The organism is Limnohabitans sp. Rim28 (assembly GCF_000293865.2).
GTDB lineage: Bacteria > Pseudomonadota > Gammaproteobacteria > Burkholderiales > Burkholderiaceae_C > Limnohabitans_A.
Window position 1 is genome coordinate 56,275 of the sequence record NZ_ALKN02000008.1, and the last position, 54,860, is coordinate 111,134.

Annotated in this window: 65 protein-coding genes and 1 tRNA gene (1 of these 66 running past the window's edge); 54 read left to right on the forward strand and 12 right to left on the reverse strand. The window is 58.4% G+C overall.

What is annotated here, in order from left to right; all coding sequences use genetic code 11:
• The 37 genes from B472_RS10440 to tatC form a co-directional block, all read left to right on the forward strand.
• On the forward strand, positions 1-36 hold the 3' portion of the coding sequence (locus tag B472_RS10440) for a DUF1415 domain-containing protein (RefSeq protein WP_019426329.1). It extends 519 nt beyond the left edge of the window; 36 of the gene's 555 nt are visible here — the last part of the coding sequence; its start codon lies beyond the left edge, outside the window; the stop codon is at positions 34-36.
• Positions 33-899, forward strand: coding sequence for an SAM-dependent methyltransferase (locus tag B472_RS10445; RefSeq protein ID WP_019426330.1), 867 nt, complete (start codon positions 33-35; stop codon positions 897-899). Before B472_RS10440 ends, B472_RS10445 begins: the two co-directional genes overlap by 4 nt.
• Before the next feature lie 50 nt (positions 900-949).
• Entirely contained in the window at positions 950-1,645 is a 696-nt protein-coding gene (locus tag B472_RS10450) for a transposase (protein WP_019426331.1), read from the forward strand.
• 132 nt (positions 1,646-1,777) lie between these two features.
• Positions 1,778-6,469 carry a glutamate synthase-related protein gene (locus B472_RS10455; RefSeq protein ID WP_019426332.1) on the forward strand — a complete coding sequence of 1,564 codons (4,692 nt, stop codon included), beginning with the start codon at positions 1,778-1,780 and terminating at the stop codon, positions 6,467-6,469.
• A 30-nt stretch (positions 6,470-6,499) separates the two neighbouring features.
• Positions 6,500-7,981 carry a glutamate synthase subunit beta gene (locus tag B472_RS10460; RefSeq protein ID WP_019426333.1) on the forward strand — a complete coding sequence of 494 codons (1,482 nt, stop codon included), beginning with the start codon at positions 6,500-6,502 and terminating at the stop codon, positions 7,979-7,981.
• A gap of 105 nt (positions 7,982-8,086) precedes the next feature.
• On the forward strand, positions 8,087-8,899 hold the full coding sequence (locus tag B472_RS10465; RefSeq protein WP_019426334.1) for an ABC transporter ATP-binding protein: 813 nt from the start codon (positions 8,087-8,089) through the stop codon (positions 8,897-8,899).
• Entirely contained in the window at positions 8,896-9,678 is a 783-nt protein-coding gene (mlaE, locus tag B472_RS10470) for a lipid asymmetry maintenance ABC transporter permease subunit MlaE (protein ID WP_019426335.1), read from the forward strand. Before B472_RS10465 ends, mlaE begins: the two co-directional genes overlap by 4 nt.
• Before the next feature lie 10 nt (positions 9,679-9,688).
• Positions 9,689-10,165, forward strand: a complete 477-nt coding sequence (gene mlaD, locus B472_RS10475; RefSeq protein ID WP_019426336.1) for an outer membrane lipid asymmetry maintenance protein MlaD — start codon at positions 9,689-9,691, stop codon at positions 10,163-10,165.
• Positions 10,162-10,899 carry a VacJ family lipoprotein gene (locus B472_RS10480; protein WP_019426337.1) on the forward strand — a complete coding sequence of 246 codons (738 nt, stop codon included), beginning with the start codon at positions 10,162-10,164 and terminating at the stop codon, positions 10,897-10,899. Before mlaD ends, B472_RS10480 begins: the two co-directional genes overlap by 4 nt.
• A gap of 52 nt (positions 10,900-10,951) precedes the next feature.
• Positions 10,952-11,608 carry a phospholipid-binding protein MlaC gene (locus B472_RS10485; protein WP_019426338.1) on the forward strand — a complete coding sequence of 219 codons (657 nt, stop codon included), beginning with the start codon at positions 10,952-10,954 and terminating at the stop codon, positions 11,606-11,608.
• An 11-nt stretch (positions 11,609-11,619) separates the two neighbouring features.
• Positions 11,620-11,895 carry a lipid asymmetry maintenance protein MlaB gene (locus B472_RS10490; RefSeq protein ID WP_019426339.1) on the forward strand — a complete coding sequence of 92 codons (276 nt, stop codon included), beginning with the start codon at positions 11,620-11,622 and terminating at the stop codon, positions 11,893-11,895.
• An 84-nt stretch (positions 11,896-11,979) separates the two neighbouring features.
• Positions 11,980-12,915 (forward strand): ABC transporter ATP-binding protein, encoded by a 936-nt coding sequence (locus B472_RS10495; protein WP_019426340.1) that lies wholly within the window; start codon positions 11,980-11,982, stop codon positions 12,913-12,915.
• The gene (locus tag B472_RS10500) at positions 12,912-13,667 is read left to right on the forward strand and encodes an ABC transporter permease (protein ID WP_019426341.1); all 756 of its coding nucleotides are present in this window, start codon (positions 12,912-12,914) and stop codon (positions 13,665-13,667) included. The genes B472_RS10495 and B472_RS10500 overlap by 4 nt, the downstream gene beginning before the upstream one ends.
• 6 nt (positions 13,668-13,673) lie before the next feature.
• On the forward strand, positions 13,674-13,916 hold the full coding sequence (locus B472_RS10505; RefSeq protein WP_019426342.1) for a BolA family protein: 243 nt from the start codon (positions 13,674-13,676) through the stop codon (positions 13,914-13,916).
• A gap of 35 nt (positions 13,917-13,951) precedes the next feature.
• The gene (gene murA, locus B472_RS10510) at positions 13,952-15,217 is read left to right on the forward strand and encodes a UDP-N-acetylglucosamine 1-carboxyvinyltransferase (protein ID WP_019426343.1); all 1,266 of its coding nucleotides are present in this window, start codon (positions 13,952-13,954) and stop codon (positions 15,215-15,217) included.
• Positions 15,214-15,855: an ATP phosphoribosyltransferase gene (hisG, locus tag B472_RS10515; RefSeq protein ID WP_019426344.1), complete on the forward strand. Its 642-nt coding sequence runs from the start codon at positions 15,214-15,216 to the stop codon at positions 15,853-15,855. Before murA ends, hisG begins: the two co-directional genes overlap by 4 nt.
• A gap of 2 nt (positions 15,856-15,857) precedes the next feature.
• Complete coding sequence (hisD, locus tag B472_RS10520) at positions 15,858-17,201, forward strand: histidinol dehydrogenase (RefSeq protein ID WP_019426345.1); 1,344 nt, start codon at positions 15,858-15,860, stop codon at positions 17,199-17,201.
• A complete protein-coding gene (hisC, locus tag B472_RS10525) occupies positions 17,198-18,280 on the forward strand; it encodes a histidinol-phosphate transaminase (RefSeq protein WP_019426346.1) in 1,083 nt (360 codons plus the stop codon). Before hisD ends, hisC begins: the two co-directional genes overlap by 4 nt.
• On the forward strand, positions 18,277-18,867 hold the full coding sequence (gene hisB / locus B472_RS10530; protein WP_019426347.1) for an imidazoleglycerol-phosphate dehydratase HisB: 591 nt from the start codon (positions 18,277-18,279) through the stop codon (positions 18,865-18,867). Before hisC ends, hisB begins: the two co-directional genes overlap by 4 nt.
• A gap of 1 nt (position 18,868) precedes the next feature.
• Entirely contained in the window at positions 18,869-19,525 is a 657-nt protein-coding gene (gene hisH, locus B472_RS10535) for an imidazole glycerol phosphate synthase subunit HisH (protein WP_019426348.1), read from the forward strand.
• A 47-nt stretch (positions 19,526-19,572) separates the two neighbouring features.
• Positions 19,573-20,313, forward strand: a complete 741-nt coding sequence (gene hisA, locus B472_RS10540) for a 1-(5-phosphoribosyl)-5-[(5-phosphoribosylamino)methylideneamino]imidazole-4-carboxamide isomerase (RefSeq protein ID WP_019426349.1) — start codon at positions 19,573-19,575, stop codon at positions 20,311-20,313.
• Between the two features lie 22 nt (positions 20,314-20,335).
• A complete protein-coding gene (locus B472_RS10545) occupies positions 20,336-21,193 on the forward strand; it encodes a D-hexose-6-phosphate mutarotase (protein WP_019426350.1) in 858 nt (285 codons plus the stop codon).
• 24 nt (positions 21,194-21,217) lie between these two features.
• A complete protein-coding gene (gene hisF, locus B472_RS10550) occupies positions 21,218-22,018 on the forward strand; it encodes an imidazole glycerol phosphate synthase subunit HisF (protein WP_019426351.1) in 801 nt (266 codons plus the stop codon).
• Between the two features lie 364 nt (positions 22,019-22,382).
• The gene (locus B472_RS10555; RefSeq protein ID WP_026039429.1) at positions 22,383-23,201 is read left to right on the forward strand and encodes a DUF4393 domain-containing protein; all 819 of its coding nucleotides are present in this window, start codon (positions 22,383-22,385) and stop codon (positions 23,199-23,201) included.
• Positions 23,202-23,321: 120 nt separating this feature from the next.
• Entirely contained in the window at positions 23,322-23,708 is a 387-nt protein-coding gene (locus tag B472_RS10560; RefSeq protein WP_019426353.1) for a VOC family protein, read from the forward strand.
• Between the two features lie 32 nt (positions 23,709-23,740).
• Positions 23,741-24,127, forward strand: coding sequence for a VOC family protein (locus tag B472_RS10565; RefSeq protein ID WP_026039430.1), 387 nt, complete (start codon positions 23,741-23,743; stop codon positions 24,125-24,127).
• A gap of 300 nt (positions 24,128-24,427) precedes the next feature.
• A complete protein-coding gene (fosX, locus tag B472_RS10575) occupies positions 24,428-24,829 on the forward strand; it encodes a FosX/FosE/FosI family fosfomycin resistance hydrolase (protein WP_019426356.1) in 402 nt (133 codons plus the stop codon).
• A 30-nt stretch (positions 24,830-24,859) separates the two neighbouring features.
• Complete coding sequence (locus B472_RS10580; RefSeq protein WP_026039432.1) at positions 24,860-25,096, forward strand: DUF1272 domain-containing protein; 237 nt, start codon at positions 24,860-24,862, stop codon at positions 25,094-25,096.
• A gap of 192 nt (positions 25,097-25,288) precedes the next feature.
• Positions 25,289-25,456, forward strand: a complete 168-nt coding sequence (locus B472_RS17095) for a hypothetical protein (RefSeq protein WP_019426358.1) — start codon at positions 25,289-25,291, stop codon at positions 25,454-25,456.
• Positions 25,440-25,754 carry a DNA-binding transcriptional regulator gene (locus B472_RS10590; protein WP_026039433.1) on the forward strand — a complete coding sequence of 105 codons (315 nt, stop codon included), beginning with the start codon at positions 25,440-25,442 and terminating at the stop codon, positions 25,752-25,754. The genes B472_RS17095 and B472_RS10590 overlap by 17 nt, the downstream gene beginning before the upstream one ends.
• A 150-nt stretch (positions 25,755-25,904) precedes the next feature.
• Entirely contained in the window at positions 25,905-26,294 is a 390-nt protein-coding gene (gene hisI / locus B472_RS10595; RefSeq protein WP_019426359.1) for a phosphoribosyl-AMP cyclohydrolase, read from the forward strand.
• A 14-nt stretch (positions 26,295-26,308) separates the two neighbouring features.
• Entirely contained in the window at positions 26,309-26,677 is a 369-nt protein-coding gene (locus B472_RS10600) for a phosphoribosyl-ATP diphosphatase (RefSeq protein ID WP_019426360.1), read from the forward strand.
• 3 nt (positions 26,678-26,680) lie between these two features.
• Positions 26,681-27,058 (forward strand): hypothetical protein, encoded by a 378-nt coding sequence (locus B472_RS10605; protein ID WP_019426361.1) that lies wholly within the window; start codon positions 26,681-26,683, stop codon positions 27,056-27,058.
• Between the two features lie 26 nt (positions 27,059-27,084).
• Complete coding sequence (locus B472_RS10610) at positions 27,085-27,441, forward strand: histidine triad nucleotide-binding protein (RefSeq protein WP_019426362.1); 357 nt, start codon at positions 27,085-27,087, stop codon at positions 27,439-27,441.
• Positions 27,442-27,548: 107 nt separating this feature from the next.
• Positions 27,549-27,797, forward strand: a complete 249-nt coding sequence (gene tatA, locus B472_RS10615; RefSeq protein WP_019426363.1) for a Sec-independent protein translocase subunit TatA — start codon at positions 27,549-27,551, stop codon at positions 27,795-27,797.
• A gap of 26 nt (positions 27,798-27,823) precedes the next feature.
• Positions 27,824-28,291 carry a Sec-independent protein translocase protein TatB gene (tatB, locus tag B472_RS10620; RefSeq protein WP_026039434.1) on the forward strand — a complete coding sequence of 156 codons (468 nt, stop codon included), beginning with the start codon at positions 27,824-27,826 and terminating at the stop codon, positions 28,289-28,291.
• 42 nt (positions 28,292-28,333) lie between these two features.
• Positions 28,334-29,125: a twin-arginine translocase subunit TatC gene (gene tatC, locus B472_RS10625; protein ID WP_019426365.1), complete on the forward strand. Its 792-nt coding sequence runs from the start codon at positions 28,334-28,336 to the stop codon at positions 29,123-29,125.
• A gap of 17 nt (positions 29,126-29,142) precedes the next feature.
• Here the strand turns inward: tatC and B472_RS10630 are convergent, their stop codons facing one another.
• A complete protein-coding gene (locus B472_RS10630) occupies positions 29,143-30,303 on the reverse strand; it encodes a S1C family serine protease (RefSeq protein WP_019426366.1) in 1,161 nt (386 codons plus the stop codon).
• Between the two features lie 98 nt (positions 30,304-30,401).
• Here B472_RS10630 and B472_RS10635 point away from each other — a divergent pair, with 98 nt between their 5' ends.
• Positions 30,402-31,154 carry a Nif3-like dinuclear metal center hexameric protein gene (locus tag B472_RS10635; protein WP_019426367.1) on the forward strand — a complete coding sequence of 251 codons (753 nt, stop codon included), beginning with the start codon at positions 30,402-30,404 and terminating at the stop codon, positions 31,152-31,154.
• 15 nt (positions 31,155-31,169) lie between these two features.
• The gene (gene pdxA / locus B472_RS10640; RefSeq protein ID WP_019426368.1) at positions 31,170-32,228 is read left to right on the forward strand and encodes a 4-hydroxythreonine-4-phosphate dehydrogenase PdxA; all 1,059 of its coding nucleotides are present in this window, start codon (positions 31,170-31,172) and stop codon (positions 32,226-32,228) included.
• A 43-nt stretch (positions 32,229-32,271) separates the two neighbouring features.
• Here pdxA and mscL read toward each other — a convergent pair whose 3' ends face one another.
• Positions 32,272-32,703: a large conductance mechanosensitive channel protein MscL gene (mscL, locus tag B472_RS10645; protein ID WP_026039435.1), complete on the reverse strand. Its 432-nt coding sequence runs from the start codon at positions 32,701-32,703 to the stop codon at positions 32,272-32,274.
• A 138-nt stretch (positions 32,704-32,841) separates the two neighbouring features.
• Here mscL and petA point away from each other — a divergent pair, with 138 nt between their 5' ends.
• The 6 genes from petA to B472_RS10675 all read left to right on the forward strand — a co-directional run bounded on the left by petA (position 32,842) and on the right by B472_RS10675 (position 36,972).
• Positions 32,842-33,438: a ubiquinol-cytochrome c reductase iron-sulfur subunit gene (gene petA / locus B472_RS10650; protein WP_019426370.1), complete on the forward strand. Its 597-nt coding sequence runs from the start codon at positions 32,842-32,844 to the stop codon at positions 33,436-33,438.
• An 11-nt stretch (positions 33,439-33,449) separates the two neighbouring features.
• A complete protein-coding gene (locus tag B472_RS10655; protein ID WP_026039436.1) occupies positions 33,450-34,859 on the forward strand; it encodes a cytochrome bc complex cytochrome b subunit in 1,410 nt (469 codons plus the stop codon).
• A 20-nt stretch (positions 34,860-34,879) separates the two neighbouring features.
• Positions 34,880-35,644: a cytochrome c1 gene (locus B472_RS10660; RefSeq protein WP_019426372.1), complete on the forward strand. Its 765-nt coding sequence runs from the start codon at positions 34,880-34,882 to the stop codon at positions 35,642-35,644.
• Between the two features lie 91 nt (positions 35,645-35,735).
• The gene (locus B472_RS10665) at positions 35,736-36,347 is read left to right on the forward strand and encodes a glutathione S-transferase N-terminal domain-containing protein (RefSeq protein ID WP_019426373.1); all 612 of its coding nucleotides are present in this window, start codon (positions 35,736-35,738) and stop codon (positions 36,345-36,347) included.
• Between the two features lie 42 nt (positions 36,348-36,389).
• On the forward strand, positions 36,390-36,842 hold the full coding sequence (locus B472_RS10670) for a ClpXP protease specificity-enhancing factor (RefSeq protein WP_019426374.1): 453 nt from the start codon (positions 36,390-36,392) through the stop codon (positions 36,840-36,842).
• Positions 36,843-36,896: 54 nt separating this feature from the next.
• Positions 36,897-36,972, forward strand: a tRNA-Thr gene (locus B472_RS10675).
• Between the two features lie 63 nt (positions 36,973-37,035).
• On the opposite strand, the gene B472_RS10680 is transcribed toward B472_RS10675, so the two are convergent.
• A complete protein-coding gene (locus tag B472_RS10680) occupies positions 37,036-37,338 on the reverse strand; it encodes a hypothetical protein (RefSeq protein WP_019426375.1) in 303 nt (100 codons plus the stop codon).
• 230 nt (positions 37,339-37,568) lie between these two features.
• Between B472_RS10680 and secA the strand changes: the two genes are divergently transcribed.
• The 4 genes from secA to B472_RS10700 all read left to right on the forward strand — a co-directional run bounded on the left by secA (position 37,569) and on the right by B472_RS10700 (position 42,995).
• Positions 37,569-40,316, forward strand: coding sequence for a preprotein translocase subunit SecA (gene secA / locus B472_RS10685; RefSeq protein WP_019426376.1), 2,748 nt, complete (start codon positions 37,569-37,571; stop codon positions 40,314-40,316).
• Between the two features lie 83 nt (positions 40,317-40,399).
• Positions 40,400-41,629 carry a bifunctional glutamate N-acetyltransferase/amino-acid acetyltransferase ArgJ gene (gene argJ / locus B472_RS10690; protein ID WP_019426377.1) on the forward strand — a complete coding sequence of 410 codons (1,230 nt, stop codon included), beginning with the start codon at positions 40,400-40,402 and terminating at the stop codon, positions 41,627-41,629.
• The gene (locus B472_RS10695; protein ID WP_019426378.1) at positions 41,626-42,516 is read left to right on the forward strand and encodes an ATP-binding protein; all 891 of its coding nucleotides are present in this window, start codon (positions 41,626-41,628) and stop codon (positions 42,514-42,516) included. Before argJ ends, B472_RS10695 begins: the two co-directional genes overlap by 4 nt.
• Positions 42,513-42,995 (forward strand): NUDIX domain-containing protein, encoded by a 483-nt coding sequence (locus tag B472_RS10700; protein WP_019426379.1) that lies wholly within the window; start codon positions 42,513-42,515, stop codon positions 42,993-42,995. The genes B472_RS10695 and B472_RS10700 overlap by 4 nt, the downstream gene beginning before the upstream one ends.
• A gap of 8 nt (positions 42,996-43,003) precedes the next feature.
• Here the strand turns inward: B472_RS10700 and B472_RS10705 are convergent, their stop codons facing one another.
• Genes B472_RS10705 through B472_RS10730 form a run of 6 tightly spaced genes read right to left on the reverse strand, consistent with a single transcriptional unit; the run spans position 43,004 to position 48,025 of the window.
• The gene (locus tag B472_RS10705) at positions 43,004-43,219 is read right to left on the reverse strand and encodes a DNA gyrase inhibitor YacG (RefSeq protein WP_019426380.1); all 216 of its coding nucleotides are present in this window, start codon (positions 43,217-43,219) and stop codon (positions 43,004-43,006) included.
• The gene (gene zapD, locus B472_RS10710) at positions 43,216-43,971 is read right to left on the reverse strand and encodes a cell division protein ZapD (RefSeq protein ID WP_019426381.1); all 756 of its coding nucleotides are present in this window, start codon (positions 43,969-43,971) and stop codon (positions 43,216-43,218) included. Before zapD ends, B472_RS10705 begins: the two co-directional genes overlap by 4 nt.
• A gap of 22 nt (positions 43,972-43,993) precedes the next feature.
• Positions 43,994-44,632: a dephospho-CoA kinase gene (gene coaE / locus B472_RS10715; RefSeq protein ID WP_019426382.1), complete on the reverse strand. Its 639-nt coding sequence runs from the start codon at positions 44,630-44,632 to the stop codon at positions 43,994-43,996.
• 9 nt (positions 44,633-44,641) lie between these two features.
• The gene (locus B472_RS10720) at positions 44,642-45,454 is read right to left on the reverse strand and encodes an A24 family peptidase (RefSeq protein ID WP_019426383.1); all 813 of its coding nucleotides are present in this window, start codon (positions 45,452-45,454) and stop codon (positions 44,642-44,644) included.
• 1 nt (position 45,455) lies between these two features.
• Entirely contained in the window at positions 45,456-46,670 is a 1,215-nt protein-coding gene (locus B472_RS10725) for a type II secretion system F family protein (RefSeq protein WP_019426384.1), read from the reverse strand.
• Positions 46,667-48,025 carry a GspE/PulE family protein gene (locus tag B472_RS10730; protein WP_019426385.1) on the reverse strand — a complete coding sequence of 453 codons (1,359 nt, stop codon included), beginning with the start codon at positions 48,023-48,025 and terminating at the stop codon, positions 46,667-46,669. Before B472_RS10730 ends, B472_RS10725 begins: the two co-directional genes overlap by 4 nt.
• 56 nt (positions 48,026-48,081) lie before the next feature.
• On the opposite strand from B472_RS10730, the gene B472_RS10735 reads away from it, so the two are divergent.
• Positions 48,082-48,972 (forward strand): NAD(P)-dependent oxidoreductase, encoded by an 891-nt coding sequence (locus tag B472_RS10735; protein WP_040505860.1) that lies wholly within the window; start codon positions 48,082-48,084, stop codon positions 48,970-48,972.
• A gap of 31 nt (positions 48,973-49,003) precedes the next feature.
• Here the strand turns inward: B472_RS10735 and B472_RS10740 are convergent, their stop codons facing one another.
• From B472_RS10740 to B472_RS10750, 3 genes are all read right to left on the reverse strand, one after another.
• On the reverse strand, positions 49,004-49,999 hold the full coding sequence (locus B472_RS10740; protein ID WP_019426387.1) for a tripartite tricarboxylate transporter substrate binding protein: 996 nt from the start codon (positions 49,997-49,999) through the stop codon (positions 49,004-49,006).
• Between the two features lie 198 nt (positions 50,000-50,197).
• Positions 50,198-50,566, reverse strand: coding sequence for a surface-adhesin E family protein (locus tag B472_RS10745; RefSeq protein ID WP_019426388.1), 369 nt, complete (start codon positions 50,564-50,566; stop codon positions 50,198-50,200).
• A gap of 59 nt (positions 50,567-50,625) precedes the next feature.
• A complete protein-coding gene (locus B472_RS10750; protein ID WP_116798657.1) occupies positions 50,626-51,555 on the reverse strand; it encodes a polyprenyl synthetase family protein in 930 nt (309 codons plus the stop codon).
• A 271-nt stretch (positions 51,556-51,826) separates the two neighbouring features.
• On the opposite strand from B472_RS10750, the gene rplU reads away from it, so the two are divergent.
• From rplU to proB, 4 genes are all read left to right on the forward strand, one after another.
• Entirely contained in the window at positions 51,827-52,138 is a 312-nt protein-coding gene (gene rplU / locus B472_RS10755; protein ID WP_019426390.1) for a 50S ribosomal protein L21, read from the forward strand.
• A 12-nt stretch (positions 52,139-52,150) separates the two neighbouring features.
• A complete protein-coding gene (rpmA, locus tag B472_RS10760; protein WP_019426391.1) occupies positions 52,151-52,411 on the forward strand; it encodes a 50S ribosomal protein L27 in 261 nt (86 codons plus the stop codon).
• 105 nt (positions 52,412-52,516) lie between these two features.
• The gene (gene cgtA, locus B472_RS10765) at positions 52,517-53,641 is read left to right on the forward strand and encodes an Obg family GTPase CgtA (RefSeq protein WP_019426392.1); all 1,125 of its coding nucleotides are present in this window, start codon (positions 52,517-52,519) and stop codon (positions 53,639-53,641) included.
• 76 nt (positions 53,642-53,717) lie between these two features.
• A complete protein-coding gene (gene proB / locus B472_RS10770) occupies positions 53,718-54,854 on the forward strand; it encodes a glutamate 5-kinase (protein ID WP_019426393.1) in 1,137 nt (378 codons plus the stop codon).
• Positions 54,855-54,860 lie beyond the last annotated feature (6 nt).

Genomic DNA, 54,860 nt, shown 5'->3' on the forward strand with positions numbered 1-54,860 from the left:
GGTTGGAAAAAGCTGGACGTGGGCCCAAGCCCATGAAAAAGCGATCTGCCCAGGACATCGCCGAATCCGTGCTGCCTCCTGAAGTGCGTCCCGGCCAGTCGGTCGAGTTGCTCAAGCAACTGCACATCTTGACCCGCGAGGGCAAGCTCAACCAAGACTCACGCCGCAAACTCAAGCAGGTCTACCACCTGTTTCAGTTCATCGAAAAGTTGTTGCACGAGCTGCCCGCCAGCCACAGCGGCCCGACGCTGGCCGACCATGGTGCGGGCAAGTCGTATTTGGGCTTCATCATTTACGACCTGTTTTTCAAAGCGCTGGGTCAAGGCACGATCTATGGCATCGAGACCCGCAGCGAACTGGTGGCCTCGTCCCAAGCACTGGCCGAGCGGCTGGGCTTTGAGCGCATGCAGTTCCTCAACCTGAGCGTGGCCGAATCGGCGCAAAGCGATGTGCTGCCAGCGCAAATCGATGTGGTCACTGCGCTGCACGCCTGCGACACCGCCACCGATGACGCGATCGCCTTCGGCCTGCAAAAGCAAGCCCAATACATGGTGCTGGTGCCCTGTTGCCAGGCCGAGTTGGCCCGCGCCCTGAACCAGAACAAGGCGCTGAACTTGCAGCGCACCCCTCTGGCCGAACTCTGGCGTCACCCCCTGCACACCCGCGAAGTGGGCAGCCAACTCACCAATGTGCTGCGCTGCCTGTACCTGGAGTCACAAGGCTACGCCGTCACCGTGACCGAATTGGTGGGCTGGGAGCACTCGATGAAGAACGAACTCATTTTGGCCAAGTACACCGGTCAGAAAAAGCGTTCATCCGGCGAGCGCCTGCTGGCGCTGCTCAAGGAGTTTGGCGTGCAGGACTCGATGGGTGGGCGGTACCCGCTGACCATGAATTAATTGGGGTCAGATCCCCATTAAACTGGCGTTCTCAATTCGGGAGTTTCCGCATGGCCCGCCAACCTCGCCTCACTGTGGCCGCCTACCCGCACCACGTCATCCAGCGCGGCAATGACCGCCAGGCCATCGTGCGCGATGATGCCGACCGTGAGCGTTTGCTGGCGCTTTGGCAAGAGCACGCGCTCACTTTCAAAGTGGCCATCCATGCCTACGTGATCATGGACAACCACTTCCATCTGCTGCTCACCCCAGAAACAGACGATGGTCTGCCCCAGATGATGCAGGCGGTGGGGCGGGCCTATGTGCGTTACTTCAATTTGCGACATCAGCGCACAGGCACGCTTTGGGAGGGGCGCTACCGCAGCAATTTGATTGAGACGGAACGTTATCTGTTGGCTTGTATGGTTTACATCGACCTGAACCCGGTGCGTGCGGGGATGGTGGCCCAGCCTGTTGATTTCAAGTGGTCCAGCCACAGGCACTGTATTGGGCAGGTGAATGACCCATGGCTGAAGCCCCATGCCCTGTTTTGGGGCTTGGGCAACACGCCATTTGCACGCGAGGCGGCTTATGTTGAACTGGTGCAAACGGGCTTGGTGCAAGGTGACCAGAATCAACTCACCCAAAGCGCCTTGTCGGGCTGGGCTTTGGGATCTGCTGATTTTGTAGGGGGGCTGCAGCAGAACACGTCGCGACGTTTGGTGCCTGGCAAAGCGGGTCGGCCCTTGAAAAAGCGCTTGGATTGAATCTGTCCCCAATTAAATTACATTGAAGCCAAAAGCCAAATTAATTGGGATCTGACCCCAATTAAAAAGATTGGCATGGATGCTGCTGTGCACTACACTCGCCACTCTGCGTGAAAACCCTTAGGAGCGCCCATGACTTCGGCCAGTGCAAAAGAACATTTCCAATCGACCGGTCTGTATGACCCCGCCAACGAGCACGATGCTTGTGGTGTTGGCTTTGTGGCCCACATCAAAGGGCACAAGACCCACGCCATCGTGACCCAGGCGCTCAAGATTCTGGAAAACCTGGACCACCGGGGTGCGGTGGGCGCGGACGCGCTGATGGGCGACGGTGCCGGTATCCTGATTCAGTTGCCCGACGCCTTGTACCGCGACGAGATGGCCAAGCAAGGTGTGGCCTTGCCGCCGTTTGGTGAGTACGGCGTGGGCATGGTGTTCTTGCCCAAAGAACACGCCTCCCGCATGGCGTGCGAGCAAGAGCTCGAGCGCGCTGTCAAGGCCGAAGGCCAGGTGGTGCTCGGCTGGCGCGATGTGCCCGTCAACCGCGACATGCCCATGTCGCCCACCGTGCGCGAGAAAGAGCCGGTCATGCGCCAGATTTTCATCGGCCGTGGCGCCGACGTCATCGTGCAAGACGCGTTGGAGCGCAAGTTGTACGTGATCCGCAAGACCGCCAGCGCTGCCATTCAGGCGCTGCATCTGACGCACAGCAACGAGTACTACATCCCCAGCATGTCCAGCCGCACGGCGGTTTACAAGGGCTTGTTGCTGGCCGACCAGGTCGGTACTTATTACCTGGACTTGCAAGACGAGCGCTGCGTCTCTGCGCTGGGTCTGGTGCACCAGCGTTTCTCCACCAACACCTTCCCCGAGTGGCCATTGGCCCACCCTTACCGCTATGTGGCGCACAACGGCGAGATCAACACCGTCAAGGGCAACTACAACTGGATGAAGGCCCGCGAAGGCGTGATGTCTTCGCCCGTCTTGGCCAACGACCTGCAAAAGCTCTACCCCATCAGCTTTGCCGGTCAGTCCGACACTGCCACCTTTGACAACTGCCTGGAACTGCTGACCATGGCGGGTTACCCCATCAGCCAGGCCGTGATGATGATGATCCCCGAGCCGTGGGAGCAGCACACCACCATGGACGAGCGCCGCAAGGCTTTCTATGAATACCATGCGGCGATGTTGGAGCCATGGGATGGCCCGGCCTCCATCGTGTTCACCGATGGCCGCCAGATCGGCGCCACCCTCGACCGCAACGGCCTGCGCCCTTCGCGCTACATCATCACCGACGACGACATGGTCATCATGGGTTCGGAAACCGGCGTGCTGCCGATTCCCGAAAGCAAGATCGTGCGCAAGTGGCGTCTGCAGCCCGGCAAGATGTTCCTGATCGACTTGGAACAAGGCCGCATGATCAACGACGAAGAGCTGAAAGCGGGCCTGGCCAGTGCCAAGCCCTACAAGCAGTGGATCGAAAACCTGCGCATCAAGCTCGACGACGTGGCCGAAGCCGCTTTGGCCCCCGCTTCCGATGTGGCCTTGCTCGATCTGCAACAAGCCTTTGGCACCACGCAAGAAGACATCAAGTTCCTGCTGGCGCCCATGGCCTCGGCGGGTGAAGAAGCCATCGGCTCCATGGGCAACGACAGCCCGCTGGCCGTGTTGTCTGACAAGAACAAGCCGCTGTACAACTATTTCAAGCAGCTGTTCGCGCAAGTGACCAACCCGCCGATCGACCCGATCCGCGAAGCGATCGTGATGTCGCTGGTGTCCTTCATTGGCCCCAAGCCGAACTTGCTGGACATCAACCAAGTCAACCCGCCGATGCGCCTGGAAGTGAGCCAGCCGATCCTGGACTTCGCCGACATGGCCAAGTTGCGCCACATTGACCAGGCCACCAAGGGCAAGTTCAAGAGCGCCACACTGGACATCACTTACCCGGTGTTGTGGGGCCGTGAAGGTGTGGAAGCCAAGTTGGCTTCGCTGTGCGCCGAAGCCGTGGACGCCATCAAGGGCGGCCACAACATCCTGATCATCAGCGACCGCGGCGTCAGCGCCACCCAGGTGGCCGTGCCCGCACTGTTGGCCCTGTCGGCCATTCACCAGCATCTGGTGACTGCAGGCCTGCGCACCACCGCCGGCTTGGTCGTCGAGACCGGTACCGCCCGCGAAGTGCACCACTTTGCCGTGCTGGCAGGTTACGGCGCTGAAGCCGTCCACCCCTACCTGGCGATGGAAACCCTGGCCGCTTTGCACAAAGAGCTGCCCGGCGATTTGTCCGCCGACAAAGCCATCTACAACTACATCAAGGCGATCGGCAAGGGCTTGTCCAAGATCATGTCCAAGATGGGCGTGTCGACCTACATGTCGTATTGCGGTGCGCAGTTGTTCGAAGCCATCGGCATCAACACCGAAACCATCAACAAATACTTCACCGGCACCTCCAGCCGCGTGGGTGGCATCGGCGTGTTCGAGATCGCCGAAGAAGCCTTCCGCATGCACACCGCGGCCTTCAGCGACGATCCTCTGCTGGCCACCATGCTGGACGCTGGCGGCGAATACGCCTGGCGCGCCCGTGGTGAAGAGCACATGTGGACACCCGATGCGATTGCCAAGTTGCAGCACTCCACCCGTGCCAACAACTTCAGCACCTACAAGGAATACGCGCAGATCATCAACGACCAAAGCAAACGCCACATGACGCTGCGTGGCCTGTTCGAGTTCAAGATCGACCCGTCCAAAGCCATCCCGCTCGAACAAGTCGAGCCTGCGGCCGAGATCGTCAAGCGTTTCGCCACCGGCGCGATGTCGTTGGGCTCGATCAGTACCGAAGCGCACGCCACCTTGGCCGTGGCCATGAACCGCATTGGCGGCAAGAGCAACACCGGTGAAGGCGGTGAAGACGCCAACCGTTACCGCAACGAGCTCAAGGGCATCCCGATCAAGTTGGGTGATTCCTTGAAGAGCGTGATCGGTGCAGAAAACGTTGAAGTCGACATGCCGCTGGCCGCCGGTGACAGCCTGCGCTCCAAAATCAAACAAGTGGCTTCTGGCCGCTTTGGTGTGACGGCCGAATACCTGCACAGCGCCGACCAGATCCAGATCAAGATGGCCCAGGGCGCCAAGCCGGGTGAAGGCGGCCAGTTGCCCGGTGGCAAAGTGTCCGACTACATCGGCAAGCTGCGCCACTCGGTGCCGGGTGTCGGTTTGATCTCGCCACCACCGCACCACGACATCTATTCCATCGAGGATTTGGCCCAGCTGATCCACGACTTGAAGAACGTGGCCCCGCACAGCGACATCAGCGTCAAGCTCGTGTCCGAAATCGGCGTCGGCACCATCGCCGCCGGTGTGGCCAAGTGCAAGGCCGACCACGTCGTGATCGCTGGCCACGACGGCGGCACAGGCGCTTCGCCCTGGTCGTCGGTCAAGCACGCAGGCTCGCCATGGGAAATCGGTCTGGCCGAAACCCAGCAGACCTTGGTGCTCAACGGCCTGCGTGGTCGCATCCGCGTGCAGGCCGACGGCCAGATGAAGACCGGTCGTGACGTCGCCATCGGCGCTTTACTCGGTGCAGACGAGTTCGGTTTTGCCACCGCACCGCTGGTGGTCGAGGGCTGCATCATGATGCGCAAGTGCCACCTGAACACCTGCCCTGTGGGCGTGGCCACGCAAGACCCGACTTTGCGCGCCAAGTTCACCGGCAAGCCCGAGCATGTCGTCAATTACTTCTTCTTCATTGCCGAAGAAGTGCGCCAGATCATGGCCCAGTTGGGCATCGCCAAATTCGACGATTTGGTGGGCCGTGCCGACCTGCTCGACATGAAGAGCGGTGTGGCGCACTGGAAAGCCAAGGGTCTGGACTTTGGTCGCTTGCTGGCGGTGCCACAGGTCGAGTCCACCGTGGCTGTGCGCCATGTGGACACGCAAGACCACGGCTTGGAGAAAGCCTTGGACAACGTGCTGATCGCCAAGAGCCGTGCCGCCATCGACAAGGGCGAAAAAGTCCAGTTCATGGAAGTCGCCCGCAACGTGAACCGCTCGGTCGGTGCCATGTTGTCCGGCGCGGTGACCAAGGTGCACCCCGAAGGCCTGCCAGACGACACACTGCGTATTCAATTGGAAGGCACCGGTGGCCAGTCCTTTGGCGCCTTCCTGGCCAAGGGCATCACGCTGTACCTGATTGGCGAAGCCAACGACTACACCGGCAAAGGTTTGTCGGGCGGCCGCGTGGTGGTGCGCCCGAGCCTGGAGTTCCGTGGCGTGGCCTCGCAAAACATCATCGTGGGCAACACCGTCATGTACGGCGCGACCACGGGTGAAGCCTTCTTTGCGGGCGTGGCTGGCGAGCGCTTTGCGGTGCGTCTGTCCGGTGCCACTGCGGTGGTCGAAGGCACGGGCGACCATGGCTGCGAATACATGACCGGCGGCACGGTCGCTGTCTTGGGCAAGACGGGCCGCAACTTTGGCGCGGGCATGAGCGGTGGTATCGCTTATGTGTACGACGAAGACGGCGAATTCGCCTCACGCTGCAACACCGCCATGGTCAGCATGGAAAAAGTGCTGACCGTGGCCGAACAAGAAGCGCAAGTGGACCGCAAGGTCTGGCACCGCGATCAGGCCGACGAAGCGCAACTGAAAAAACTGCTGGAAGAGCACCACAAGTGGACCGGCAGCCAGCGTGCCCGCGAGTTGCTCGACCACTGGGCCACGGCACGCGCCAAGTTCGTGAAGGTGTTCCCGAACGAATACAAGCGCGCACTGGGTGAAATCAATGCCAAGAAGGCCGCCAAGGCTGCCCAGCCTGTGGCTGCTTGAACCCACGGTACAAGAATCTAAGGAAACATCATGGGAAAAATCACCGGCTTCATGGAATTCGAGCGCATCGAAGAGGGCTACAAGCCCGTCACCGAGCGCCTCAAAAATTACGGCGAATTCGTCATCGGCTTGACACCCGAGCAGTCCAAAACACAAGCGGCGCGTTGCATGGACTGCGGCACACCGTTTTGCAACAACGGCTGCCCGGTCAACAACATCATTCCGGACTTCAACAACCTGGTGTTTGAAGGCGACTGGAAAAACGCGATCGAGGTGCTGCACAGCACCAACAACTTCCCCGAGTTCACGGGCCGCATCTGCCCCGCACCTTGCGAAGCAGCTTGCGTGGTCAACTTCAACGATGACGCCGTGGGCATCAAGTCGATTGAGCATGCCATCATTGACCGTGCTTGGGCCGAAGGCTGGGTCACACCCCGTCCCGCGAAAGTCAAGACGGGCAAAAAGGTGGCTGTGATCGGTGCAGGCCCCGCAGGCTTGGCCGCGGCCCAGCAGTTGGCGCGCGTGGGTCACGATGTGACCTTGTTTGAAAAGAACGACCGCGTGGGCGGCTTGCTGCGTTACGGCATCCCTGACTTCAAGATGGAAAAGACGCACATCGACCGCCGCGTTCAGCAACTGGAAGCCGAAGGCGTCACCATTCGCACCAGCGTGTTGGTGGGTGAGTGGCCCAAGGACTCCAAGGTCACCAACTGGGCCAAGGAAACCATCAGCGCGGCGCAACTCCAGAAAGACTTCGACGCGGTGTTGCTCACGGGCGGTTCAGAGCAATCGCGCGATTTGCCTGTGCCCGGCCGCGACCTGGACGGCATCCATTTCGCGATGGAATTCCTGCCCCAGCAAAACAAGGTCAATGCGGGCGACAAGCTCAAAGGCCAACTGCGCGCGGATGGCAAGCACGTCATCGTGATCGGCGGTGGTGACACCGGCAGCGACTGCGTGGGCACCAGCACACGCCATGGCGCTGTCAGCGTGACCCAGTTCGAGGTGATGCCCGAGCCACCCGAAAAAGAAAACAAGGCGCTGGTTTGGCCTTATTGGCCCATGAAGCTGCGCACCAGCTCCAGCCACGACGAGAGCGCCGAAAAAGGCCTGCTGCAGCGCGAATTCGCCATTTCCACCAAAGCCTTCATGGGTGAAAAGGGCAAAGTCACCGGTCTGACCACGGTGCAGGTCGAATTCAAAGACGGCAAGATGGTCGAAGTGCCTGGCACCGAAAAAGAGCACAAAGCCGACATGGTCCTGCTCGCCATGGGTTTCACCAATCCGGTGGCCACCGTGCTCGACGCCTTTGGCATCGACAAAGACGCCCGTGGCAACGCCAAGGCCAGCACCGATTTCACGGGCGGTTACGCCACCAACGTGCCCAAGGTGTTTGCCGCTGGCGACATGCGCCGGGGCCAGTCTTTGGTGGTGTGGGCCATCCGTGAAGGCCGCCAGGCGGCACGTTCTGTGGACGAATTCCTGATGGGGACCAGTGATTTGCCACGATGAAGAACATAAGTTCTAGGTAAAATCCCTCGAATATCCCGGTTTGTATGCCTTGGACCGGGAGCCTCTAACATCGCGAGAGCCGGTCCTTCCGGCTTTTGCTTTTTCATGAACCCCACGACCACACCACCCCTTGTTGAACTGCGCGACCTGAGCTTCGGCTACGGCGACCGTGTCATCTTGAAGAACCTGAGCTTCAAGGTGCCGCGCGGCCAAGTCACGGCCCTGATGGGCGTGTCGGGAGGCGGCAAGACCACGGTGTTGCGCTTGATTGGCGGTCAGATTCGCGCCAGTGCGGGCCAGTTGCTGTTTGACGGTGACGACATCACCCCCATGCACCAAACCGAGCTGTACGCTGCCCGCCGCCGCATGGGCATGCTGTTCCAGTTTGGCGCCTTGTTCACCGACATGAGCGTGTTCGACAACGTGGCCTTTCCCCTGCGTGAGCACACGGCTTTGTCGGAAGACTTGATCCGCGACATCGTGTTGATGAAACTCGATGCGGTGGGTTTGCGCGGTGCGCGTGACTTGAAGCCCTCAGAGATCTCCGGCGGCATGAGCCGCCGCGTGGCCCTGGCCCGCGCCATCGCGCTGGACCCGGACCTGATCATGTACGACGAGCCCTTTGCCGGGCTGGACCCGATCTCGCTGGGTACGGCCGCACGGCTGATTCGCCGCCTGAACGACAGCCTGGGCATCACCAGCGTGGTGGTGTCGCACGATGTGAAGGAAACCTTTGAGATTGCCGACCATGTGGTGATTTTGGCCAACGGCGGTGTGGCCGCCCAAGGCACGCCCGCCGAATTGCTGGCCAGCACCGACCCGCTGATCCACCAGTTTGTGCACGCTTTGAGCGATGGTCCAGTGCCTTTCCATTACCCCGCGCCCAGCGCGGCGCGAGATTATGGGAGGTCGGCATGATCGTCTCGTTGCTCGGCACCTTGGGCGCCCACACCCGACAGATGCTGGCCGATTGGGGCTTCGCTGCCCGCTTGTTCATACAGCTGTTGGGCCTGTCGGGCGCTGCGCTCAAGCGATTTGGCTTGGTGCGTGACCAAGTGCATTTTTTAGGCAATTACTCTTTGGCCATCATCACCGTGTCGGGCCTGTTTGTCGGCTTTGTGCTGGGCTTGCAGGGTTACTACACGCTGCAGCGTTACGGTTCGGCCGAAGCGCTGGGTTTGTTGGTGGCGCTCAGTTTGGTGCGCGAGTTGGGTCCGGTGGTGGCGGCTTTGTTGTTTGCAGGACGCGCGGGCGCATCGCTCACGGCCGAGATTGGCCTGATGCGCGCGGGTGAACAACTCACCGCTTTGGAGATGATGGCCGTGGACCCGGTGCAGCGCATTTTGGCGCCGCGGTTTTGGGGCGGCATCATTGCTTTGCCTTTGTTGGCTGCGGTGTTCAGCGCTGTAGGCATTCTGGGTGGCTATGTCGTGGGTGTGCTGTTGATCGGCGTGGACGCAGGCTCTTTTTGGAGCCAGATGCAAGGCGGCGTGGATGTGTTCAAGGACGTGGGCAACGGCATCATCAAAAGCATGGTGTTTGGCGTGGCTGTGACCTTCATTGCTTTGTTGCAAGGCTATGTGGCCAAGCCCACACCAGAAGGTGTGGCCAGTGCCACCACACGCAGTGTGGTGGTTTCTTCTTTGTCGGTGTTGGGGCTGGATTTCATCCTCACCGCGATGATGTTCAGCATTTGAGGAGGACGGTATGCAACGTTCAAAAAATGATGTGTGGGTGGGTTTGTTTGTGTTGCTGGGTGCCGTAGCGGTGTTGTTCTTGGCGCTCAAAGCCGCCAACTTGCTCACCTGGAGCTTCAACAAGGGCTATGAGGTGACGGCCAAATTCGACAACATTGGTGGGCTCAAGCCCGGCGCCGCCGTGAAAAGTGCTGGCGTGGTGGTGGGGCGCGTCAAAACCATCGAATTTGACGGCGAATCTTTTCAAGCCAAAGTGACCTTGACCTTGCAAAGCGAACACGCTTTCCCCCAAGACAGTTCGCTGAAAATTTTGACCAGCGGCTTGTTGGGCGAGCAATACCTCGACGTATCGCCGGGTGCCGATGAAAAAAACCTGGCTGCGGGAGACCGCATTGGTTCGACCCAATCGGCGGTGATTCTCGAAAATCTCATCAGCCAGTTTTTGTTCAACCAAGCTGAAAAATCTTCTGAGGGCCAAAAGCCATGAATTTGCTCAAAAACCGATTTTGGATGCTGCTTTCGGGCCTTGTTCTGTTGGCCTTGCAAGGTTGTGCCACGGTGAAAAGCGCCGATGCGCGTGATCCCTGGGAGCCCATGAACCGCAGCATTTACCAATTCAACGATGCGATCGACACGGTTGCGCTCAAGCCAGCCGCCCAGCTCTATGTGCAGGTTTTACCCGGCATGGTGCGCACGGGGGTGAGCAACTTCATGGGCAATTTGGGCGATGTTTGGTCCATGGCCAACAGCGCCATGCAACTCAAAGGTCAAGCCACGGTAGAGACCTTCATGCGGATCAACGTCAATACCTTCATGGGCTTGGGTGGCATTTTGGATGTGGCCAGCGAGATGGGCATCGAAAAGCGCCGCGAAGATTTTGGACAGACATTGGGCTATTGGGGTGTTCAGCCCGGCCCTTATGTGGTGCTGCCCTTGTTTGGGCCTTCTACGCTGCGTGATGCATGGGCGTTTCCAGTCGATATGCAAGGCAATGTGACCAACAGTCTGGCAGATCAGGCCACCCGCAATGCTTTGTTGGTCACCCGTTTGGTGGACATGCGGGCCGGTCTGCTCAAGACGGTGGATGCCATCAAAGCCTCATCGCTAGACCCTTATTCGTTTGTGCGCGATGCCTATTTACAAAAAAGACGCAACGACATCTACGATGGCAACCCGCCTTCAAGCTTCGACTACAACGAAGCGCCCACTTCGCCGCGATAAGCCCGTTACAGTTTCTCACATCGCTTTTCGCATCTGGTCTTACAGTTACGTCATGGTCAAAACTTTATCCTTCTCTTGTTTGAGTCGCCGCCAGTGGCTGGTCAGCATCTGTGCCTTGGCCATGTCTTTGGGGGGCGGTGGCGCGTCTGCAGCCGAGGAAGCACCCGAAGCATTTGTTCAGCGCATCACCAACGAGACGCTCAACGCGATCAAGGCCGACAAGGCTTTGCGCTCGGGTGACATCCAAAAAGTCATGCAGTTGGTCGATGGTCAACTGATGCCGCACGTGAATTTCCGGCGTATGACCGCTTTGGCCACGGGGCCCGCTTGGCGCAGTGCCACCCCTGAACAGCAAAAACGCCTGCAAGACGAGTTCAAAACTTTGCTGGTGCGCACGTATTCAGGCGCACTCAGTCAAATCACCGACCAAGTGGTGGTGGTCAAGCCCTTGCGCCGTGGCCAAGATGACAAAAATTTGGTGGTCAACACCGAAGTGCGTGGCAAGGGTGACGCTGTTCAACTGGACTACCGCCTTGAAAAAACAACGGGTCAAGGCGCGGGGTGGATGATTTTTGACCTGAATGTGTTGGGCGTTTGGTTGGTGGAAAACTACCGTAACCAGTTCACCAAAGAGATCAATGCTGGCGGTATCGACGGTTTGATTGCCAGCTTGGCTGCGCGCAACAAGTCCAACGCCAAACCTGCTTGAGCCCCGTTGTCATGACGCCACTCAAGTTGCCCACGGCCTTGTTGCACCCTCAGGCCAATGCCTGCCTGGCGCAGTGGGTCGCACAATTGCCCAAGGTGTTGCCGCCTCAAGTCGTGCTGAATGCCGCCGATCTGGTCAATTTTGATTCATCGGCTTTGGCGGTGCTCTTGGGTTTGCGTCGGGTGTTGACCCAAAAGGGCAGTGATTTAAAGGTTGAGGGCATGTCGCCACGGCTGCTTGAATTGGCCCGCTTGTACGGGGTTCTTGATTTGCTGCAACCGAGCTGAAATTTGGCTTTTCAGGCCATTTGGCCTGGATCCCCTTGATCCTCTCCGGGGTGTGCAGACCAGCACTTAAAATAGACCCCTTACATGTCAGCGCTCTCTTTTCAATCCGTCTCCAAAACCTACCCTGCCAAACAGGCGGGCGCAGCCGCGTTCACAGCGCTCGACCAGGTCAGCTTTGATGTGGAAGAGGGCGAATTCTTCGGTTTGCTGGGCCCCAATGGCGCCGGCAAAACCACCCTCATCAGCACCCTGGCGGGTCTGAGCCGACCCAGCAAGGGGCGCGTGCTGGTGCACGGCCACGATGTGCAAACCGACTATGCCGCTGCGCGCCGCCTGCTCGGCGTGGTGCCGCAAGAGCTGGTGTTCGACCCCTTCTTCACGGTGCGCGAATCGCTGCGCATCCAGTCGGGCTATTTCGGCGTCAAGCACAACGAGGCCTGGATCGATGAACTGCTGGACAGCTTGGGCCTGACCGATAAAGCGGGCTCCAACATGCGCCAACTCTCTGGCGGCATGAAGCGCCGCGTGCTGGTGGCGCAGGCCTTGGTGCACAAGCCGCGCGTCATTGTGCTGGACGAGCCCACCGCCGGGGTCGATGTCGAGCTGCGCCAGACCTTGTGGGCCTTCATCGCCAAACTCAACAAGCAAGGGCACACTGTCTTGCTCACCACCCATTACCTGGAAGAAGCCGAAGCCTTGTGCGGGCGCATCGCCATGCTCAAGCGTGGCCAGTTGCTGGCGCTTGAGCGCACGTCTGATTTGCTGCGTTCGGCCACCAGCCAAGTGCTGCGCTTCAAGCTCGATGGCGACCTGCCACCTGCCGTGGCGGCCATCGCCCGGGTCACGGGCCGCATCGTGCAGCTGCCGGTCCACAACGCAGTCGAGATCGAAAACCACTTGGCCACCCTGCGCACTGCGGGTTTGGTGGTGGAAGACGTAGAGATTCGCCAGGCCGACCTGGAAGACGTGTTCCTTGAAGTCATGAACCGCAAACAATTGGCCTCGGGGGCTTTGGCATGACGGGCTGGCAAACGCTTCTGTACAAAGAAGTTCTGCGCTTTTGGAAAGTCGCTTTCCAAACCGTCGGGGCGCCCGTGCTCACTTCGGTGTTGTACATGCTGATTTTTGGCCACGTCCTCGAGGACCACGTCAAGGTGTACGACAACGTGGCCTACACCTCGTTTTTGCTGCCGGGCCTCATCATGATGGGCGTGCTGCAAAACGCTTTTGCCAACAGCTCGTCCAGCTTGGTGCAAAGCAAGATCATGGGCAATATTGTGTTTTTGTTGCTCACGCCCCTGTCGCACCGCAGCTGGTTTGTGGCCTATGTGGGCTCATCGGTGGTGCGTGGCCTGGCCGTGGGCCTGGGCGTGTTTGTCATCACCGGCTGGATGGTCGATATCCGCTTTGTTTACCCGCTGTGGATTTTGGCCTTTGCCATCATGGGTGCGGCCATGATGGGGGCACTGGGCGTGATCGCCGGGCTGTGGGCTGAAAAGTTTGACCAGATGGCCGCCTTCCAAAACTTCATCATCATGCCCATGACGTTTTTGTCGGGTGTGTTCTATTCCATCCATTCGCTGCCGCCGTTTTGGCAAAAGCTCAGCCACCTGAACCCGTTTTTCTACATGATCGACGGTTTCCGTTACGGCTTTTTTGGCCAAAGTGATGTCTCCCCGTGGCTCAGCCTGGCGGTGGTCGGTACCGCATTGGCCGCCATCAGTGGCCTGACCCTTCACCTTCTGCGCATCGGCTACAAAATCCGGAGCTGACACCCCATGAACGCACAGCAACTTCAAGACATCATTGCAGCCGGCCTCGACTGCGCCCACCTGACGGTGGAGGGCGATGGCCGCCACTGGAGCGCGGTGGTCGTTGCCGAAGCTTTCGCAGGTATGCGCCCCATCGCACGGCATCAGCGTGTTTACGCCACGCTGGGGCAGAAAATGCACACCGACGAGGTGCATGCCTTGTCGATGAAAACCTTCACGCCTGCCGAATGGGCCGCGCACAATAATTGAACGCCTTTGGCGACAACGCAAGACCCCACTGACCCATGGACAAATTGATCATTCGCGGCGGCAAGCGCCTGCACGGCACGCTCGATGTGGCGGGTGCCAAAAATGCGGCCCTGCCCGAACTGTGCGCCGCGCTGTTGACGGCCGAGCCCATCACGCTGAGCAATGTGCCGCGTCTGCAAGACGTCTCGACCATGCTCAAGCTGATCCGCAACATGGGCGTGACGGCCGAGCACCACGAAGACGGCCGCGTCACCCTGGATGCCGGTGGTCTGAACCACCCCGAAGCCCCCTATGAGTTGGTCAAAACCATGCGCGCTTCGGTGCTGGCGCTGGGTCCCTTGCTGGCCCGCTTTGGCCGAGCCAAGGTGTCCTTGCCCGGCGGCTGCGCCATCGGCTCGCGCCCGGTGGACCAGCACATCAAAGGCTTGCAGGCCATGGGCGCCATCATCACGGTGGAACACGGCTACATGTTGGCCAGCTTGCCCGAGGGCCGCACGCGCCTCAAAGGTGCGCACATCACCACCGACATGGTCACCGTCACGGGCACCGAAAACTTCATGATGGCCGCAGCGTTGGCCGAAGGCGAGACGGTGCTGGAGAACGCCGCCCAAGAGCCCGAAATCGGTGACTTGGCCGAGATGCTGATCCAGATGGGCGCCAAGATCGAAGGCCATGGCACACGCCGCATCCGCATTCAGGGCGTGGAGCGCCTGCATGGCGCTCAGCACCAAGTGGTGGCCGACCGCATCGAGGCGGGCACCTTCTTGTGTGCAGTCGCGGCCACAGGCGGTGATGTGGTCTTGCGCCACGGCCGTGCCGACCACCTGGACGCTGTCATCGACAAGCTGCGAGAAGCCGGTGCCACCATCGAAGCCGGTGAGGGCTTCATCCGTGTCAAAGCCGAAGGCCGCTTGAAAGCTCAGAGCTTTCGCACCACCGAATACCCGGGTTTTCCGACCGACATGCAAGCGCAGTTCATGGCGCTCAACTGCATCTCGCAAGGCGCGAGCAAAGTCACCGAAACCATCTTTGAAAACCGTTTCATGCACGTCAACGAACTGGTGCGCTTGGGTGCACACATCCAGATCGATGGCAAGGTGTCGGTGGTCGAAGGCGTGCCTCAACTCTCAGGCGCCACCGTCATGGCCACCGACCTGCGCGCTTCGGCCAGCTTGGTGATCGCCGGTTTGGTGGCCGATGGCGAAACCACCGTCGAGCGCATCTACCACCTGGACCGGGGTTACGACCGCATGGAAGCCAAATTGCGCGCACTCGGCGCCGACATCGAAAGGGTGAAATGATCACGCTGGCCCTGTCCAAAGGACGCATCTTTGACGAAACCCTGCCGCTGCTCAAAGCCGCCGGCATCGAGGTGCTGGAAGACCCCGAAAAATCGCGCAAGCTGATCTTGCCCACCAACCAAGCCAAGGTGCGCGTGGTGCTGGTGCGCGCCAGCGATGTGCCCACTTATGTGGAATACGGCGGCGCGGACTTGGGTGTGACGGGCCTCGATACCTTGATCGAACACGGCGGCCAGGGCCTGTACCAGCCGCTGGACCTGAAGATCGCCAAATGCCGCATGAGCGTGGCGGTGCGTGCCGATGACGACTATGCGGCGCTGGTGCGCACCGGCGCACGCTTGAAAGTGGCCACCAAATACACGACCATTGCCCGCGACTTTTTTGCCACCAAAGGCGTTCACGTCGACCTGATCAAGCTCTATGGCAGCATGGAACTGGCCCCACTCACAGGCCTGGCCGATGCGATCGTCGATCTGGTGTCCACCGGTAACACGCTCAAGGCGAATCACCTGATCGAGGTGGAACGCATCATGGACATCAGTTCGCGTCTGGTGGTCAACCAGGCCGCGCTCAAACTCAAGCAAGCACCGATCCGCGCCATCATCGACGCCTTTTCGGGCGCTGTGAAGAAAGACTGAACATGGCACTGCACGCCAAACCTTTGCAACTGAACACGGCAGACGCCGGTTTTGAAGCGGCCTTTGCGGCCCGCCTGCATTGGTCTGCCGACACCGATGCTGCCATCGAGCAGCGCGTGGCCGACATCCTGGCCGATGTGCAGCAACGCGGCGATGCGGCGGTGCTCGAATACACCCAGCGTTTTGACGGCCTGCAAGCCGCCGACATGAAGGCTTTGGAGATCACACAAGGACAGCTGCAAGCGGCACTCGACAGCCTGCCCGCCGTGCAGCGCGAAGCCCTGCAAGCCGCTGCCGCCCGTGTGCGCCAGTACCACGAAGCGCAAAAGAAAGCCTCCGGCGAGAGCTGGAGCTACCGCGACGAAGACGGCACGCTGCTGGGCCAAAAAGTCACGCCACTCGACCGCGTGGGCATTTACGTGCCGGGGGGCAAAGCCGCTTACCCTTCGTCGGTGTTGATGAACGCGATTCCCGCCCATGTGGCCGGGGTGCAAGAGATCATCATGGTGGTGCCCACACCGCAAGGTGTGCGCAACCCGCTGGTGCTGGCGGCCGCCTGCGTGGCCGGTGTGAGCCGCGCCTTCACGGTGGGTGGTGCGCAAGCGGTGGGCGCTTTGGCTTATGGCACCGCCACCATCCCCAAAGTGGACAAAATCACAGGCCCCGGCAACGCTTATGTGGCCAGCGCGAAAAAGCGCGTGTTCGGCACCGTGGGCATCGACATGATCGCGGGCCCCAGTGAAATTTTGGTGTTGGCCGATGGCAGCACGCCCGCCGATTGGGTGGCGATGGATTTGTTCAGCCAGGCCGAGCACGACGAGCTGGCGCAAAGCATCTTGCTGTGCCCCGATGCGGCCTACATCGCCGAGGTGCAAGCCGCCATCGACCGCTTGCTGCCCACCATGCCGCGCCGCGAGATCATCGCCAAATCGCTCAACGACCGCGGTGCGCTGATCCTCACGCGCAACATGGAAGAAGCCTGCGCCATCAGCAACCGCATCGCGCCCGAGCACCTCGAGGTCTCGAGCCGCGACCCCCACCGCTGGGAGCCGCTGCTGCGCCATGCGGGTGCCATCTTTTTGGGGGCGTTCACCAGCGAATCCCTGGGCGACTATTGCGCCGGCCCCAACCATGTGCTGCCCACCAGCGGCACAGCACGCTTCTCGTCGCCGCTGGGCGTGTACGACTTCCAAAAACGCAGCAGCTTGATTGAAGTGAGCGAAGCCGGTGCTCAGTCATTGGGCCGCATTGCCGCCGAGCTGGCCTATGGCGAAGGCCTGCAAGCCCACGCCCGTGCTGCCGAACTCCGTTTGAACCCTGTTCCCCCCATGCGAGAGCCGAAATGACTGTCAGCCCAAAACTGATGCAACGCATCCGCCAAGACGTGCAGTCCATGCACGCCTACGCCATCCAGGATTCTGCGGGCATGGTCAAGCTCGACGCGATGGAGAACCCGCACATATTGCCCGCTGATTTGCAAAAGGCTTTGGGTGAGCGACTGGGCGCGCTGGCACTCAACCGCTACCCCGGTGAGCGCGTGAACGTCTTGCGCTATGCCTTGGCGCAATACGCCGGCATGCCCGAAGGCTTCGACATCATGTTGGGCAATGGCTCGGACGAGTTGATCTCTTTGCTGGCCATGGCCTGCGATGTACCCGGCGCTGCCATCCTGTCCCCGTTACCCGGCTTTGTCATGTACGCCATGAGCGCCCAGCTGCAAGGCCTGGCCTTCCATGGCGTGCCGCTCACGGCCGACTTCGAACTCGACGAAGCCGCCATGCTGGCCGCCATCGCCCAGCACAAGCCGTCCATCGTGTACTTGGCCTATCCGAACAACCCCACCGGCAACCTTTGGAACGACGAGGTGATCGAGAAGATCGTGCTGGCCCAAGGCGCGCAAGGCGGCCTGGTGGTCATGGACGAGGCTTATCAGCCCTTTGCCAGCCGCAGCTACGCAGGCCGCATCACGCGCCACTCGCATGTGCTCTTGATGCGGACACTGTCTAAGTTTGGCTTGGCCGGTGTGCGTCTGGGCTACATGATCGGTCCCAAGGCTTTGCTGGCCGAGGTCGACAAGGTGCGCCCGCCTTACAACATCAGCGTGCTCAACACCGAGTGCGCCTTGTTTGCGCTTGAGCATGCCGAGGTGTTTGCCGCCCAGGCCCAAGACCTGCGCACGCAACGCGCCCGTTTGCTGGCAGAACTGGCCACCCTGCCCGGTGTGACCCCGTTCCCCAGCGAAGCCAACATGGTCCTGGCGCGCGTGCCCGATGCCGCCAAAACCTTTGACGGTCTGAAGGCCCACGGTGTGCTGATCAAGAACATTTCTAAAATGCACCCATTGCTGGCCAATTGCCTGCGCCTGACGGTGGGCACCGCCGCAGAAAACGACCAACTCCTTGCCGCTCTGAAAGCCTCCTTATGAACCGCACCGCTGCAGTCACCCGCAAGACGGCCGAGACGAACATCCGCGTCGCCATCAACCTGGACGGCACAGGCCAAGCCAAGCTGGCCAGTGGCATCGGTTTTCTGGACCACATGCTCGACCAGATCGCGCGCCACGGCCTGATCGATCTGGACATCGCTTGCGAAGGCGACCTGCACATCGACGGCCACCACACCGTGGAAGACATCGGCATCACCTTGGGCCAGGCCTTTGCGCAAGCCATTGGCGACAAAAAAGGCATTCGCCGTTATGGCCACGCTTATGTGCCGCTCGACGAGGCCCTGAGCCGCGTGGTGGTGGATTTTTCGGGTCGCCCCGGTTTGCACATGGATGTGAATTTCACCTCCGGTTCGCTGGGCTCGCTCGACACGCAACTGGTTTATGAGTTCTTTCAGGGCTTTGTGAACCACGCGCTGTGCACGCTGCACATCGACAACCTCAAGGGCGTGAACGCGCACCACCAGTGCGAAACCATCTTCAAGGCCTTTGCGCGCGCGGTGCGCATGGCGCTGGAGCTGGACCCGCGTTCCGCAGGGGTGATTCCATCGACCAAGGGTTCACTCTGAAATGACCGTCAATCGCGTTGCAGTGGTGGACTATGGCATGGGCAATCTGCGCAGCGTGGCGCAGGCGGTCATGCATGCCGCCTCCAGCGTGGACCATGCCGAGGTCACCGTGACGTCTGACCCGCATGTGGTGCGCGACGCGCACCGCGTGGTGTTGCCAGGTCAGGGCGCCATGCCCGATTGCATGCGCGAATTGCGCGAGTCGGGTTTGCTGGATGCCGTGCTCGAAGCCGCAGCCACCAAACCCCTGTTTGGCGTGTGTGTGGGCATGCAAATGCTGCTGGACCACAGCGACGAGGGCGACACGCCCGGCTTGGGCCTGATCCCTGGGCGCGTGGTCAAGTTCGATTTGGTTGGACGCATCCAGCCCGATGGCACCCGCTACAAAGTGCCGCAAATGGGCTGGAACCAGGTCTGGCAAGACAAAGCAGCGCATGCCCTGTGGCAGGGCGTGCAGGACGGCAGCTGGTATTATTTTGTGCACAGCTTTTATGCGCAGGTCGCCAACCCGGCGCACAGTGCGGCCCAGACCGATTACGGTGGCCGATTTGCTTGCGCCATTGCCCGCGACAATATTTTTGCCACCCAATTTCACCCCGAAAAAAGCGCGGCCCAAGGTCTGGCCTTGTTCCGCAATTTCCTCCACTGGCAGCCTTGAGAAGTTTTCACTGCCGTTTTGCTTCCTTCACCAGCATTTAACTCGCCATGATTCTGATCCCCGCCATTGACCTCAAAGACGGCCACTGCGTTCGCCTCAAACAGGGCGATATGGACCAAGCCACGACCTTTGGCGAAGACCCCGCCGCCATGGCCCGCACCTGGCTGGAAAAAGGTGCACGCCGTCTGCACCTGGTGGATCTGAACGGTGCCTTCGCGGGCAAGCCGCAAAACTTCGGGGCCATCAAGTCCATCCTCAAGGCCGTGGGCGACGACATCCCGGTGCAGCTGGGTGGCGGTATCCGCGATCTGGACACGATTGAAAAATACATCGACAGCGGCCTGCGCTACGTCATCATCGGCACCGCCGCCGTGAAGAACCCCGGCTTTTTGAAAGACGCCTGCACCGCCTTTGGTGGCCACATCATCGTGGGCCTGGACGCCAAAGACGGCAAAGTGGCCACCGACGGCTGGAGCAAGCTCACCGGCCACGAAGTGGTGGACCTGGCCAAGAAGTTCGAAGACTGGGGCGTCGAGTCCATCATCTACACCGACATTGGCCGCGACGGCATGTTGAGCGGCATCAACATCGACGCCACCGTCAAGCTGGCGCAAGCCCTCCACATTCCCGTGATCGCCTCGGGCGGCCTGTCCAACATGGCCGACATCGAGCAGCTGTGCGCGGTGGAAGACGAAGGCGTGGAAGGCGTGATCTGTGGCCGCGCCGTGTACTCGGGCGACCTGGACTTTGCGCTGGCGCAGCAACGCGCCGACGAGCTCAACGGCTGATCCTCTCCCTCTCTTTTTTCAAATGAGCGCTCAGGCCACTTGTCGCGACACCGCGTTCGCCGGCCTGCCCGCTTGTGAATTGGCGCTGCCGCAAGGCGACCGCTTGGTGGTGGCCTTGCAGGGCGCGCAGGTGCTGTCCTGGGTCTCGGGCGGGCAAGAGCGCCTGTACCTCAGCCCACAAAGCAAGTTCGATGGACAAGCCGCCATTCGCGGTGGCGTGCCGGTGTGTTTTCCGCAGTTCAACCAACGCGGCCCTCTGGCCGATCGCCTGCCCAAACACGGTTTTGCGCGCAACGTGGCCTGGCAGGCCGATGCCCCGATGCTGTCTTCGGACCGCGCCCAACTGAGCCTGCGCCTGGCGGACAGCGCCCAGACCCGCGTCTGGTGGCCCAAGGCCTTTGAGGCGCAGCTGCACATCGACCTGAGCCCTGGCGCACTGCAGCTGACGCTGAACGTGCACAACACCGACACCGAGCCACTGGCATTCTCGGGCGCGCTGCACACCTATCTGGCCGTGCCCGACGTGACGCAGGCCACGCTGCAGGGCCTGGGCGGCCAGCCCGAGTGGGACTCGCTCACCGACCGCCATGCGCCAGCCGCCGACACGCTGCGCTTTGTCGCCGAGTTTGACCGCGTGTACGAAGCCGCATCCCTGCCCCTGACGCTGAACGGCAGCTTGCAGATTCGCCAAAGCCCCAGCTGGGCCAACACCGTGGTGTGGAACCCCGCGCAAGACCTGTGCAAGCGCCTGGCCGACATGCCCAAAGACGGCTGGCGCCAGATGCTGTGCGTCGAAGCCGCGCAGGTCTATGCGCCCATCACCTTGCCTGCGGGCGGGCGCTGGGCGGGCTGGCAGCGCTTGCAAGTCCAGAACCCTTGAACAACCCCCAAAAGAGAAATCGCCATGCTCGCCAAACGCATCATCCCTTGCCTCGACGTGACCGGCGGTCGCGTGGTCAAGGGCGTCAACTTTGTCGAACTGCGCGACGCCGGAGATCCGGTCGAAATCGCCGCCCGCTACAACGAGCAGGGCGCTGATGAACTCACCTTCCTCGACATCACCGCCACCAGCGACGGGCGCGACGTGATCCTGCACATCATCGAAGCCGTGGCCAGCCAGGTCTTCATTCCGCTCACGGTGGGTGGCGGTGTGCGCACCGTGGAAGACGTGCGCCGCTTGCTGAACGCAGGGGCCGACAAAACCAGCTTCAACTCGGCCGCCATTGCCAACCCGCAGGTCATCCGCGACGCGTCGGCCAAATACGGCGCGCAGTGCATCGTGGTGGCCATCGACGGCAAACGCCGCACACCCGAAGACGAGCAACGCATCGGCACCAATGGTTTGCCCATGGGCCCCGGCTGGGACGTGTACAGCCACGGCGGTCGCAAAAACGTGGGCCTGGACGCGGTGGCCTGGGCCGCCCAAATGGCCGACTACGGCGCAGGCGAAATCTTGCTCACCAGCATGGACCGCGACGGCACCAAAAGCGGCTTTGACCTGCAGCTGACCCGCGCCGTGAGCGACGCGGTGAGCGTGCCCGTGATTGCGTCAGGCGGCGTGGGCAACCTGGACCACCTGGCCGATGGCGTGAGCATCGGCGGCGCCGACGCCGTTTTGGCGGCGAGCATCTTTCACTACGGTGAATACACAGTGCAACAGGCCAAAGCGCGGATGCGCGAGCGCGGCATCGCCGTGCGCTTGTAAAGCCTATTTAAAAACGCTTCCACATCGGCCACCCCCATCTCACTCGGGTGGTGCATGCCAGCGGTCTGCACTGCGCCTTATTGCCTAAAAAAATAATTCAATAGATGTAATATTTATTGGATTTGAATTTATAGTGCATAGACCGAACTCGCTCACGCATTTGATCGAGCAAGCGGGTGGACTGGGAGTAAGGGGCACTGGGCATCATGGCAAATTTATACATGTGCAAGATCACAGAACATGAATCTGTAAGCCAAGGCGCAGGCGGCTTGCAGCCATTCAATCCAAAAGGTGTATCGACTTTGCCCGGATGTATCCACTGGGTTTTGCGGTCTACATCACGTTAGATCTTATTGGAGTGTTCATGGCCGAAGAGAACAAGATCAGGGATGTTGTTGATGCTGTCACTGGCGTCGCAAAAGCGGTTCCCATATATCAAGATATTGTGCAACCCGCTGCCCAAGAAATCGGTAAGGGTTTGCAGACCGTTGCGAAAACAGTTCACGTCATATTGGCGCCGGTCAGCGCTCTCGTGTGGGGGTATGACCAGATCAAAGAGTTTGTTTCAACAAAAGTTGCTGAACGGCTCAAAAATGTACCGCCAGAAAATCTGGTCTCACCAAAGCCAAATGTTGCCGGGCCTGCATTAGAGGCACTACGTTACACAGGCCACGAATCGTTATTAAGCGATCTCTATGCAAATCTTCTAGCGGCCTCAATGGATTCGACTACAGCAGAAGGTGCACATCCAGCGTTCGTTGAAATCATCAAGCAACTTACTCCTGATGAAGCGAAGCTAGTTGCATTATTCGCAAATGACACCCCAATGCCTTTAGTGAGCATTCGCTGGGAGTTCAAGCCGAATCAAGAAGGAAAAACTGGCGGGAAAGATGTCCTCGTTCACTATTCGCACCTCGGAAATGTTGCTGGTTGCCAGTACCCCCAGATGACTCCGACCTACATCGACAATTTGTGTCGTCTAGGTTTGGCAGAAGTTCCAACGTTCTACGAATACACCTATAAGGGTGCATACGACGATCTGGAAAATGACCCGATTTTCAAGGCGCACAAGGCATCAATCGAAGCAAATCCAGAAATACAGCCAGTGCTTGAAAAGAAGGGGTTAAGAGTTACCGAGCTTGGTAAGCAGTTTGCTCGTATTTGCGTTGTTCCCAAGCAATGACACGAGCTAACAACCCCTTCGAGAGGGACGCTCCGCCAGCAAGCTTTGCTTGCTGTCTCCGCGCCCCTCAAGCTAAACGTTAGACCTTCTTCACAATTTGTTCCAATAAGGAGAAACACCATGAAAAGCAATCCGGTGGGTTGGTTTGAAATTTACGTTCAGGACATGCCCCGTGCAAAGGCGTTTTACGAGGCGGTGTTTCAAGGCGCATTAGAAGAGTTGAAAAATCCTGACCCCAACGGTTTCCCCGAAATGGAAATGTGGGCTTTTCCCATGTCGATGGAAGGTTCAGGTGCAGCAGGGGCGTTGGTGAAAATGGCCGGATGCCCCTCTGGCGGTAGCACCTTGGTGTATTTTTCCTGTGAGGATTGTTCAGTGGAGGCTGAACGAGCAGCAGCGCATGGAGGAGGCATCTTCAAAGGCAAGACGTCAATTGGTGAGCACGGCTTTATGGCAATGGTTGTCGATACCGAAGGCAATACGATTGGCCTTCATTCCATGCAATGAATGCAGAGTCCGCTTCGATTCAAGGCAGCGCTATGAAACTTGGCTACACGATCATTTATGTCCCAAGCGTCCCGTCGTCACTCCGGTTCTACGAGCAAGCCTTTGGGCTTGTAAAAAGGTTCTTACACGAATCCGGCGACTACGGTGAACTGTCAACTGGGGAAACAACGCTGGCCTTTGCGTCCCATGCGCTCGGCGAGGCCAATTTCCCAACGGGCCACGTCAAAGCCAGTGAGTCCAATCTGCCTCTGGGCATGGAGATCGCACTGGTCACAGAAAACGTCGATACGGCCCACCAGTCAGCGCTCTTGCATGGCGCAATCGAGTTGTCTGCGCCAGCACAAAAGCCTTGGGGGCAAGTGGTGTCCTACCTCCGCGCACCTGACGGTACGCTCATCGAGCTTTGCACCTCGGTTTAGCCATGAGCTGTAAGGGTGTGAGGCTTGATCAAGCTTGGATAAGCACGCCCAAAAAACAGCGTGGCCGCAAGACCACCTTGTCTTTGTTGCCCTTCATGGCAACGGCGGTTTTCCTCATGGTTGTCGGCGCAGCCATGTCTGCCTATGCGCCCGGTGCAAAATCGATTGGCCAAGTTTTGGACTTCGCCTGCGCAAAGCGAGCCGCCAGATGATGCCTTGCCCCTTTCTCAAACGCAGTGTCAACGCACACCGTTTTGCTGAGTTTGCTGTGCACCGCACAGCGTCAACCTGAGAATTCACATGACCATCCGCGGCATGAGTCATCTCACTTTCATCGTGCGTGACCTAGAGCGCACCGCGGCGTTGTTTTGTCAGGCCTTAGGTGCTGTGGAGGTCTATGACAGCGGGGATCGTCAGTTTTCCTTGTCTCGCGAAAAGTTTTTCCTGCTCGGTGATGTTTGGTTGGCGTTTATGCAGGGTGAACTAACCGAACGCTCATATCGCCATGTCGCGTTTTTTGTCGATGACGACCAGCTTGAGCTTTACGAAAGCCGCTTGATCGCTGCAGGTGTGGAGGTGAAGCCCCCGCGTCCGCGTGTGGAGGGAGAAGGGCGCTCTTTGTATTTCTACGATTTCGACAACAATCTGTTTGAATTGCACACGGGTACCCTTCATGAGCGACTTGAAAGGTATGCGCGGTGATTGCCAAAAAACCGAACAGAGGATGACAACATGCTTCAACTGCGCCCAAGCTGTGAATGCTGCGACACAGACCTTCCCCCCGATTCCACACAAGCGCGCATTTGCTCTTTTGAATGCACATTCTGCGCGGCATGCGCAGAGGGCGTGCTGGCCGGCAAGTGCCCCAACTGCGGGGGTGAACTCCTGACCCGCCCGCGCCGGCCTGCAGCCAAGTTGAGCAAGTTCCCTGCCTCCACCGAACGGGTCGTGAAGCAGCATGGCTGCTAAGCAGCCCAGGTCCGCGGCTGCCATCTTTTTATGCTCGAAACGGGTTACCTTCAACCCGAAGCCATCGCCCTTTATGAGCGGCTTGGTTACAGCCGCCGAGGCCCGTTCGGCCCTTACACGGAAGACCCCAACAGTGTGTTCATGCACAAGTCAGCCGTTGACGGCTATGCGCTTTAGGCGTACAGTTGTGGCATGCTGACCGTCGTCGAAAGCCCCATCTTCCAGAAGCTGTGGCCCAGATATTGGGACGAAGATGAACGAGCCGAATTCGCATCCTTCATTGCACTGAACCCGGAAGCCGGCGCTGTAAACATCTCTCTCACCACACTCAAGGAGATCCGTCGTGTCCTCGAAATCTAAGAAGCTGAATTCATCCGAGATCGCTGCGTTTGAAGCGAAGCGAGACATTGGTGCGGAGATTCTTCAGTCACTCAAAGACATGAAGGCAGGCAAAGGCAAGGTTGTGGTCTCGTCGGCCACAGAAGCCAGAGAGGCTACTGGCCTGTCTCAATCTCAGTTCGCCAACTTGCTGGGAGTCTCCGTGCGCACGCTCCAAGGATGGGAGCAAGGACGAAAGCAGCCAAGCGGTGCAGCGCGCACGCTCCTCGCGGTCGCTCGAACAAACCCGAAGGCGGTTTTGGCAGTTTCCGCGCGGTGAGGCCGAGCCCCTCGCTCAAGCGGAGTGCCAAATGCATGTTTTACCGTGCGGAAGGCGATCAACTGCAAATGGCGCAATGGGGGGCTGGATCACTGAGTTTCTGTGGCTTCCTGATGGAAGGTCATGCACACGCATTAAGATCACTCCCCTATGAACTGGCTCGATCAAATCAAATGGGACGACAAAGGCTTGGTGCCGGTCATCGCCCAAGAAAAAGACACTGGCGACGTGATGATGTTCGCCTGGATGAACCGCGAGGCTTTGCAAAAGACGGCCGAGCTGAAAAAGGCGGTGTATTTCAGCCGTTCTCGCAACAAGCTGTGGTTCAAGGGCGAGGAGTCGGGCCATGTGCAGACGGTGCACGACATCCGCATCGATTGCGACAACGATGTGGTCTTGCTCAAAGTGACCCAGCTGGGGCATGAACCCGGCATTGCCTGCCACACGGGCCGCCACAGTTGCTTTTTCCAGAGTTTGCAGCCGGATGGCTGGCAGGCTGTGGACCCGGTCCTGAAGGACCCTGAAACCATTTACAAGTGAGCGCCCGCCAACCTATGAGCAACCAGGACATCCTTGACCGCCTTGCCGCTGTGGTCGAAAGCCGCAAGATCGCCAACGGCGGTGACCCCGAAAAAAGCTATGTGGCCCGCTTGCTGCACAAAGGGCCCGACGCCTTTTTGAAGAAGATCGGCGAAGAAGCCACCGAAACTGTGATGGCCGCCAAAGACGTGGACCATGGTGGTGACAAAGCCAAGTTGGTGGGCGAGGTGGCCGACCTGTGGTTCCACAGCATGATCGCGCTGGCGCACTATGGCCTGACGCCCGCCGACGTGGTCAACGAGCTGGCCCGTCGCGAAGGCTTGAGCGGACTGGAAGAAAAAGCCCTGCGCAAAGTGCAAGAGCGCGAGCGCCTGGGCGAATAAGCCATGAACCACCCGCCCGAAAACGATCAACTGCAGGACGACAGCACCCACACCATCAGCTGGGTCAGCTACATCTTGCACCTGATCGTGGCGGTGAGCGCCGTGATACCCGGGGCGCAGATGGGCCCAGCCTTGTTGGTGGTGGCGCTGGTCACCGATGCGGTCAAAAAGGGCGACACCGCAGGCTGGGAAGCCACGCATTTCAGCTACCGCATCCGCACCGTGATCTGGGCCGCCTTGCTCTACTTGATCACAGCGCCTTTGTGGTTGTTGATGTTTTTCCCTGGATGGTTGGCTTGGGTGGCCGTTTCCATCTGGTTTTTGTACCGCATCGTGCTCGGCATGGTGCGCCTGAACGGGCAGCGCCCGGTGACCGACTGAACCCCTTTTTTCCTTTCAATCAAGCCATGACCGACGCCAACTGTATTTTTTGCAAAATCATCGCGGGCCAAATCCCTTCGCGCAAGGTGTACGAAGACGAGCACGTTTTCTCTTTCCATGACATCAACCCCTGGGCGCCCGTCCATTTTTTGATCATCCCCAAGCTGCACATCCCCTCGATGGCGCACCTGGCCCCTGAACATGCGGGCCTGATGGGTCACATGATGACCCTGGCCCCCAAGTTGGCCTTGCAAGAGGGTTGCAACCCTTACCCCGATGGTGGTTTCCGCATTGTGGTGAACAACGGTGCCGAGGGTGGCCAAGAGGTGCACCACCTGCACATGCACGTCATGGGCGGGCCGCGTCCTTGGTTGCGGGGCTGATGAGGGCTTGAAATCTGGGCTTTGTCCCTCATATCCTTCATTCATCAGGGCCGATCAGATCCGGGGTGTCTATCCCCTTAGAATCCGAGCATTAACAGGAGATTTTCATGGGTACTTTTTCCATTTGGCACTGGCTGATCGTGCTGTTGATCGTGATCATGGTGTTTGGCACCAAAAAGCTCAAGAACATGGGTTCTGACTTGGGTGGCGCCGTCAAAGGCTTCAAGGACGGCATGAAAGAGGGCGGCACCAAAGCCGACGAGGCCGCGCCCGTTGTTGCAGGTCAGGTCACGGCATCCACACCCGCTCAGGCCGAAAAAACCACCATCGACGTCGAAGCCAAGACCAAGTCTTGATCTTTTGAACGACTGAACGTTTCACTGTGCTGGATTTAAGTTTTTCGAAAATGGCCCTGATCGGGGTGGTGGCGTTGATCGTCATTGGCCCCGAGAAACTCCCCAAAGTCGCCCGCACCTTGGGTGCACTTTTGGGCAAGGCGCAGCGTTACGTTTCGGATGTCAAGGCCGAGGTCAACCGGTCGATGGACCTCGAAGAACTCAAAAAAATGAAAGAGACCATGGAGACGGCGGCCCGAGATGTGGAGCAGTCGGTTCAAACCACGGCCTCTGATTTTGAAAAAGATTGGGCCGACACCACATCGGGCTTGACCAGCGATTTGCCGGCCATCGAGCCGCCACCGCCTTATTACGTTCGCCCAGATAAAAACTGGCGTCTCAAGCGCGGTGCGATGCCCCAGTGGTACAAAGCCCGTTCTGGGGTGCGGACCAAAGCCCTGTCGGGGGCCGCGCGTGTGGCCCGTTACCGGCCCAAGCCTCTCAATTCCTATTGAAACTGGCGCGCTTGTTGTGCGCCCGTTTGACTGAGCCATCCCATGTCTGAAACCCCTTCCCAGCCCGACGACGAACTCAAAGGTTCAGAGCAACCTTTTGTGGCGCATTTGATCGAGTTGCGAGACAGATTGATGTGGGCTGTGGCGGCCGTGGCGCTGGCTGCCGCTGCTTTGGCGATTTACCCAGGGCCCGGCAATCTGTATGACATTTTGGCCGCCCCTTTGGTGGTGCATTTGCCCAAAGGCGCGACGCTGATCGCGACTTCGGTGATTTCGCCTTTCATGGTGCCGCTCAAAATTTTGCTGATGAGCGCCTTTCTCATTGCTTTGCCAGTGGTTTTGTACCAACTCTGGGCCTTCATTGCGCCCGGTCTTTACAGCCATGAAAAGAAGCTGGTCATGCCTTTGGTGGTGTCCAGCACCTTGCTGTTTTTCATCGGGGTGGCTTTTTGTTATTTCTTTGTGTTTGGCCAGGTGTTCAGTTTCATCCAGAGCTTCGCCCCCAAGAGCATCACCGCTGCGCCTGACATTGAGGCCTATCTGAGCTTTGTGCTGTCCATGTTCCTGGCTTTTGGCTTGGCTTTTGAGGTGCCAGTGGCTGTGGTGGTCTTGGCCCGCATGAATGTGGTGACCGTAGAGAAGCTCAAAGAGTTTCGGGGCTACTTTGTGGTACTTGCCTTTGTGATCGCTGCTGTGGTCACGCCGCCCGATGTGGTCTCGCAGTTGGCCCTGGCCATTCCCATGTGCTTGCTTTATGAGTTGGGCATCTGGGCCGCACAAATCTTCATCAAAAACACCCAAGCGCCTGACGCAGCAGCCGACGAATCGGCTTAATTGCCCAGCGCTGGCCTTCAACGGGCTTGGCGTTTGGGTGCAGGTCTTTCTGCTGGGGTGAGGCGCAAAGACAACTGAGCTTGTTGGCGCCAGATCAGCAATTCGGCCGGCACCCCCGGTGTGAGGTTGGCGACCTGGTTGAGCAGATCAGACACATTCTTCACAGGCTGAGTGCCCACACGGATGATCACATCGCCCGGGCGAATGCCGGCCTTGGCGGCAGGGCCGTTTTGTAAAACACCAGAGATCACCACGCCCGACTTCAACGCGTTTTGCCCCACCAAGGGCAGTTTGAAGCTTTCAGCCAGCTCCGGGGACAGGTCTTGCGGTTCGACCCCGATCCAGCCGCGAATCACCTTGCCGTTTTTCAGCAAATCTTGCATCACTTGTTTGGCTGTTGAAATGGGGATCGCAAAGCCAATGCCCATGCTGCCACCCGAACGGGAATAGATCGCGGTGTTGATGCCCATCAGGTGACCATTCACATCGACCAAAGCACCGCCTGAGTTGCCAGGGTTGATGGCGGCGTCGGTTTGGATGAAGTTTTCAAACGTGTTGATGCCCAGTTGGCTGCGGCCCAATGCACTGACGATGCCCGAGGTCACGGTTTGGCCAACACCAAAGGGGTTGCCAATGGCCAGCACCACATCGCCCACTTGCATGTCCTGTGTCTGGCCCAAGACGATGACGGGCAAGTTGGTCAGCGGAATTTGCAGCAGCGCCAAGTCGGTGTCGGGGTCGGTGCCAATCACTTTGGCCATGGCTTTGCGCCCGTCACTGAGCACCACTTCAATGTCATCGGCGTCTTCTATGACGTGGTTGTTGGTCAGGATGTGACCTTCGGGGCTGACAATCACGCCACTGCCCAAACCGGCAGGGTTTTGTTCGTCGGGTTCGCCATAGAAAAACCGGAACCAGGGGTCTTGGCCATGGGGGTTGTTGTTTTTGCCCTTGCTGGTGTTGATGCTGACCACCGCTGGTGAGGCTTTTTGAGCGGGGGCACTTAAGCTGCCGACGGGCCGGGTGCCATTGGGAGCAGGCGGGGCTTGCAACAAGGTCATGCCCGTCAGGGAGGCTTGGGTGCCTCGCAACCATTCGGGCTGTAAAGTGGCGACCACGAACCAAATGGCCAACAAAACGGTGACCCATTGCGAAAATAAAGACCAAATTCGTTTCATGGTTGCAGATTGTCCTTGATTCAGGTCTTGTGTAGTGCATGGGTGTTGATTTATCAAATTCGAATCTGAGTGGCTCACCTGAGCCACAATCATCATCTATGACCGATGCCAAAACTCTGGGCCAAGCTTTGGATGCTTTGCTCCAACCTGACAAATTCCGCGATTACGGCCCCAACGGCTTGCAGGTCGAGGGGGACCGTGAGGTCAAACTTTTGGTGAGTGGCGTGACCGCCAGCCGGGCTTTGATTGAGGCGGCCATTGCGGCCAATGCCGATGCCATTTTGGTGCACCATGGCTTGTTCTGGCGTGGTCAAGACGGGCGCGTCACGGGCTGGATGCGCGATAGGCTTCGTTTGTTGCTGGCCCATGGCATCCATCTTTTTGCCTACCACCTGCCGCTGGATGCGCACCCCGAACTGGGCAACAACGCCCAGCTGGGTCGTTTGCTGGGCTTCCAAACCAGTGGCCGTTTCGGTGAGCAAGATCTCGGCTTTGTGGGCGCGCCATCAGCGCCTTGGTCTTGCGCTCAACATTTGGCCGACCATGTGGCCGGTGTTTTGGGGCGGCAAGTCACGTGCGTGGGTGGAAGCGACCAAGCGGTGCGACGTGTGGCTTGGTGCACGGGTGGCGCTCAAGGCTATTTTGAGGCGGCGATTGCGCAAGGTGTGGACGCATTTGTGACCGGTGAAATCTCCGAGCCGCAGGCGCATTTGGCGCGAGAAACAGGGGTCGCTTTTTTAGCTTGTGGCCACCATGCATCCGAGCGCTACGGTGCCCCTGCGCTGGGGGGGCATGTGGCCCAAATGCTGGGCATCGAGCACCAATTCATCGAGATCGACAACCCGGCCTGAGGGCTACTGTGCTGTATGAATTGGCCTGAATTGAAGCACCCCATTGCCATCACACCCGGTGACCCTTGTGGCATCGGCCCTGAAATCATCGCCAAGGCGTGGTGCACTGCGCCCGAAATGACGCAGGGTTGTTTTGTGGCGGGCGACGTGGGCCTGATGCGGCGTGCCATGGCTTTGGTGCAAAAGACGCCTGGTTTTCCAGTTTGCGAGATCGAGTCTCCCGCCCAAGCCTTGGCTGTACCGCCCCGTTGTTTGCCGGTGTTGCAGGCGGTGCCTGTGGCGCCCAATTTGCCATGGGGGCAGCTGGATGCCCGAGCAGGCCGCTTGGCGGGAGAAGCCGTGTTGTGGGCCACCCGTGCAGCGCTGCGTGGTGAAATTGCGGCCGTGGTCACCGCGCCATTGCACAAAGAGGCTTTGCATGCTGCGGGGTCACCCTACGATCAATACCCGGGTCACACCGAATTGCTGCAGGCCGAGTCGGCCCGGCATGCCGGGGTGACGCTGGCACAAATGCCTGTGCGGATGATGCTGGCCAATGATGAACTCCGTGTTGTGTTGGTCAGCATCCATCTGTCCTTGCGTGAGGCTTTGGATGCCATCACCATGGATCAAGTTTTGGAGACCTTGCGCATCACTCACCGTGCGCTCACCCCTTTGCTGGGTCGAAAGCCGCGCATCGCCGTTGCGGGGGTCAATCCTCATGCGGGCGAGGGGGGGCTGTTTGGTCGAGAAGAAATCGAAATTTTGCAGCCTTGCGTGTCAGCGGCCCGCGCGGAGGGCATCGATGCGCAGGGTCCGTTTGCCCCCGACACGGTTTTCATGCGGGCACGCCAAAGGGCCGATGGTCAACGCGAGTTTGATGCGGTGATCGCCATGTACCACGACCAAGGTTTGATTCCGGTGAAGTACTTGGGTGTAGAGCAAGGTGTGAACATCACCTTGGGCTTGCCCTTGATCCGCACCAGCCCGGACCACGGAACGGCGATGGACTTGGCCGGCCAAGGCAAGGCCGATGCGAGCAGTCTGATCCAAGCCATTCGCATGGCCCGGCAAAGGGTTTTGGCCGCCCACTGAGCGCTAGCCAGTGGGCGCGTTTCCAACACGACGGGGCAGGTGATCAGGATTTCTGCTTCAGGCTGTCGCGGATTTCACGCAGCAAGATCACATCTTCCGGGATTTCTGGCGATTTGGCCGGGGTGGCTTCAACCGGCTGACGCGCCTTGAGGCGGTTGATTTGGCGAACCATCACGAAAATGATGAAGGCCAATATGAAGAAATTCAAGGCCACAGTGACAAAGTTGCCATATGCAAAGACCGCGCCGAGTTTTTTGGCTTCAGCCAAAGGCAGGTTGGCGGCTTGCCCAGACAGTGCCAAATAGTAATTGCCAAAGTCCAGGCCACCAAAGACCAGGCTGACCAAGGGCATGATGACATCGGCAACGAGGGAATCCACGATCTTTCCAAAAGCAGCGCCGACGATGACGCCTACGGCCAAGTCGACCACATTGCCTTTGAGTGCAAATGTTTTGAATTCTTGGATGAATGACATATAAAAATCCTCATTGTTGATTTGGGACTGCAATTGTGACCCATTCATGGTGAGGCCTATCCACTTGTAAGTCACTTGGATGTTTCACTCCGCTACAATCTCGGGTTGACCCTGATAACGACCCGCTAGAGGATTCCTATGAGTGACACCCCAGTCGACAACAGCAAGCGGACTTGGCTGATTGCCTCCACTTGCGCAGGTGCCGTAGGCGCTGGCTTCGTGGCCACCCCCTTCGTCAGCAGTTTCCAACCCTCCGAACGTGCCAAGGCGGCCGGTGCGGCCGTTGAGGTGGACATTTCCGCCTTGAACCCTGGCGAAAAGCTCACGGTCGAATGGCGCGGCAAACCCGTTTGGATCATGAAGCGCTCGAACGAGCAGATTGAATCCCTGAAGAAAACCGAAGCTCAGTTGGCCGACCCCACCTCTGCGCGGACCGCATACCCTACGCCCGAATACGCGAAAAACCAGCACCGTTCCATCAAGCCCGAGATCATGGTGGCTGTCGGCATTTGCACCCACTTGGGTTGCTCGCCAGCCGACAAGTTCGCGACAGGCCCACAGCCATCGCTGCCCGATGACTGGAATGGTGGATTCTTGTGCGCCTGTCATGGTTCTACCTTTGACTTCGCCGGCCGCGTGTTCAAAAACAAGCCCGCGCCCGATAACCTCGAAGTGCCGCCACACATGTACCTGTCAGATACCAAGTTGCTCATTGGTGAAGACAAGAAGGCCTGATGGAGAACAACATGGCTGAATTCAAAGAAATCTCTCCGAACGCGCCTGCTGGCGAAAAGCTGCTCAACTGGGTAGACAACCGCTTTCCGGCTTCCAAGCTCTACAAAGACCACCTGTCAGAGTATTACGCGTCGAAAAACCTGAACATTTGGTATGTGTTTGGTGCTTTGTCGCTGTTGGTGCTGGTGATCCAGATCGTGACTGGTATTTTTCTGGTCATGCACTACAAGCCAGACGCCGCTTTGGCCTTCGCTTCGGTCGAATACATCATGCGCGATGTGCCATGGGGTTGGTTGATCCGTTACATGCACTCCACAGGTGCTTCGGCCTTCTTTGTGGTGGTGTACCTGCACATGTTCCGGGGCCTGATGTACGGTTCATACCGCAAGCCACGCGAGTTGGTCTGGATTTTCGGTTGCGCCATTTTCTTGGTGCTCATGGCCGAAGCCTTCATGGGTTATCTGCTGCCATGGGGCCAGATGTCCTATTGGGGCGCTCAGGTGATCGTGAACTTGTTCTCGGCCGTGCCCGTGATCGGTCCTGACCTTGCATTGCTGATTCGCGGCGACTTTGTGGTGGGCGACGCCACTTTGAACCGTTTCTTCAGCTTCCACGTGATTGCGGTGCCATTGGTCCTGCTGGGTCTGGTGGTGGCGCACATCATTGCCTTGCATGAAGTGGGTTCCAACAACCCTGATGGTGTGGAGATCAAGGCGGCCAATGCACCAAAAGACGCCAAGGGCAACCCTCTGGACGGCATTCCTTTCCACCCTTACTACACGGTGCACGACATCCTTTCGGTGAGCGTGTTCCTGATGGCCTTCAGCGCTGTGGTGTTCTTTGCCCCCGAATTCGGTGGTTACTTCCTCGAATACAACAACTTCATCCCCGCTGATCCGCTGACCACACCCTTGCACATTGCACCGGTTTGGTACTTCACCCCGTTCTATTCCATGCTGCGTGCCATCACCACTGAGATGATGTACGTGCTGGTCTTGTGTGTGGTGGTGGGTGCGTTTTTGGCTGTGGCCAAGGGCAAACTGCCATCTTTGCTCAAAGGTGGTTTGGTGGGTGCGACCATCGTGATTTGCGTGTTGCTTTTGTCCATTGACGCCAAGTTCTGGGGTGTGGTGGTCATGGGCGCTGCGGTGATCATTTTGTTCTTCTTGCCTTGGTTGGACTACAGCCCAGCCAAGTCGATCCGCTACCGTCCTGACTGGCACAAATACGTGTATGCCGTGTTTGTCATCAACTTCCTGATCCTGGGCTATTTGGGTGTCAAGCCACCTTCTCCCATCGGTGAGCGCGTATCCCAAGTGGGTACCCTGTTCTATTTCGGCTTCTTCTTGTTGATGCCTTGGTGGAGCAAGCTGGGCACATTCAAGCAAGTGCCCGACCGCGTCACCTTCACGCCTCACTGAGATCCCGGAGATTCAAGAATATGAAAAACCTCAAGAAACTCGCACTCGGCTTTGTGATGGCCCTTGGCATGGTGGCTGGTGCACACGCCGCTGGCGGCGGTATTGCCTGGGATAAAGCGCCCAAGAAAACCAACGATTTGGCTGCCCTGCAAAACGGCGCCAAGCTGTTTGCCAACTATTGCCTGAACTGTCACTCTGCTGCTTTCATGCGTTACAACCGCCTGAAAGACATCGGCTTGACCGATCAGCAAATCAAAGACAACCTGATGTTTGCCACCGACCGTGTCGGTGACACCATGAAGGTCACCATGGATCCGGTGCAAGCCAAAGATTGGTTTGGTAAGAACCCACCCGACTTGACTTTGATGGCACGTTCGCGCTCAGGCCCTGGCGGTTCTGGGGCGGACTACCTCTACACTTATCTGCGCACCTACCACCGCGATGAGTCCAAGCCGACCGGTTGGAACAACCTCGCTTACCCCAATGTGGGCATGCCCAACCCCCTGTGGGAACTTCAAGGTGAGCGCGAGCCCATCTTCGAAGAAAAAGAAGAAAAGGGCCAAAAAGTCCAAATCTTCAAGGGCTGGAAACAAACCAAGCCTGGCACGATGACCCCTCTGGAATACGATCAAGCCATTGGTGACTTGGTCGGCTACATGCAGTGGATGGCCGAGCCAGCGCAAAACACCCGTGTGCAAATCGGCGTCTGGGTTCTGATTTTCTTGTCATTCTTTACTTTCATTGCTTGGCGTTTGAATGCGGCATACTGGAAAGACGTCAAGTAATTGATCTTTCACCCGGCCTTCGAGCCGGGTCCTTTGGAGTGGCAGGCTTTGGAGCCTCCCACTCTTTTTGATTTTTTGAGGAGCCTCCACCATGATGGTGCTTTATTCCGGAACGACTTGTCCTTTTTCTCACCGCTGCCGCTTTGTGCTGTTTGAAAAAGGCATGGATTTCGAAATCCGCGATGTGGACTTGTACAACAAGCCTGAAGACATCAACGTGATGAATCCTTATGGGCAAGTGCCTATCTTGGTAGAGCGCGACCTGATCTTGTACGAGTCAAACATCATCAACGAGTACATCGATGAGCGCTTTCCCCACCCCCAGTTGATGCCCGGTGACCCGGTTGACCGCGCACGCGTTCGTCTTTTCTTGCTCAATTTCGAAAAAGAACTTTTTGCGCATGTGTTGACCTTGGAAAACCGCTCGCTCAAGGGCAATGACAAGGCACTCGAAAAGGCGCGTTCACACATCCGTGATCGTTTGACACAATTGGCACCTGTCTTCCTGAAGAACAAGTTCATGTTGGGTGACAACTTCTCCATGCTGGACGTTGCCATTGCGCCTTTGTTGTGGCGCCTTGACTATTACGGCATCGAGCTGAGCAAGAACGCGGCCCCCTTGCTCAAGTATGCAGAGCGTATTTTTTCTCGTCCGGCTTATATCGAAGCGCTCACGCCTTCGGAAAAGGTCATGCGCAAGTGATTTGAACTTTGACAGGTCAACGATGCAGGCAAAGGAACCAGCATGATCAGCAACACGGAACTGCCATCGACGAGGCCTTACCTCATTCGTGCTTTGTACGATTGGTGCTCTGAAAATGGTTTCACGCCATACGTGGCCGTCAAAGTCGATGCTTCCGTACAGGTGCCGCGCGAATACGTGCAAGGTGGCGAAATTGTGCTGAATGTCAGCATGGATGCCACCAGTTCACTCAAGTTGGGTAACGACTTCATTGAATTCAAGGCGCGTTTTGGTGGCAAGCCGAGGGAGATCATGGTTCCCATCCACCGGGTCATGGCCATCTACGCCCGTGAAAACGGCCAAGGTATGGCCTTTCCGGTCAGCGATGAGCCTGCTGAATCTGCGACCTTGTCGGCGGTTGAAACGCAAGAGTTGGCGCAACCTGAGGAGAGCGGTTTGCCACCTGCGCCAACGCCCCCTTCATCACCTCGTCCAGCGCTGAAAAGAATCAAATAAAAAATTGTGCCTTGGCCCCAAGATCGGCTTTGGGCAAGTTAGAATTCAGCCCGTGCCGCTTTAGCTCAGTTGGTAGAGCACCCGCCTTGTAAGCGGTAGGTCGTCAGTTCGAATCCGACAAGCGGCACCATCATTGCAGCCCTGATCTCCAAAGATCAGGGCTTTTTTCATGGGGGTTTCGCAAAGCCTCAGTTCAGCTGTTTTGCACTTTGACGCGGATCGTGGTCACGCCCATGTTCTGTTGACTCAAATGCGCTTGTAAAGCAGGGACCAGTTGTCTCAACTTGGCTGCAACGGCATTGGACGAGACCAAGAGGCACCAGCAGCCATCCTCAAGGGGGCCGGCCTGAATACTGGTGCGCAAAGGCGCAGGCAACAAACTTTTGACGGCTTGAAGGCGAAGAGATGAGTCACGCACACGGCCCATCAGTGAGGCCAAGGCAGGAGATTCCTGAGCCGCTTGTTGTAAAGGAATGGCTTGATGGCGTCTTTGCATGGTGTAAAGGGTTAACAACCATTATCCAGCAGGTGGGGGCAGCGTAAGTCAATGGTTCAATGATGAGCATCCAAGCGCTAAAATGTTCAAGTTGTTCAAGTTGCCCATTGGGCTGGCTTGTCAGGGTGAAACAACAGCTTGTCTGTGTCGCCCTTTTTCGTGAAACGCATTACAAGACAGGATAGACGGTCTCACTGACGGCAACTGCGCTGTGGGTGGATCAAATTGACATGGCCATCCCATTCCTCACCAAAATTTTCGGCAGCCGCAACGATCGGTTGCTCAAGCAATACCGCAAAACGGTTGATCGCATCAATGCCCTGGAGGCTGGCCTCGAAAGCCTGAGCGATGATGAGCTGCGGGCCAAAACCCAAAACTTTCGCGACCGTGCAGCTGCCGGTGAGAGTTTGGATGCCTTGCTGCCTGAGGCTTTTGCAGTGGTGCGCGAGGGCTCCAAGCGCGTCATGAAAATGCGCCACTTTGACGTGCAGTTGGCAGGCGGCATCGCCTTGCACAACGGCAAGATTGCAGAGATGCGAACGGGTGAGGGTAAAACCCTGACTTCCACGCTGCCCGCATACCTCAATGCCATTGCCTGCAAGGGCGTGCACGTGGTCACCGTGAACGATTACTTGGCCAGCCGAGATGCCCAGTGGATGGGCAAGCTGTACAACTTTTTGGGCTTGACCGTGGGCATCAACTTGCCTCAGTTGCCACGCGAAGAAAAGCAAGCGGCTTATAACTCTGACATCACTTACGGCACCAACAACGAGTACGGATTCGATTACCTGCGCGACAACATGGTCTATGAAGCCCATGACCGTGTTCAGCGCCCCTTGAACTTCGCCATCATCGACGAAGTGGATTCCATCTTGATCGATGAGGCACGCACGCCTTTGATCATCAGTGGACAAGCCGAAGACCACACAGCCACTTACATGGCCATGAATCAGGTGGTGCCCTTGCTCAGCCGGCAAGAGGGTGAAGCTGACCCTCGCACAGGTGAGGGCATCATCACGCCCGGTGACTTCACGGTGGATGAAAAATCGCACCAAGTGTTCTTGACCGAAGACGGCCACGAAAAAGCCGAGGCTGTGCTGTCTCAGATGGGTTTGATCCCTGAAGGCGCCAGCCTGTATGACCCGGCCAACATCACGTTGATGCACCATTTGAATGCGGCTTTGCGCGCGCGCCACCTTTACCACCGGGACCAACACTATGTGGTGCAGGAGGGCGAGATCGTGATCGTCGACGAGTTCACGGGGCGATTGATGACCGGGCGACGCTGGAGTGATGGACTCCACCAAGCCGTTGAGGCCAAAGAGGGCGTGCAGATCCAGGCTGAAAACCAGACCATGGCATCCATCACGTTCCAGAACTATTTCCGCCTTTACAACAAGATCGGTGGCATGACGGGCACGGCCGACACCGAAGCCTATGAGTTCCAGGAGATTTATGGCCTTGAGACGGTGGTCGTTCCACCGCACCGCAAGAGCCAACGGGAAGACCAACTGGACCGTGTCTACAAGACCTCGCAAGAACGTTACAACGCGGCCATTGCCGATATCCGCGAATGCCACGAGCGCGGTCAACCTGTCTTGGTGGGCACAACATCGATTGAAAATTCCGAGCTGATTGCCCAGCTGCTGACCCAACACAAGTTGCCGCATCAGGTGCTGAACGCCAAGCAACACGCCCGAGAGGCCGATATCGTGGCCCAAGCGGGTCGTCCCGGCATGATCACGATTGCCACCAACATGGCAGGTCGTGGCACCGACATCGTGTTGGGTGGCAACATCGAAAAAGATGTGCAGGCCATTGAAAACAATGAGGCCTTGCCACCGAATGTTCGTGATGCCCAGATCGCCCAACTCCGTGAACAGTGGAAAGTGGTGCACGAGCAGGTCAAGGCTTTGGGTGGGCTGCGCATCATTGCCACCGAGCGTCATGAGTCACGCCGCATTGACAACCAGCTGCGGGGTCGCTCTGGGCGTCAGGGCGATCCAGGTTCGTCGCGCTTCTACTTGAGCCTGGACGATCCGCTGATGCGAATTTTTGCGGGCGACCGGGTGCGCTCGATCATGGACCGCTTGAAAATGCCCGAGGGCGAGGCCATCGAAGCGGGCATCGTGACGCGCAGCATCGAAAGTGCCCAGCGCAAAGTCGAGGCCCGTAACTTCGACATCCGCAAGCAATTGTTGGAATACGACGATGTGTCCAACGACCAGCGCAAGGTGATTTACCAACAGCGTAACGACATCTTGGACGCCCAAGACATGCACGGCCAGATCTCGGCTTTGCGCGAGGGTTGCTTTACCGATTTGGTGCGCCAGTATGTGCCCGTTGAATCGGTGGAAGAGCAGTGGGACTTGCCTGGCCTTGAGAAAGTGCTGGCCGAAGATTGGGGCATCCAGCTGGAACTCCAAGCCAAGGTGCAGGATTCCAATGCCATTTCAGAGGAAGACATTCTCGAGATGGTGGTGACGGCTGCCCATGCCCAGTTCCAAGCCAAGTTGGACCAAGCGGGCACTGACAGTTTTGTCTCTTTCGAGCGCATGATTTTGCTGCAAAGCATCGATACCCATTGGCGTGAGCACCTGAGCTCCTTGGACTATCTGCGTCAGGGCATTCACTTGCGTGGTTATGCTCAAAAACAACCCAAGCAAGAGTACAAACGCGAAGCGTTTGAGTTGTTTGGTCAGTTGCTCGATGGCGTCAAGAACGAAGTCACCCGCACGTTGATGACGGTGCGCATCGAGTCGAGTGACCAGATCCAGCAAGCTGCTCAAGCGATTGAGGAGCGTGCCGAGCAGATCAGCAACGTGACTTACAGCGCCCCGGACGAAACCGGACAGCCACAAACTGTGGCCGCCGATCTGGCGGGCTTGCAGCAAGCTTATGGCCCGGTGGGGCGCAATGACCCTTGTCCTTGTGGCAGTGGCAAAAAGTACAAACACTGCCACGGCAAACTCGCTTGATCGAAGCGAACCAAAAAAACGGGCTTCGGCCCGTTTCGTCTGTGAGTCGACTGCAATACCCTGTGTTTTCCTGAAGGAAGTTTATGCCCGTGAATCTCCCCCCACTGGACCCCGCGCAACTGAGCCCCATTGCCGGCGTGCGCATTGGCATCGCCCAAGCGGGTGTTCGCAAAGCCAATCGCAAAGACCTGACGGTGTTTTTGCTGGACGAAGGCGCCAGCGTGGCAGGCGTCTTCACCCGCAACCGTTTTTGCGCAGCCCCAGTGCAGGTTTGTCGTGAGCACCTGGACGCAGGCAGCGCGGTGCGCGCCTTGGTCATCAACACCGGCAACGCCAACGCAGGCACGGGTGCGCCGGGCTTGGCCCATGCCCGCCAGACGTGCGAGGCCCTGGCCGGCTTGTTGCACTGCACCCCTGCGCAAGTGCTGCCGTTTTCGACCGGTGTGATCATGGAGCCCTTGCCCGTGGACCGCATCGTGGCGGGGCTGCCTTTCGCCCTGGCCGACGCACAAGCCGCCCATTGGGCCGCCGCGGCCGAAGGCATCATGACCACCGACACCGTGCCCAAAGCAGCCAGCGTGCAGGTGCAAGTGGGCGGCAAGGCCGTGAACATCACGGGCATCAGCAAGGGTGCGGGCATGATCCGTCCCAACATGGCCACCATGCTGGGTTTTGTGGCCACCGATGCCTGCATCGCCCCTGCCTTGTTGCCCGCATTGGCCAAACAGCTCGCCGATGGGTCTTTCAACCGCATCACCATCGACGGTGACACCTCGACCAACGATTCTTTCATGCTGATCGCCACGCACCAGGCCGGTCACGCGCCCATCACCGCACTGAACAGCGCCGATGGTCAGGCCTTGCTCAAGGGCTTGATGCAAGTGGCCCGCCAGTTGGCGCACGCCATCGTGCGCGATGGCGAGGGCGCGACCAAATTCATCACGGTTCAGGTTGAAGGTGGACGCACGGGCGAGGAATGCCGCCAGGTGGCCTACGCCATTGCGCATTCCCCCTTGGTCAAAACCGCTTTCTTTGCCAGCGACCCCAATCTCGGCCGCATTTTGGCCGCCGTGGGTTATGCGGGCATCGATGATTTGGACCAAGGCCTGATCGAGCTGCACCTGGACGATGTGCACGTGGTCTCGCAAGGTGGCCGCCGCGCCGAGTACCGCGAAGAAGACGGCCAGCGTGTCATGAAGGGCAGCGAGATCACCGTGCGCGTGGGCCTGGGCCGGGGTACGGCCAGCGACACCGTGTGGACCTGCGACCTCAGCCACGATTACGTCACCATCAACGCGGATTACCGTTCATGAACTCTCCTGCTACCTCAGCCCTGGATCAGCTGTTGGCCAAAGTCAGCCAACTGGTGGACCGCATTGAATCCGTCTTGCCCCAGCCCTTGTCGGCACCCGACTGGACACAGGCCATTGCCTGGCGTTACCGCAAGCGCTCGTCTGGTCACGGCGTGCTCGAGCCAGTGCGCCATGTGGCGGCCATGACCTTGGCTGACCTCAAGGAAATCGACGATCAAAAAGAAAAGCTGCAGCGCAACACCGAGCAATTTGTACACGGTCGGCCGGCCAACAATGTGTTGCTCACGGGCGCACGCGGTACCGGCAAGTCCTCGCTCATCAAGGCGTGCCTGAACACCTACGCACCTCAGGGTTTGCGCCTGATTGAGGTGGACAAGGAAGACCTGACCGACTTGCCCGACATCATCGAAGTGGTGGCGGGCCGCCCCGAAAAATTCGTGGTCTATTGCGACGACCTGAGCTTTGAAGATGGCGAGCCCGGCTACAAAGCGCTCAAGTCCATTTTGGACGGCACCGTGGCGGCCTCAACACCCAATGTGCTGGTGTATGCCACCAGCAACCGCCGGCACCTGCTGCCCGAATACATGAGCGAGAACCTCACCTACAAGCACACCGACGACGGCGAAGTGCACCCGGGTGAAGGTGTGGAGGAAAAAATTTCCCTGTCCGAACGCTTTGGCCTGTGGATCAGTTTTTACCCCTTCTCTCAAGACGAATACCTGACCATTGCCGGGCAGTGGCTCAGCGCTTTGGGCGCCACGTCTGCCCAAATTGAAGCTGCCCGCCCAGACGCTTTGCTCTGGGCCTTGGAGCGCGGCTCGCGCAGCGGCCGAGTGGCCTACCAGTTTGCGCGGGACATGATGGGCCGCCAAGCCGATCCGGCATGAGCGCTGGTTTGTTGGTGGCCGATGGCGACCGCCCGCGCGAAGACCTGAGCGCCATTCAGGCTGAGCGTGCCGTGGTCGATGTGGCGGTGGGCGTGTTGCTGCAAGCCGATGGCCATTTCTTGCTCACCTCGCGCCCAGAGGGCAAGGTGTATGCAGCTTACTGGGAATTCCCGGGCGGCAAGCTGGAGGCCGGCGAGTCGGTCGAACAGGCGCTGCGGCGTGAACTTCAAGAAGAGCTGGGCATCACCATAGGGCCAGCGCAGGTGTGGAAAACCCAGATGGTCGACTACCCGCACGCACTGGTACGGCTGCACTTTTGCAAGGTGTGGGATTGGCAGGGTGAGTTGCAAATGCGCGAAGCGCAATCACACGCTTGGCAGACTTTGCCTGTGGCCGTGGCGCCAGTGCTGCCGGGCACCATCCCAGTGTTGTCCTGGTTGGCCCAAGAGCGGCAATTCACAGGCCCCACGCACGCCTGAGTTTCACGTCATTGCAAGCGCGGATCGCCAAAAGGCTCGTCGGGTGGGGTGTCGTCGGGCAGCTTGAATTCTTCGCTGGCCCAGGCGCCCAAGTCGACGCCCTTGCAACGGGCGCTGCAAAACGGTCGGTAGGGGTTGTGTGGGCTGTAAATGCTGGTGCCCGCGCAGCCAGGGCAACGCACCTTGCGGGGCGTGAATTCTGGGGGCGGCTTCGATTCACTCATGCGCACAAAGACATCTCAAAAGGCACATCTTCTGTGGTGGCCACCAGTTTGCCGTCGCTTTGCTGGCGCTGCATGCGGATCACCACCAGCAATCGGTTGCAACTGATCTCTGGGGTGATGCCAAGCGATGGATCGATTTTGAGGCGCAGCAATTGAAAAGTGCGCCCTTGCGGCAGGTTTTGTTGCAGCTGTCCGGCCGTGGCCATGACTTTTTGGCTGGAGCCGGATTCCCGCAGCATTTGCAGCAGCAGTTTGACAGCTTGCGCCAAGGGGCCAAAAGGTGCGACCCATTGTGAAAGATCTTGGCTGCGGCTGGTCGCTTCGTGGTGTTGCCACGCATGGTAGGCGGGCAGGTCAAACTCGCAGGTGCCGCCTGGGATCACAGCGCGGCTTCGCAGGGCCATCAAAAAGTCGTTGTCATTCAGACTTTGGCCAATCCTGCCGCTGACTTGGTTGAGCGCGTCAAAGTGTTCGTCAAGTTGGGCGATCAGACCTTCCAGGGCCTTTTCAGAAATGGCAGGGTTGCCTCGGTAGCCGTTGTAAAGCTGTTTTTGGCGCTCCAGGTCTTTGAGCACATCGGCTTTGAGTTCCGAGCGTGAAGCCACTTCGATGATTTCGAACAAAGTGGTCAGTGCAAAGTGGTGGTCCAACGCGTCTGTGCGACCCATCAACTGGCCCAAGCGGTTGAACAATTGTTGCAAGCGCAGGTAAGTGCGAATGCGTTCGTTGAAGGGGTATTCGTACAGTATCACGCGGCGTATTCCAATGTCACCATCATAGCCCGAAGTCAGCAGCCAATTGAGCCACTTGGGCGTCCAATTCGGTCAGGCTCAAGCCCTGATTGAAGATCACCACATCGGCGCATGCCAGGCGCTGCGCACGGGTGGCTTGCAGGGCGATGATGCGGTCGATTTCTTCGGCGGCCAGGCCACTTCGGCTCATGACCCTGTGCCGCTGGGTATCGACATCGCAGTCCACCAGAATGACTTTGTCCACCTTTTTGCGCCAGCGTTCGCCCGACTCGACCAGCAAGGGCACGTCAAACACCAACACGCGCCGACCACCTTGCACCGCTGCTTGGATTTGTTCGTCGGTGATCTGGCTGACCAAAGGGTGAATGATCGCTTCCAGTTGTTGTTTGGCTTGGGGGTTTTGAAATACCAAAGTGCGCATGGCTTGGCGGTCCATGGCGCCATGAACGTCGACCATGTGCGGTCCAAAGTTTTGGGCAATCGCGGCCATGGCCCGACCGCCCGGAGCCGTCAGGCCGCGTGAAATCGCGTCCGCGTCGATCAAAGCAGCACCGCGTGTGGCAAGCATGTGAGCCACCGTGCTTTTACCGCTGCCAATGCCGCCCGTGAGTCCGAGACGCCATGTGCGTTGAGTCGTTTCTGGAGTCATCATGCAGGTCATGTGTTCCGATTAAATCCTGGGGAGGTTGCCAAAAGCCATGACCCACAAGCCCGCCAAGACGAGGTAGGGTCCGAATGCCAATTCGCCATTCTCAGGCAATCGGCCTCGCCATTTGAGACCCAAGCCGCCCAAAATTCCCGTGAGGGATGCAATCAGCACCAAAGAGAGCAATGCTGGCCAGCCCAACCAAGCCCCTAGACCTGCCAGCAGTTTGAAATCACCTTGCCCCATGCCCTCTTTGCCCGTCAGTCCCTTGAACAGCCAAAAAACGGACCACAAAAACAAGTAGCCACCTGCGGCGCCCCAAAGAGACTCGTTCAAGCCGATCCCTGAAAGACCCAGGCTCGAAGCCAGCAAGCCGGCCCAAACCAAGGGTTGGGTGATGGCATCGGGCAACAAACGCGTGTCGGCATCGATGGCCGCCAGGGCCACCAGGGCCGCCGAAAACCCAGCCCAAGCCAAGGCCTCGAAACCCCAGCCGTGTTTGGCCACCAACCCGATGAACAAGCCCGCTGTGATCAGTTCGATGGCCGGGTATCGCCAGCGGATGGGCGCTCGGCAGTGGGCGCAACGCCCACGCAAGGCGATGAAGCTGAGCAGCGGGATGTTTTCATGCCATCGCAGGGGGTGTTGGCACTGTGGGCAATGGGAGCGCGGTACAGCCAAATTGAAAGGGCGCGTTTCAAGGGGTTGGGCTGTGGTTTCGGCGTCCCACTGGGCCTGCAGCATCAGCGGCAGGCGGTGAATCACCACGTTCAGAAAGCTGCCAACCATCAGGCCCAGCAAGCCTGCCAAACCCAGTGCCAAAACGCCTTCGATCATGTCAAAACACTTGTCCTAAATTGAAAATAGGGAGATACATGGCCACCAAAATGGCGCCAATCAAGCCGCCCAATACCACGATGATCAGGGGCTCCAGCAAGCTGGTCAAGCCGTTCACATGGTCGTCCAATTCTGTCACCATCAGGCCCCCCGCTTTGCCCAGTAAGCTGTCCAAAGCGCCGGTTTCCTCGCCGGTTGCGCACAGCTGCACGATCATCGCTGGAAAGCGAGCGGTTTGTCCCATGGCCTCGCTCAAACTGCTGCCCTGAACGACCCGTCTTTGCAATTGCAATGTGACACGTTCAAAGTCTGGATGATCGCATGCCTGGGCAGTTGACCCCAGCGCCTCTGCCAAGGGGACGCCGGCTGACAGCAAGGCCGAGAGGGTTTGTGACCAACGCGCCACGATGGCCGTGGTCAAAAGTGGCCCCAGAACTGGCCATGTCAGGAGCCACTGTGCGGCCCATGTGCGCAGACGGTTGGCTGCAGGCCCCGGGTGTTGTGCCGCCCAGATGGGAAACGCGAAGACAAACAGAACCACTGGCCAAGCTTGGATCAGCGAGTCGCTCAGGCCCATCACCATTTGGGTGGACCAAGGCAACTCCGCGCCTAAGGACTGGAACACTTCTTCAAACACCGGTACCACCCACACCAAAATCAGCCCCAAAATTCCCATGGCCAGCATCAATACTGCGGTGGGATACATCAGCGCCGAACGGATTTTGGAGCGAAGGGCTTCGTTTTTTTCGAGGGTCTGTGACAAGCTTTCCATGATCTGGTCCAAGATGCCCGCTGATTCACCCGCTTGCACCATGTGCACAAAAAGGCCGCTGAAATGCCGAGGGTGCCGAGCCAAAGCATCGTTCAGCGCGACACCCGATGTGACGTCGTTGAGAACGGTCTGCATGACACGCACTGCGTTTTTATGAGACATGCTTCGGCACAGCATGGCCAAAGCTTGCACCACAGGGACTCCAGCTTTCAGCATCGCCGCCCACTGCCGTGTCATGGTGGCCAAGTCTTTGCTTTTGATGCTGTCAGGGCTTGACCACCACATGCGCTGCACCTGCACTTTTTGTATCCCCTGTCGGCGCAGCTGAGCCCTGGCCAAGTCGGCATGCAAAGCTTGTAACGTACCGCTTTGGGGGCGACCCTGCGCGTCGCGACCCGACCATCGAAAAGTCGGACCTGGTGGTTGTGGTTGGGGGGCGTTCATGTATCGTCCCGGGTGGCCCCCAAGACCTCCTCCAGCGAGGTGATGCCTTGGAGCACTTTGCGCAAGCCAGCGACGCGCAAGCTGTTGATCCCTTCCCGTCGGGCTTGTTGCACCATCTCCTGAATGCCGGCTTCTTGCAACACCAAATTTTGCATCTCGGTGCTCACAGGCATGACCTGAAAAATACCGGTTCTCCCTGAAAAACCCTTGTGGCAAAACGCACAGCCTACTGCCTCAAAAGCCTGCACTGTCGCCGTGAGGCACAAGGCTTCTGGCCAACCGGCTTTGCGCAAAATGGCCCCGGGCAAGGCAGTGGCTTGCTTGCAATGGGGGCACAGGCAGCGCACCAAGCGTTGCGCTGTCACCAAGCTCACGCTGGCGGCAATGTTGTAGGGGGCCGTGCCCATGTTGCGCAAACGCACCAAAGTGGCCGGAGCGTCGTTGGTGTGCAAGGTGGACAACACCAAATGCCCGGTTTGTGCCGCTTGTATGGCGATGTTGGCCGTCTCCAGATCCCGCACTTCGCCCACCATCAAAATGTCCGGGTCTTGTCGCAGAAATGCCCGCAAAGCGACGGCAAAACTGAGGCCCGGCTTGTCTTGCACGTTGACTTGGTTGATGCCTGCGAGTTGTATTTCGCAGGGGTCTTCCACGGTGGCGATGTTCACCTCGGCTGTGTTGAGGAGGTTCAGGCAGGCGTACAGGGATTGTGTTTTGCCAGAGCCTGTTGGGCCGGTCACCAGCACCAAGCCGTGTGGCGCGCGGATCGCGGTCAATAAGCGCTGAAGGTCTTCGGGCTCATAGCCAAGGCCTTGAAGGTCCAACTGGGCTTGGGCCGAATCGAGCACTCTGATCACCAATTTTTCACCAAAGAGGGTGGGTAAGGTGCTGACCCGCAAGTCCAGCTCCCGACCGTCGGCCAAATGCAGTTTCATCCGCCCGTCTTGTGGCAAGCGTTTTTCAGCGATGTCCAAACGCGACATCACTTTGATGCGGGAAGCCAACCGGTCTTTCAATGCCATGTGCGGCGAGGCGACTTCGCGCAACTCTCCATCCACGCGCATTCGCACCCGATAGTGATGCTCATAAGGCTCGAAATGCAGGTCCGATGCCTTGAGCGCTACCGCTTGTTCCAGCAGCTGTTGCACATAGGTCACCACCGGGGCATCCTCGGCGCTCGCAGAAGGCTTTGATCGTGCTGGTCCTGATGCCATGCTGACCCCTTTATGGAATACCAAAGAATTCAAATCATGGCGCTGTCCAGAGCGTTTGTAAATGCCGAACCGACACAGGCTGGCAAGATCCCGCATTTTTTTGTTCAACAATGTGGCCGTGGTCAAGGACTTTTCATTCACCCAGCTGTGCTGAACAGCTTCACAATCATTTTTTCTAACCCAGCTTGGAGACAAACATGAAAGTAGGTATCGCAGGTATTGGAAAAATGGGTTCGGCCATTGGCTTGAGGTTGCTCTCTTTGGGGTACGAGCTGACGGTGTGGAACCGAACTGCCGAGCGGGCTCGGCCTTTGTTGGATGCAGGTGCTCAATGGGCTCAATCGCCCAGGTCTTTGTCAGAGTCGGTGGATGTGGTCATCACCTTGTTGACCAACGAGGCGGCTTTGGACGAAGTCTATGGAACGGAGACAGGCTTGTTGTCTGGTCGTGTGATGGACAAGATATTCATTGACATGAGCACCGTGCGACCTGCCAAACCGCAAGAAATGGCCCAGCGGATTCAGGCACTTGGTGCCCGTTTTCTGGAGTGCCCGGTCGGCGGCAGTGTGGGCCCCGCCAAAGAGGGCAAGCTGCTTGGGTTTGTGGGAGGCGCTGCGCAGGACTTGCAATCGGTGCGGGCGTTGCTGGACGTCATTTGCCGTCGCGTAGAGCATGTCGGCCCACACGGCTCAGGCGCCACCATGAAGTTGGCCGTCAATTTGCCCTTGATGGTGTACTGGCAAACCTTGGGAGAGGCGTTGTCATTGGTCGAACCTTTGGGTCTGGATCCTCAGCGTGTGATCGACATCTTGTCTGATTCTTCGGGTGGGCCCAACATGCTCAAGGTCCGAGGTGCCATGATTGCCAAAACTTTGGCGGAGAAAAAAAGCGATCAAGTCACCGTGAATGTGGCCACGATGCGCAAAGACATGCAAGCCATGCTGGATCAGGGGCAAAAGGTTCAACGCGAAATGCCACTGACCGCACTCGCTTTGCAACAATTTGAAGCTGCAGCGCACAGTGGATTGGATGGGAAAGATTGCTCCGAGTTGTTGGTGTGGTGGTTGACACAAGGCAACCGCGCCTGATTTTTCCGGCGAAGTTGCCTTGCGACAAGCTTTATTCCAAGCGCATCTCGCGAATGATGGCGCGGAACTGGTCCATTTGCCGCCGCAGCATGGCATCTTGCTCGGCGGGTGTTGAGCCAACGCCCTCTGCACCCAGGTCGTTCAGTCGTTTGACCACTTCGGGGTGTCGAACGGCTGCAATGACTTCTTTGTTCAGGCGGTCGATGATGTCCTTGGGTGTTTTGGCCGGTGCAAAGACGCCGTTCCAGCCTTCCAGTTCCAGGTTGGGAAAGCCCAACTCCCTCACGGTGGGAACATCCGGCAAACCAGGAATGCGTTTGGAGGCTGTGGTGGCCAAAGCTTTGAGTGTGCCTGCCTTGATTTCGGCCAGGGACGAGGACAACTGATCACCCCCGACTTGGAGGCGGCCTGCCAGCAGTTCCTGTTTCAGAGGGGCTGCGCCTTTGAACGGAATGTGGGTGATGTTGACTTTGCCTTCCTTTTTGAAGGCCTCACCCAATACGTGCATGGTGGAGCCCGGACCGGTCGAGCCGTAGTTGTATTGCAACGCAGGGTTGCCACGCAACAGCGCGGCCAACTCCCTCAGGTCTTTGGCTGGAACGCTGGGGCTGGCAGTCCACACAAATGGCACGTAGACCGCAATCGACACGCCGGCAAAGTCGGTGTCCACGTTAAAGGGCGAGCGGTTGGCCAAAGTTTGCGCGACCGATGCCAGTGGAAATGACAGGTTGTGCATCATGATGGTGTAGCCGTCAGGTGCAGCTTTGGCCATCAAGTCAGCCCCAATGGCGCCGCCTGCTCCACCTCGGTTGTCGATGGTCACAGGTTGCCCCATGGACTCGCTCATGCGTTGCGCCACGATGCGGGCCACAATGTCGGTGGTGCCGCCTGCCGGGAAGGGCACGATCATTTTGATGGGTTTGTTGGGATAGGTCTGCGCCATCAGGCCAGGGTGGGCGCCCAATGTCAGCAGCCCAGCCAAACCCAAAGTGCACAAGTGAATCCATTTCCGGCGATGTGATTGCATGTTGTCTCCTGTTGATGGGATCCCTCGGTTATCGCCAAGGGACAAGAGTCAATATCACACAGCTTGGGGGACTCGTGGGATCACCAAAGCGACAAGTTCAGGGCATTTTTGGGTTCAGACAGATCGACCCAATGCGGGCGACAGCACGGGGATGCACCGGTGAGCCTGACCGGCTCCTTCCCCCCACCAAGCCAAAAGTCAGCAGACCCGGCGAGCGATTTTGTGTATGGCGGATGTCGGGTCGATCTCAAGCCACTCGTGCAGCATGCCTTGGCGGCCAACTTGCTTGCCTGTGAGCATGGGTCCGGTGAAGTAAGTCATGTGCATCACCCGAGCCATTTTGACCTTGCAGTTGATTTGCAGTTGGGTCTGGACCGAAACATAGGCGACCCCATCGGCGGTCATTTGGGGTTTTTTGTAATCAACAGCACTCCACAAAATTTTCTTGCCGCCTTCGTCTTTGATCGAATTTGCGTCAATGAAAAACATGCCTTGATCGTTCAAAGTCACGGCATCCCATTTGGGCGTGGCAGCGATGGCGTTCAGGGCGCCAAGGCCGATGAGCATGCAAAAAACCGAAATGGCCAATGGTCTTGTTCGCACAGGGGTTCTCCTGGTAGAGCGGATCAGGTGCGGCGGTTGAGCAATTGGGAAGCCAAAGTGAGTAAGGCTGAACGATGAGGATTGTCAGGCAGCAGCATGGCGGCGTCGATGGCGCGCTGAGCTTCGGCGGCTGCAGCATTTCTCGTGGCTTCCAGGGCGCCCGTCACTCGGACAATGTTGGCAATTTCGGTGATTTTGTCCACGCTGCCCGTTTCAATCGCTTCGCGAACGGTTTGTCTTTGTGCCTCGTTGCCGCGCTGCATGGCCAAAATCAGGGGCAGGGTAGCTTTACCTTCGCGCAGGTCGTCGCCCAAGTTCTTGCCCATTTCAGCGGCATTGCCGTCGTAATCCAAAACATCATCGATCACCTGGAAGGCCGTACCCAGGGCCTGACCGTAGTCTGCACAAGCGGTCTCGATGGCGGAGGGACTGCCCGCCAAAATGGCCCCCAAGCGCGCACTGGCCTCAAACAATTTGGCGGTTTTGGAGCGGATCACGCGCAGATAGCCGTCTTCGTCCAGAGAGGCATCGTGCATGTTCATCAGCTGCAGCACCTCGCCTTCGGCGATCACATTGGTGGCGTCAGCCAGGGTTTGCATGACCCGCATGCTTTGGGCCTCGACCATCATTTGAAAGGCACGGGAATACAAAAAATCACCGACCAGAACGCTGGCCGGATTGCCGAAGTTTTCGTTGGCAGTGGGGCGACCACGACGCAGTGTGGATTCGTCCACCACATCGTCGTGCAGCAAAGTGGCCGTGTGGATGAACTCGACAACGGCGGCCAAGTTGTGGCGCTGATGGCCGTTGTAGCCCAAAGCGCCGCAAGTCAGCAGCAGCAAAACGGGGCGCAAACGTTTTCCGCCCGCAGAAATGATGTACTTGGCCACTTCGCCAACCAAGGGGACACCGGAGTCGAGCCTTTGAGCAATGACAAGATCGACAGCGGCCATATCGGAGGCGACCAGTTCGAAGGCAGCAGCTGTACTGTGTTCTGAGGCTGACAAATGGAAAATCCGGCTGGGTTACCCGGCTATGCCGGGGCGGCAAAAACGCCCATGCATGGCGCGTTATAAAGTGAATGCATTATAGGGAAACCCATTGTCTGCGTCGCCTTGGGTGTTCGCGTGGGCTTGGTGATTTGCCAGCTTGGTCGGGTGCATGCTAAAATCTCGGGTTCCTTGGGGATTAGCCCTTGGAAACTTCCATTCAAAGAGGTCATTTATGTACGCGGTCATAAAAACCGGTGGCAAACAGTATCGTGTTGTCGCTGGCGAAAAAATTAAAGTAGAACAGATTGCTGCGGACGTTGGCCAGGAAATCGTGATTGATCAAGTTTTAGCTGTCGGTACCGGCGCTGAACTCAAGATCGGCACGCCCCTGGTGTCCGGCGCCACAGTCAAAGCCACAGTTTTGGCGCATGGCAAGCACGACAAAGTGCACATCTTCAAGATGCGCCGTCGTAAGCACTATCAAAAACGTCAGGGTCACCGCCAGCAGTTCACAGAACTGCAAATCGGCGCGATCTCTGCCTGAGGAGAATAGGTCATGGCACAGAAAAAAGGCGGCGGCTCTACGCGCAACGGTCGTGATTCCAAGCCAAAAATGCTCGGCGTCAAGGCTTTCGGTGGTGAATTGATCAGCGCTGGCTCGATCATCGTTCGTCAACGTGGCACCAAGTTCCACGCTGGCAGCAATGTCGGCATCGGCAAAGACCACACTTTGTTTGCTTTGGTAGACGGCCACGTGTCGTTTTCCACCAAAGGCGAACTGAGCAAGCACATGGTCAACGTGACACCGGCTGTTTAAGCCTGTCGCGCCCATGGCGAAGAGGAGCCCCGCAAGCCGGGGCTCTTCGCTTTTCTGGCCCTGATGTGCATCAACTCTGGGGCCTCAAGCTACACTGGAAATCTCATGAAGTTCGTTGACGAAGCCTATATAGACATCTCCGCAGGTGATGGCGGGAACGGCTGCGTCTCGTTCCGCCATGAAAAGTACAAAGAATTCGGCGGACCCAACGGGGGTGATGGTGGTCGTGGCGGACATGTGTTTGCCTATGCCGACATCAACCTGAACACCTTGGTCGATTACCGCTATTCGCGCCGCCACGAGGCCAAGCGCGGTCAGCACGGCATGGGCTCCGACATGTTCGGCGCTGCGGGTGATGACGTCACCTTGAAAATGCCCGTGGGCACCATCATCACCGATGCCGAAACCGGAGACGTGCTTTATGAGCTGCTGGTGCCGGGCGAAACCATCATGATCGCCAAGGGTGGCGATGGCGGCTTTGGCAACATGCGCTTCAAAAGCGCCATCAACCGTGCCCCGCGCCAGAAAACCCCGGGCTGGTTGGGCGAGAAAAAAGAGCTGAAACTTGAACTGAAAGTGTTGGCCGATGTGGGCCTGCTGGGCATGCCTAACGCAGGCAAGTCGACTTTCATTGCCGCCGTGTCCAATGCACGCCCCAAAATTGCCGATTACCCCTTCACCACTTTGCACCCCAACTTGGGCGTGGTGCGTGTGGGGCCTGAGCAAAGCTTTGTGGTCGCCGATGTGCCCGGTTTGATCGAAGGTGCGTCTGAAGGTGCGGGCCTGGGCCATTTGTTTTTGCGCCACTTGCAGCGCACCCGTTTGCTGCTGCATGTGGTGGACTTTGCACCGTTTGACGAGAATGTCGACCCCGTGCAACAAGCCAAGGCCATCGTGGCCGAGCTCAAAAAATACGATCCCGGTCTTTACAACAAACCGCGCTGGTTGGTGCTCAACAAGCTGGACATGGTGCCCGCTGAAGAGCGCGAAGCCCGCGTCAAAGACTTCATCAAGCGCATGCGCTACAAAGGCCCGGTTTTCCAGATCTCTGCCTTGACCCGCGAAGGCTGTGAGCCTTTGATCAAAGAAATCTACAAGCACATCCGTGCCCAGCAAATCATTGAGCAAGGCGTGGTGGACATTGACCCCCGCTTCAAGGAGCAGGACAAGCCGCAAGAGCCCGATGCCGATGATCCACGCTTCAAACCGCTGCCTTCGGATGCCGATTAAATCGGTTCAACGGGTCGCAATTCTGCATTAACGGTACGCTCTGCCACCGCCCTTTCAACGCCAAAGCACACCTTCGATGACCTCTTCAGCCGTATCCACTCTGTTGCGGGATGCCCGCCGCATCGTTGTCAAAGTAGGCTCCAGCTTGGTCACGAACGAAGGCCGTGGTTTGGACGAGGGCGCGATTGGCGAATGGTGCCGCCAGATGGCTTTGCTCAGCGCCCAAGGCAAAGAGGTGGTCATGGTGTCCAGCGGTGCGATCGCCGAGGGCATGAAGCGTCTGGGCTGGACGACTCGCCCCATTGAAGTGCCCGCTCTGCAAGCCGCCGCCGCCGTGGGCCAGATGGGCCTGGCGCAGATGTACGAGACCAAGCTGCGTGAAAACGGCATGGGCAGCGCCCAGGTGCTGCTCACACACGCCGATCTCGCGGACCGCGAGCGTTACCTCAATGCGCGCTCGACTTTGCTGACTTTGCTGCAGCACCGTGTGCTGCCCGTGATCAACGAAAACGACACGGTGGTCAACGACGAGATCAAGTTTGGTGACAACGACACCTTGGGGGCCTTGGTCGCTAATTTGATTGAGGCCGATTTGCTGATCATTTTGACGGACCAAAAAGGCTTGTTCAGCGCCGATCCCCGCAAAGACCCGTCCGCCACATTTGTGCACGAAGCCCGTGCGGGCGATGCCGCTCTCGAAGCCATGGCCGGCGGTGCGGGCTCAAGTTTGGGCAGGGGCGGGATGATCACCAAAATTTTGGCGGCCAAGCGGGCGGCGGGATCAGGCGCCTCTACCGTGATCGCTTGGGGGCGCGAGCCTGATGCCCTGCTGCGTTTGTGCCAAGGCGACAACATGGGCACCTTGCTGGTGGCCCAAACCGCCAAACAGCAAGCCCGCAAGCAGTGGATGGCCGATCACCTGCAGTTGCGCGGTTCAGTCACCGTCGATGCTGGGGCGGCGCACAAGGTGCTGACGGAAGGCAAAAGTTTGCTGCCCATTGGGATGACGGGCGTGGCCGGTGATTTTTCGCGCGGTGATGTGATCGCCATCAAAGACGAACACGGTCTGGAAATTGCCAGGGGTTTGGCCAACTATGCCAGTGCCGAAGCGCGTTTGCTTTGCCGCAAGCCCTCTCACGAGTATGAGGCGCTGCTGGGCTACTGCGCAGAGCCGGAGATGGTGCATCGGGACAATCTGATCTTGTCCCGTTGATGCAAA

Coding starts and splice junctions, on each gene's coding strand:
- B472_RS10445 (WP_019426330.1), top strand. CDS start 33: ATGAAAAAGCGATCTGCCCAGGACATCGCCGAATCCGTGCTGCCTCCT.
- B472_RS10450 (WP_019426331.1), top strand. CDS start 950: ATGGCCCGCCAACCTCGCCTCACTGTGGCCGCCTACCCGCACCACGTC.
- B472_RS10455 (WP_019426332.1), top strand. CDS start 1,778: ATGACTTCGGCCAGTGCAAAAGAACATTTCCAATCGACCGGTCTGTAT.
- B472_RS10460 (WP_019426333.1), top strand. CDS start 6,500: ATGGGAAAAATCACCGGCTTCATGGAATTCGAGCGCATCGAAGAGGGC.
- B472_RS10465 (WP_019426334.1), top strand. CDS start 8,087: ATGAACCCCACGACCACACCACCCCTTGTTGAACTGCGCGACCTGAGC.
- mlaE (WP_019426335.1), top strand. CDS start 8,896: ATGATCGTCTCGTTGCTCGGCACCTTGGGCGCCCACACCCGACAGATG.
- mlaD (WP_019426336.1), top strand. CDS start 9,689: ATGCAACGTTCAAAAAATGATGTGTGGGTGGGTTTGTTTGTGTTGCTG.
- B472_RS10480 (WP_019426337.1), top strand. CDS start 10,162: ATGAATTTGCTCAAAAACCGATTTTGGATGCTGCTTTCGGGCCTTGTT.
- B472_RS10485 (WP_019426338.1), top strand. CDS start 10,952: ATGGTCAAAACTTTATCCTTCTCTTGTTTGAGTCGCCGCCAGTGGCTG.
- B472_RS10490 (WP_019426339.1), top strand. CDS start 11,620: ATGACGCCACTCAAGTTGCCCACGGCCTTGTTGCACCCTCAGGCCAAT.
- B472_RS10495 (WP_019426340.1), top strand. CDS start 11,980: ATGTCAGCGCTCTCTTTTCAATCCGTCTCCAAAACCTACCCTGCCAAA.
- B472_RS10500 (WP_019426341.1), top strand. CDS start 12,912: ATGACGGGCTGGCAAACGCTTCTGTACAAAGAAGTTCTGCGCTTTTGG.
- B472_RS10505 (WP_019426342.1), top strand. CDS start 13,674: ATGAACGCACAGCAACTTCAAGACATCATTGCAGCCGGCCTCGACTGC.
- murA (WP_019426343.1), top strand. CDS start 13,952: ATGGACAAATTGATCATTCGCGGCGGCAAGCGCCTGCACGGCACGCTC.
- hisG (WP_019426344.1), top strand. CDS start 15,214: ATGATCACGCTGGCCCTGTCCAAAGGACGCATCTTTGACGAAACCCTG.
- hisD (WP_019426345.1), top strand. CDS start 15,858: ATGGCACTGCACGCCAAACCTTTGCAACTGAACACGGCAGACGCCGGT.
- hisC (WP_019426346.1), top strand. CDS start 17,198: ATGACTGTCAGCCCAAAACTGATGCAACGCATCCGCCAAGACGTGCAG.
- hisB (WP_019426347.1), top strand. CDS start 18,277: ATGAACCGCACCGCTGCAGTCACCCGCAAGACGGCCGAGACGAACATC.
- hisH (WP_019426348.1), top strand. CDS start 18,869: ATGACCGTCAATCGCGTTGCAGTGGTGGACTATGGCATGGGCAATCTG.
- hisA (WP_019426349.1), top strand. CDS start 19,573: ATGATTCTGATCCCCGCCATTGACCTCAAAGACGGCCACTGCGTTCGC.
- B472_RS10545 (WP_019426350.1), top strand. CDS start 20,336: ATGAGCGCTCAGGCCACTTGTCGCGACACCGCGTTCGCCGGCCTGCCC.
- hisF (WP_019426351.1), top strand. CDS start 21,218: ATGCTCGCCAAACGCATCATCCCTTGCCTCGACGTGACCGGCGGTCGC.
- B472_RS10555 (WP_026039429.1), top strand. CDS start 22,383: ATGGCCGAAGAGAACAAGATCAGGGATGTTGTTGATGCTGTCACTGGC.
- B472_RS10560 (WP_019426353.1), top strand. CDS start 23,322: ATGAAAAGCAATCCGGTGGGTTGGTTTGAAATTTACGTTCAGGACATG.
- B472_RS10565 (WP_026039430.1), top strand. CDS start 23,741: ATGAAACTTGGCTACACGATCATTTATGTCCCAAGCGTCCCGTCGTCA.
- fosX (WP_019426356.1), top strand. CDS start 24,428: ATGACCATCCGCGGCATGAGTCATCTCACTTTCATCGTGCGTGACCTA.
- B472_RS10580 (WP_026039432.1), top strand. CDS start 24,860: ATGCTTCAACTGCGCCCAAGCTGTGAATGCTGCGACACAGACCTTCCC.
- B472_RS17095 (WP_019426358.1), top strand. CDS start 25,289: ATGCTGACCGTCGTCGAAAGCCCCATCTTCCAGAAGCTGTGGCCCAGA.
- hisI (WP_019426359.1), top strand. CDS start 25,905: ATGAACTGGCTCGATCAAATCAAATGGGACGACAAAGGCTTGGTGCCG.
- B472_RS10600 (WP_019426360.1), top strand. CDS start 26,309: ATGAGCAACCAGGACATCCTTGACCGCCTTGCCGCTGTGGTCGAAAGC.
- B472_RS10605 (WP_019426361.1), top strand. CDS start 26,681: ATGAACCACCCGCCCGAAAACGATCAACTGCAGGACGACAGCACCCAC.
- B472_RS10610 (WP_019426362.1), top strand. CDS start 27,085: ATGACCGACGCCAACTGTATTTTTTGCAAAATCATCGCGGGCCAAATC.
- tatA (WP_019426363.1), top strand. CDS start 27,549: ATGGGTACTTTTTCCATTTGGCACTGGCTGATCGTGCTGTTGATCGTG.
- tatC (WP_019426365.1), top strand. CDS start 28,334: ATGTCTGAAACCCCTTCCCAGCCCGACGACGAACTCAAAGGTTCAGAG.
- B472_RS10630 (WP_019426366.1), bottom strand. CDS start 30,303: ATGAAACGAATTTGGTCTTTATTTTCGCAATGGGTCACCGTTTTGTTG.
- B472_RS10635 (WP_019426367.1), top strand. CDS start 30,402: ATGACCGATGCCAAAACTCTGGGCCAAGCTTTGGATGCTTTGCTCCAA.
- pdxA (WP_019426368.1), top strand. CDS start 31,170: ATGAATTGGCCTGAATTGAAGCACCCCATTGCCATCACACCCGGTGAC.
- mscL (WP_026039435.1), bottom strand. CDS start 32,703: ATGTCATTCATCCAAGAATTCAAAACATTTGCACTCAAAGGCAATGTG.
- petA (WP_019426370.1), top strand. CDS start 32,842: ATGAGTGACACCCCAGTCGACAACAGCAAGCGGACTTGGCTGATTGCC.
- B472_RS10655 (WP_026039436.1), top strand. CDS start 33,450: ATGGCTGAATTCAAAGAAATCTCTCCGAACGCGCCTGCTGGCGAAAAG.
- B472_RS10660 (WP_019426372.1), top strand. CDS start 34,880: ATGAAAAACCTCAAGAAACTCGCACTCGGCTTTGTGATGGCCCTTGGC.
- B472_RS10665 (WP_019426373.1), top strand. CDS start 35,736: ATGATGGTGCTTTATTCCGGAACGACTTGTCCTTTTTCTCACCGCTGC.
- B472_RS10670 (WP_019426374.1), top strand. CDS start 36,390: ATGATCAGCAACACGGAACTGCCATCGACGAGGCCTTACCTCATTCGT.
- B472_RS10680 (WP_019426375.1), bottom strand. CDS start 37,338: ATGCAAAGACGCCATCAAGCCATTCCTTTACAACAAGCGGCTCAGGAA.
- secA (WP_019426376.1), top strand. CDS start 37,569: ATGGCCATCCCATTCCTCACCAAAATTTTCGGCAGCCGCAACGATCGG.
- argJ (WP_019426377.1), top strand. CDS start 40,400: ATGCCCGTGAATCTCCCCCCACTGGACCCCGCGCAACTGAGCCCCATT.
- B472_RS10695 (WP_019426378.1), top strand. CDS start 41,626: ATGAACTCTCCTGCTACCTCAGCCCTGGATCAGCTGTTGGCCAAAGTC.
- B472_RS10700 (WP_019426379.1), top strand. CDS start 42,513: ATGAGCGCTGGTTTGTTGGTGGCCGATGGCGACCGCCCGCGCGAAGAC.
- B472_RS10705 (WP_019426380.1), bottom strand. CDS start 43,219: ATGAGTGAATCGAAGCCGCCCCCAGAATTCACGCCCCGCAAGGTGCGT.
- coaE (WP_019426382.1), bottom strand. CDS start 44,632: ATGACCTGCATGATGACTCCAGAAACGACTCAACGCACATGGCGTCTC.
- B472_RS10720 (WP_019426383.1), bottom strand. CDS start 45,454: ATGATCGAAGGCGTTTTGGCACTGGGTTTGGCAGGCTTGCTGGGCCTG.
- B472_RS10725 (WP_019426384.1), bottom strand. CDS start 46,670: ATGAACGCCCCCCAACCACAACCACCAGGTCCGACTTTTCGATGGTCG.
- B472_RS10735 (WP_040505860.1), top strand. CDS start 48,082: ATGAAAGTAGGTATCGCAGGTATTGGAAAAATGGGTTCGGCCATTGGC.
- B472_RS10740 (WP_019426387.1), bottom strand. CDS start 49,999: ATGCAATCACATCGCCGGAAATGGATTCACTTGTGCACTTTGGGTTTG.
- B472_RS10745 (WP_019426388.1), bottom strand. CDS start 50,566: ATGCTCATCGGCCTTGGCGCCCTGAACGCCATCGCTGCCACGCCCAAA.
- B472_RS10750 (WP_116798657.1), bottom strand. CDS start 51,555: ATGGCCGCTGTCGATCTTGTCATTGCTCAAAGGCTCGACTCCGGTGTC.
- rplU (WP_019426390.1), top strand. CDS start 51,827: ATGTACGCGGTCATAAAAACCGGTGGCAAACAGTATCGTGTTGTCGCT.
- rpmA (WP_019426391.1), top strand. CDS start 52,151: ATGGCACAGAAAAAAGGCGGCGGCTCTACGCGCAACGGTCGTGATTCC.
- cgtA (WP_019426392.1), top strand. CDS start 52,517: ATGAAGTTCGTTGACGAAGCCTATATAGACATCTCCGCAGGTGATGGC.
- proB (WP_019426393.1), top strand. CDS start 53,718: ATGACCTCTTCAGCCGTATCCACTCTGTTGCGGGATGCCCGCCGCATC.